This is a genomic window from Parasulfitobacter algicola, from assembly GCF_013315265.1.
GTDB lineage: Bacteria > Pseudomonadota > Alphaproteobacteria > Rhodobacterales > Rhodobacteraceae > Parasulfitobacter > Parasulfitobacter algicola.
On sequence record NZ_JABUFE010000010.1, the window covers coordinates 1 to 57,671 of the forward strand.

Consider the following 57,671-nt stretch of genomic DNA (forward strand, 5'->3'; position numbering starts at 1 on the left):
TGGTATTACCACTGGAATGTTCGCTCGGCACCAGCCCGAGCCAGGCCATCAGCTGGCGGGGATTGTCAAAGCAGGTAATGTCACCGATCTCGGCCACGACTGTCGAAGCGATCGTGGTGTTCACACCGCGCAGGGCACGCAACGCGTCAACGACCGGTGCAAAATGCCAGTCCGGAATTGCTGCCTCAATAGCTTGATCCAATCTCGCAACCCTTTCTTCGGCCTGATCGATAGTGCGTTTGAGTTCCTCGAAAACGAGCTGTTGATGGTAAAAGCGGAAACGCCGCAGTTCTGCGAGCCATCGGCGGTGGCGCTTCGTCCAATATTGGCCGTTCTCATAGCGAAGACCGTGCCTGAGTAAGAAACTCAGCAGCTGCATTTTCGAGGCCTTCACCACATCGACAGCCTGTTTGCGCGCTCGGATCAGATCCCGCATCGCTTCCTGCTCTTCATCTGGTGTCCAGATTGGCGTCAACTCTCCAGCCCGCCAGAGCCGGGCCAGCATCTGCGCATCGCGCCTGTCAGTCTTGACCCTGTGACCGGCTTTGCGTGGGATCATCGATGGTGAGACCACCGCGCATTCAAATCCAAGTTTGGTCAGATGTCTGTGAAGGCCATAGCCGCAAGGACCAGCTTCATAACAAAATGAAGGGGTGTGCCCGTTCTTGATCAATGTCTTCGTAAGTCTCAGAGCAGCATCCGCCGAATTTACAACAGTGCCATAAAATCTGACTTCGCCACCGCGCCCGTCTTCTGCAACCGCCACAGCAATCGTGTCCTTGTGGACGTCCAGACCCACATGCAGCGTCTTGTTCATTTGCATTTCCTCCGTCGAAAAATCTTTAGTTCGTCGAGAAAAACACGGCAAACAGCGTTGCCGCAAAAACGCTCATCTGGCCTAAGCCCCGATCGGCTTAGCCGCCATTCGTGCGGAGTACGACGAATGGCCTGAAGGAGCCAAGAGTGCATGATGCTGCGCAATATGTGAATGTCGGCTTCAGTAGCAATCCCCTCTAATCACCCACGAATCCGAAGTCTTGAATATGTAGAATGAACCTGCATCGCCGAGAGACATTTTGCCTTTGTCGGTTGAGTCGACCTGAAAGAAAAACTGCGCGTCTTTGGGCCAGTTGGAACCCTGAATCCATGTTGGCCAACCGCCAATTTTAACCGGGTACTTGCTACGCAGTTCGTGGTATCTGTCAGATGAGTGTTTGCTACTAAAGAACCAATCATTTGCGGAAGCTCTGGCAACGTTTGTCGGCACTTCACCGGCCATGTCTTCCCAGCTTGGTTTCTCGGCTATCGTTTCACGCCAGAATACAGGAAATGTTGGTAAGTCGGAACTTTCCCTGTAGCCACCCCCAAGAGGGACAAGGTTTCTGACGTCGGTGTACGTCCGAACAAGAAATCCATTTCCGTTTTCTGCGCCCCAGAAAGTTGAGGATTGCAAATCCATCCAGATGTTTATGAGCGCAAGCCCTTCGAACGCGGGTGGAATTTCCGGTAACTCATCAACACGAATTTGCAGTACAGGATGCATCATTTGTCCCGACCGATTGCAAACAGGAACTTCCTCATCTTGCGCACCTAGAAAATTTCCACCCCACCAGCTTGTAGCCCTGTTTTCCTTTTGGGGTTTGCTCCCGCCGATCTCCCCTAGAATTGCAGTTTTCGCAAGCTCATTTAGTCGATGCATCGCCGTTTGCATCTCCTGATGTGTGGGTTCAACTGCCCTTGCTCCCACGATTTGAGGTGAAGAAACTGGTCGGGAAAATAGTGACTTGATCCAATCGAGAAACCGCATGTTATCGTCTTCTTTAGGTTACTGCACCCAAGGTATCCGGAAAGGCTGTGACGCGATAGCCGTCATTCGCCCTAACTCCGCGAACAGCAGCTCCGTCCCGCAAGTCGGAAAATGACTCTTGATACCGTGAACAGCTAGTGTGGGTATAAGGTGGCTTCTCTGAGATACTTTCCATAACAGCAAGATGATACGTCCAACCACACCGGTTTCACCGAGTGTGCACCCAGTCACACGCTGTAAACACAATCGTTCTTCTTGCGATACTGTCCTGCCTGCCATCGGGGTCAACGATTAAGTGTCCGGTTTTGCAGGCGATGCCTTGTCAAGAATGAGACGAGAGCGTGAGAATGTAATCGGCGTTCTAATACCCGACACCCCTTTGGGTGATATTAGCATCCCGCGATGGACGATCTGTGGGTCAGTCAGGGCCTCTTTCACGTCGTTGATGGGCCCGGCTGGGACTTCCGCGGCCTCCAACGCCTCCAAGATTTCCGCCTTTGTCCAACCGAACAAAAGGTTTGTCAAAAGCGCCGTCAGTGCCTTTCGATTTGCAACACGGTCAGGGTTCTGCTGGAACCTTTGATCCCCAGCAATCTGCAGCGCGCCTAGAACATCGCAAAGCGACTGGAATTGCCGATCATTCCCGCCGGCAATGATGATATGGCCGTCTGACGTTGGAAATGTCTGGTAGGGCACGATATTCGGATGGGCGTTTCCCAGTCGTCTTGGGGCCTGACCTGTCGCCAGATAATTCATCGCCTGATTGGCCAACACACCCGTCATACAGTCGAACAACGCGATATCGATCTGCTGACCTAGCCCGCTTTTTTCCCGCTCAGCCAAGGCGGCCTGAATACCGATGACACCATATAATCCGGAAAAAATATCGGCAAAGGCAATGCCAATTTTTTGGTGTGCGGCGTCTGGCTCCCCCGTCTGGCTCATGATGCCGGACATGCCTTGGATCAGAAAACGTAACCTGCGCGGTGTGCGTATGGTCCGTCCTGCCCAAACCCCGTGACCGAGCAATAGATCAGCCGCGGAAACATCTCGTGCAGGCTGTTGTCGTCGAGCCCGAATTTCTTCAGACCCCCGACCTTAAAGTTTTCGATCAAAACGTCGGCCTGCGCGATCTCTTCAATCAGCGCGGCCCGCGACGCCGGATCGTTGAAATCAACAGCAATGCTGTTCTTATCGCGATTGGCACGAAAGTAGGCAGCCGATCGATCGCCGTTATGGTCAATGAACGGTGGTCCCATGACCGGGTATTATCCCCCTGCGGCTTTCGACTTTGAGTACATCCGCACCCAGATCCGCCAAGGTCTGTCCGATCTATGGGCCAGCCAGAATCCGCGCGAGTTCAACGACTTTTAGGCCGGACAGTGGCGCGGTCATTTGACGTGCTCGGGAAACCTGTTTGCGGGTGGCGTGTTCCGGGATCGTTCGGTGCGGACGATACCGTCGATGATCGTCATGCCGACCCCGGGCAGATTGCCAAGTTGAATGGATTCCAGCATCGTCTTGCCAGGCGCATGTTGTGCCTGATCCAGCAGAACAAAGTCAGCGCTGTAGCCTTTTTCGATCAGACCGACATCCAGATTACGCTGTCGTGCGGTGTTTCCGTTGCCAAAGCAGAATGCCTGTTCAGCAGGAACATTGCCGAAGGCGGATAACATCGCAATCATCCGCAGGATACCCAGCGGCTGCACACCGGATCCCGCCGGACCATCAGTGCCAAGAATGACCTGATTGAGTTTTCCCAGCTCTCTTGCGGTGTTTACAGTCAGGACAGCAGCGCGCTCATTGCCGTTGTGCACAATTTCGAACGCGGCTTTGCAGCTTTCACACAAACAGATGATCTGATCGTCGGGCAGCGCGGAATGCCCGCCATTGATGTGCCCGATCACATCTGTACCGGTTTCCATGACCATATCTGCGTCAATCAGGCCTGACCCAGGAATAGATGGGCCACCTGTGTGGATCGTGCTTTGCATCCCGTATTTACGGGCCCACCCGACCATCTTTTGCGCGGTCTTACCATCCTTGACGGTGCCAAGTCCGACCTCGCCCAACAAGCGCACACCTGCCTTCGCCATCTCGGCAAAGTCTTCCTCGATCATGCCTTTTTCAATAACCGGCGCGCCGGCATGAACCTTGACGCCCGAAGGCCGGAAATTTTCGTACCAGCGTTGCGACGCAATCGCCATTGCCTTGAGCCCGACAATGTCTTTTGGGCGGCCCGGCATATGCACCTCACCGGCAGAGATCATGGTGGTAACGCCGCCATGCAATGTCGAATCGATCCAGTGAAGCTGTTGCTGGCGGGGGGTATAGTCGCCGACAACTGGGTGGACATGACTGTCGATCAGCCCGGGTGCCAACGTGACGCCCTTGGCGTCAACCTCGGTCGTGGCACCGCTGCAATCAAGGTCTTTTTCATTCCCCCATGCGTCGATTTTCCCATCAATAGCAATTAGGCAATTCCCGTCGAAAACAGGGCTTTCCAATTTACCCGACAGGATTTGGCCAATGTTTTTGATCACAAGTTTCTGCATGGGCAGCTCCGATTATTTGTTAGTATACGAATATATTTGACGTGTTGGCGTCAAGTGCTTTCGCCACTGATTGTCTGACGCGCAACCGGCTTGACAGGCCGGTGATACCCCGTTTATTTGTTTGTATACTAACGAATTTGGATTTACTATGACTTACGTTGTCACTGACGCCTGCATCAACTGTAAGTACCAGGATTGCATCTAGGTTTGTCCTGTCGATTGCTTTTATGAGGGCTAAAATGTGGTCTTCATCAACACCGAGGAATGCATCGACTGCGGGGGCTGTCAACCTGAATGCCCGGTTGATGCTATCAAGCCTGACACGATTGACGGCGCCGTTTTGTGGATCGCGTTGAACCAGAAGTTTGCCGAACAATGGCCCAACATTTGCGTCAAGAGGATCCGCCCACCGATGCTGACGATTGGCGCAACAAAACTGATAAGCTGGCGCTTTTGTCGGAAGCCCCGGCCTGACAAAAGGAGAAACCACATGCCGTTGGACAAATCAAAAGGTGACCGCGACTACCCTATCCCGGCAGGTGTATTTGCCGAAACGGTCACATCGGTCGAACATTACACCGACCGACTGTTCAAGTTCCGGATCACTCGCCCAGCGTCGTTCCGGTTTCGGTCCGGCGAATTCGTCATGATCGCTCTGCCGAATGCAGAAAAGCCCGTTTTTCGCGCCTACTCCATCGCCTCGCCCAGCTGGGACGAAGAGTTGGAGTTCTATTCCATCAAGGTCCCTGATGGGCCACTGACCGAGCATCTGCAGAAGATCAAGGTCGGCGATACGATGCTGATGCGCAAAAAACCCACGGGCACACTGGTGAATGACGCATTGCTGCCGGGCAAGAGGTTGTGGATGTTTTCAACAGGCACCGGCATCGCCCCCTTTGCTAGCCTGATCCGGGACCCCGAAACCTACGAGAAGTTTGACGAGGTTATACTGACGCACACATGCCGCGACGTCGGTGAATTGAAGTACGGTCAGGACCTTGTCGCTGACCTCAAAGATGACCCTTTGGTCGGAGAATTCGCCCAAGGCCTGCGCCACTACTGCACCGTGACCCGCGAAGACTATCCATTTCAGGGGCGCATCACCGATTTGATGGCGTCGGGCAAGGTGTTCAAAGATCTGGACCTGCCCCCGATTGCGTCAGAGACGGATCGGGGCATGATTTGCGGCTCAATGGAGATGCTACGCGACACCAAAGCCATGCTAGAACAGTTCGGCCTTGTCGAAGGCGCGAACAACCGCCCCGACACGTTTGTCGTCGAACGCGCATTTGTCGATTAGGAGACTGATATGGCCAAGGATCTATCCGCCCACAGCAAACCGGACCTTGGCCCGTTCAACTGGGCCGATCCGTTCTTGCTGAATGACCAGCTCCGCGTGGACGAGCGTATGATCCAGAACAGTGACCGCGCCTATGCGCAGGACAAACTGTTGCCGCGTGTCATGTGTGCGTTTTAGAACGAAACCACCGACCCCGCCATTTTTGCCGAAATGGGCGAAATGGGTCTGCTCGGTACGACGATCCCCGAAGAATACGGGGGATTGGGCGCAAATTACGTGGCCTACGGTCTTGTCGCCCGCGAGGTTGAACGCATCGACAGCGGCTATCGGTCGATGATGTCGGTGCAGTGCAGCTTGGTGATGTATCCGATTTATGCCTACGGAACCCAGAAACAGCGGCAGAAATACCTGCCCAAACTGGCCAGCGGCGAAAGCATTGGCTGCTTTGGCCTGACGGAACCCGATGCCAGGTCTGATCCGGATGTTATGAAAACCACGGCACGCAAGACGGATGGCGGGTATGTCCTGAACGGTTCCAAAATGTGGATTTCGAACGCGCCGATCGCAGATGTCTTCGTTGTTTGGGCCAAGTCTGATGCCCACGGCGGAAAGATCAAAGGGGTCGTTCTGGAAAAGGGATGAAGGGGCTATCCGCTCCAAAGATCACGGGCAAGATGTCCTTGCGCGCTTCGGTCACCAGCGAAATCGTAATGGATCAGGTCGAAGTCGGCGACGATGCATTGCTGCCCGATGTCTAAGGACTCAAAGGGTCGTTCGGCTGTCTGAACCGTGCGCGATATGGCATTGCCTGGGGTGTGATGGGCGCAGCCGAGGAATACTGGCATCGCGCCCGACAGTATGGTTTGGATCGCAAACAATTCAACAAACCCTTGGCTGCAACCCAGCTTTTCCAGTTGAAACTGGCCAACATGCAGACAGAAATCGCGCTGGGGCTTCAAGCGGCATTGCGGGTCGGGCGTTTGCTGGACACAGCAAGCGCAGCGCCCGAAATGATCTCAATGATCAAGCGGAATAACTGCGGCAAGGCGCTGGACATCGCGCGCGTCTCACGGGACATGCATGGGTGCAACGGCATCAGCCAAGAATACCATGTTATGCGCCATATGGTGAACCTTGAAACGGTAAACACCTATGAAGGCACCCATGATGTGCACGCGCTGATCCTCGGGCGGGCGCAGACGGGGCTTCAGGCATTTGTATGAGAACGGATACCAACAAGAACCTGATCGACGGAGTCTGCCCAAGTGATCAGGCGGGCTTTTTTGCGCCTTCAGACGCCCAAATGCTGCGCGATGATTGATGGATCCTGCTTTAGCGTAGCCGCATCCGTTGTTCTGACATCGCGACCATTTTCAATGAATGTCACGCGGTCGGCAATCGACAGGACGGCATCAACCCGCTGTTCGACCAGTATGATGGCGAACCCTTCATCCCGCATCTTCACGATCACCTGACGGATCTGTTCGATCATGGACGGCTGGAGACCTTCGGTCGGTTCGTCTAGCAGTAACACTTTCGGTCTGAGACATAGCGCACGCGCTGTGGCCAGCATCTGCTGCTCTCCACCCGACAGGGTGCCGGCCTGCTGATCAAGTCGTTCTCTGAGCCGGGGGAACAAATCCAGCACCCAGTCACGGGTATCCCGGCTTTGCTTGCGGGTCATTAGACCGATTTCAATATTCTCATCAACGGTCAGTTCCTTGAAAAGCCTGCGACCCTGCGGGATATACCCGATCCCTTGTCGCGGCACGTGATGGGCTGGAAGCCGGTGCAGTTCCTGTCCTTCAAGCGTGACAGTGCCAGACGTGACAGGCAGCAAGCCCATGATTGCCTTCATCATGGTTGTCTTACCTGCACCGTTCCGGCCCAGAAGGCACAGAATTTCCGAAGACTGTGCCTTGAGCGACGCACCATAAAGCACTTTGACGGGGCCATATCCGGTATGGATATCGTTGACTTCAAGCATCTACCGTCTTTCCAAGATAGGCCGCTTGCACCGATGCATTTGCGCTGATTTCCGCGGGCGTGCCTTCGGCGAGCAACATTCCCTGATCCAGCACCGCGATATGATCAGCGGTGTCCATGACCACTTTCATGTTATGCTCAATCAGAAGTATCGTCGTATGCCCGGCAAGTGATCTGATCAGCGTGATGAAGTCGTTGATTTCTGTTTCAGCCAACCCTTGCGTCGGCTCATCCAGAATGAAGAGTTTCGGTTCTTGGGCTAGGCCCATGGCTATTTCCAGAAGGCGTTGGTGACCATAGCTCAGATCACCTGCGATCTGATCGGCACGATCAGCGATGCCTACTTGATCGAGTGTCTGATACACCTTTATGTTTAGTGTATTGCCGTCCGCCGACATTGTACGACCTGCGGCGAGGGCTACGTTTTCATGCACGCTTAACCCGGTAAAGATCGATGTGATCTGAAACGTATAGGCCAGCCCAAGCTGTATCCTTTTGTGGGCAGGCAAGTGGCTGATATCGCGACCCTCAAAGATAACGCTGCCCTGTGTGGCAGATGTGCGTCCGCTCAACATGCCGACAAATGTCGATTTGCCAGCGCCATTTGGCCCGATCAGCGCGGTTACCAGCCCCTTCTGCAATGTAAAATCAATGTTGGTATTAGCCTGCAAACCGCCATAGGTTTTCGTCAAACCCTTAGTCTCAAGAAGTGTTAAGGCAGCCATGGCCACACCTTTGCTTGAAGAATACCGGCGATCCCGCGTGGTGCGAACATTGTCAGAATGACAAGCGCGAGGCCTGCAATAAGCATGTAAGCACTTGTGTAAGCGCTTGATGCGTCGATCAGGTAGAACATGAACGCCACCCCGATCAGAGGTCCGATTGTCTTGCCTGCCCCCCCGAGCAAGACCCACAAAAGCGGCAGAATTGAATACTGTACCGAGGCAAAAGTTGCCCCGACATAGCCAAATAACAGTGCGTAAAGTGCGCCAGCAACGCCTGAGACAGTGCCCGAGATGATCACAGCCAGCAGCTTGTAGCGCCAGACGTCATAGCCTAGCATACGGGCGCGTTCCTCATTTTCGCGGATGGCCACAAGGCGCTTGCCAAAAGACGACTGAACCAATGCCGCAAATGAAATAAGGCAGATGGAAAATGCCCCGAAGGCAACAAAGTAACGACCGGCCTCGGTTGTAACATCAAAGTTTAGCAGCATCCGTTCGGCCTGTTGCAGCACGAAACCTTCGTCCCCGCGGGTGTATTCGCCAAAATACAGAACGACCAAATAGATGGTTTGCGCAAACATGAGTGTCACGATCATGAAGGACACGCCAACTGTACGCAGCGCCAGCAAGCCAACCAAGACGCTCAACACTGCGGCGCTGAGTATTCCGATACCGAATGCCGGTATGACAGAAACGCCCAGAAATTTGATCGAAAGGCCAAGCCCATACATGCCCGCTGCGAAAAACATCGCATGCCCCAGGCTCAGCAAGCCCGTGTAGCCGAACAAAATATTCAGCCCGATGGCGTAGATCGCCAGCACCATAATACGCGACAGCGCCCCGACGTGGTAGGCTGGCAGGATGAAAAAACAAGCCAACAGAAACAGCAGTATGCCAAAATGAAGGGTGTTGATTTTGCCTGCCACTGTCATGTCTCGGCCTTTCCCATCAACCCTTGCGGTCTGAACACCAGGATCATCGCAACAAGAAAGGTGGCGATGATCTGAGCCAGCGTTGGCGAGAAAAAGACAGAAATGATCCCATCGCTCATCCCAATCAGAAATGCGGCGATGACGGTACCCGGCAGGCTTCCCAATCCACCGATGATCACCACGGTGAATGCCATCAGCAAGGGGTCTGCACCCATCAGATAATGGGCCTGTTGAATCGGGACAACCAGCACGGCACCCAACGCGGCCAGTGCAGCACCCAGACCAAAGACACAGGAATAGACTGTGCCGACCGGTACGCCAAAGGCCTTGGCCGTTTCGCTGTCTTGCTGGGTAGCCCGCATAATCAGGCCGATTTTTGTACGCGTCAGAAAAAGCCAGAGCGCAAGAAGGACCGTCAACGCAGCAAAGATTACGAACAGTTTGTAGCTGGTGATGCTTAGTCCCCACGGCCAGATCATTTGAAGTCCACCCTCGCTGAACTCAAACCAAGGCAGCGCCAAACGCTGATTAAAGGGGGCCTCAACCGGTCGTGCTTCGGGGCCAAACGTCATCAAAGTCGTTTGCTGAATGATAAACAGAATCCCGATTGTACCGACAATCGTGCGATCCGGGTCATAGTTGATCCGCTTCAGAATAAGCTGATCTGAAACCGCCGCGATCAATCCAACAACCAAAGGTGCAATGACAAGCGCTGCTGCAAACCCAATAGCAGGATGACCGCCCAGCATCTTGCTGACATACCATGCCAGCACGGCACCAAGCATAAAGAACTCTCCATGCGCCACGTTCACGACGCGCATAACGCCGAAAACGATGCTTAACCCCATTGCTGTCAACACAAGGATAGAAGCGATGACCGTACCCTCTAGGGTGGCGAGCATCAGATGCGGTCCGAAATCCATCTAAACAACTCTTTTTTACTTTTCAGTGTGCCGGGGATAGTCAGAAAGACTGCGTTGTGTAATCAACCTCGTCTTCGTACAGACCGTCTTCGATCGTGGCGACATGTTCGACCACCATCTTCCCTTCTGTGACCTTCGAGATGAACTGTTGACCAAACACCTGATGGGTCTTGCCGTTGAAACGTTTGGCGCCTTGAGGATGATCCAGCGATTCAGGCATGTCAGACATCGCCTCGACCGCCTCGATCAGTTTGGTCCGATCTTGTGGGCCCTGATAGTCGGCAGCCTCCATGCCAGCCTTGATCACATTCAGCGTTTCCCAACAGCCAAACATATGGGCATAGGTTGACACGTCAGCAGGATCATCAAGTGACGCCCCCCTGTCATCGCAGCCAACTGCCGCGCGATAGGTCTTCTCGGCCTCGCTTTGATTATCCTGAACGTGACGCGGCATGCCTTCCCAGAAGTACGTACTTTCCAGGAATTCCAACCCTGGGCTATCAATGCCAACAGCTTCAAGACTGTCGATGAACCCAAAGAGCTCTGGTCGGCTTGGGCCGAAGAACTCGCCCATTTCCTTTACAAATGTCAGAACAGCAGGACCAACCATGACATGATAAATCACTTCTGTCTCACGCGGAATGCTGGGGAAATAACGGGTAAATGATGTCTCGGTCGGCGGGATCGCGATTTTTGCGACAACTTCACCGCCCTGCGCCTCGATGGCCTGTGTAAAGAAATCTCGATGATCGTGCCCAAACGCAAAGTCGGGAAAGATCATCGTGACCTTCTTGCCAAGGTTGTTGGCGATGAAGGGTGCCATCGAAACCACCTGACTTTTCACATCAGTGATTCCCGGTTGCAGCGTATAGCGATTGAGCATGCCGCTTGCCACATGATGCCCTTCGGAAACAACAAAATACGGCAGTTTCAGCTCTGCCGCGCGCGGAGCTGAGCCAATCACGACGTGGCTGAACAATGTGCCAAAAGCAACGTCGCAGCTATGCAGTTTCTCGAACTTTTCCAATGCTTCGGCACCGCGACTTGGATCAGTGCCGTCATCTTCGGTCACAATCTCAACCGGTCGTCCATTGATCCCACCACTGTCGTTGATCCGCTGGATAGCGGCGGTTGTCGTTGCGTCATACCAGCGGCCGTAGGCGGCACCGATCCCTGTCGCATGTTTCTGAAATCCAATCTTGATGGGTGCAGAGCTTTGCGCCTGGGCAAATCCCATTGCCCCCGGCATCAGCCCACTTGTCGCCAAAGCGCCTGCACCAACGCCCAATCCCAGCAGGGCCTTACGACGTGATACAGCGTTTTTTGTCGTTTTGATCGTCATCTTTATCTCCCTTGTCGTCAGCGCGATCTTACGCCGCGTATTTCGATTCAGTATTGTGTGTGTACTAACGAGTTGTCTACATCTTTTTTTGAACTATCCGCCCTTTGGGCTCGCCAGCAGCCATAATCCGAAAATTGTATAAAATATCATCAGTATGGAAACACCGACCTGCAACATGATGACATCTCTGGCTGTTTCGCAGTGCTGCTCTGCAACCCGATGCCCCAAAAGGACGGCCCAAACATGTGACAGGACCACGGCACTGGCCTGTGTCAACCAGATCATTTTTACTGTATCAGGCTGGGCCAAAAACCCCGTTGTCACCTTGACAGCATTTAATCCGAACAGATTCCACCCCAGCGCAAAGGGGTCTGCCAAGGTCGCTAAAGTGACCCGAATCTGGACTAAAAAAGTGACATAGTAATGCGCGAAATGATAACCTAGCCCGATCGGTAACAAAGTGATCGCAAAGCTCCGAAACATATTAGATAGGCGCAACCGGTGTTGCGGGTGAACAATCCGCACGGCCGCAATCCCCACCCCAATCGCAAAAGTGTAGATGATCACCAGCATAAGCAGGATCAGATACAAGCCGATCAGATTTGGCCAATAGACAGCTGATCGCCCCGGAAATTCCAAAGGGTTTATTCCAAGCTGGTCCAACCACCAGAACGTTTCGTTCAGGCCATCAAAGCTGCCCGCGGCAAGCAGCAAAAGGCAGAAAACCGCCCGGCTAGTATCAAGTGGTGCCTCTGTCACAGCCTGCCAGCCGGGCATGCCCACTCGCCCCGATGTGACAGGCCGCAGACGTGACAGCAGATTGAACATGACCGTGATGCATTCGACCTGATTAAGCCATGGTTTCGCCCCGAAAACGATCACACCGGCAAAGTTGATCGCCCAGTAGCATGAGATAACGTAGGCCAATCTTGGCGGATCGTTGGGCGCGACATCGGCCAGCAGAAAGTTTTGAAAGAGTGCGAACAAAATGACCGCCGGCCACGCCGCACACCATTTCGGCAGACGGGCCAAGCCGTCGCTATCACCGAAAAGGTAATGTGCCAGCCCGCGCCATGGATTGATCCATCGCCAGATATCAAAAAGCGTTCCCTGAATGATGAACACAGCGATCCAGAAGACTGTCCAGAATACCAATGGCATCAGGTTACTTTGCGGATCGGTTGGTCCCGCAAACCCGATTGCGATCAAACCGAATAAGACAAGTGTCCAGACAAGAGACGAAAGATGCGCCAAGTCCATCTTTGTCGATGGTGCGCCGATTCTGAACGGCCTACTTTTGAAAATTTGCGCCAGTGCCCCGTGTCGCAACACCAACATCAATAGCATCGATACAAATACACTCAACGTGCCTGCGATCGTATAAGCGGTTGTCGGTAGCAAAAGCACGAAGCCCTGCTCGGCCGGATGCGCGATGGCGGGACCAGACCGCACCATCAAAGCCGCAGCAGTGGCGACAATTAACGAGTTGCTGCGCCGCATCATATTGTTAGTATACACATGATATCCAAGCTTGGAGCAAGAGATTTATGAAACGCATCATTGCAGTTGCTTTAATGATCGGCGCGGGTCTTACGGCTTTATACATGACAGGATTGCCAAAATCCGACATCGTTTTATCCAATGCCCGGGCAGTTCAGATCGACGGACGCCCCAACATGTTCGTGGTGACAATGACCATTCAGAATGATGGCGGGCCAGCCGTGCTGTCGTCCGTCAGCTCTCCACAGGCCATGTCGGTTTCGCTCATGAACCCGTTAGGCGGCGATGGTCCATTCGTTGTTCCGGGCGGTACCACAAGCGAGATCGCGATGGACGGCGCGCATGTCATGCTCATGACCGACGGCCAGTCGTTTTCAGAAGGATCGCTTTTGCCAATGGTCGTGACATTTGCTGATTACGGCGATGTTTCGACCCAAGTTTTGAATGCCACTGCCGATGTGATGACGATGAACCACAGCGCGGCCAATGGCGTTCAAGTCCCGAATACGCCAACCGTTGCAATCTTTGCCCCTGAAGGCATGACGGCAGATGGTGGCGAGCTTCTGGTTGAAACAGACAATTTCGTTTTCCGCCAAGCTGCGGAAATGGTGCCGCATGTCGACAACGAAGGCCATGCGCATGTCTATCTGAATGGCCTGAAGCTTGGGCGGCTTTACGGGTCCACCATGCAGATTGGACCATTGCGGCCGGGGCAGTACACACTCTTGGTTTCCCTGAATACAAACGACCACAGGCCCTATGTTGATGACACCGGCGCTGTGTCAGATACGCTGACGTTTGAGATCCCATAGTCGAGGTAGATCGGTGGTCTCAACAACAGCTGTCTGCCTGAGGCCAGCCGCCCGCTGACGCAGATACGGATAAGGGTTTGACGTGATAAATCTGTCTTTTTCGAAACGGCACCGGGGCCATCACCGAGACTCAGCAGATACACGGCCAAGTCAAAGGTTTCACGATCATAAGATGGCTTACGCCCACGGAAGCGATCACCCTTTTCTTTTGCACCTGCGATATCTTGAGCTCTTTGGTCCACCAACACCTCGACTTGGAAAGGGGGGTGTCATCGAAGGCAATTGGCACTTCACGGCGAAAAACACTCTTACCCCGCATCCGATTTATGGTTGGATGTCTTGGTTCTCAATCTTGAACCTACAGGGATGTGAAGGGGCTAACAATTGATACAGCACGTCGTCGAAAAAAGCTAATTGCCGCATCGACAGCCCTATGCAGATCAAGTAGCGGTTTTGCATGAGCGCGACTATCCGAACTGTTTCAAAATTCTGCGCGATCTTCGCGCTTGCAGTGGCTGTGATCGCTTCTACGTTCGCGCATACTCATGTTAAAGTTCCGCTCACGCCAGAACTTGCTGAATACGTTGCGATGGGTGGCTCGCTAGAGGACCTCTGCGGCGGTAGTGGTGAACAAGACAACGCGGCGGGCCAAAAATGTGAGGCCTGTCGATTGTTGGGCGCTGCAGTCGTACCCCGCACCGGTCATGACGTCCCAAATGAGGTCTTACTTTCTATCAATTGCGTGTCTTTCGTTGCAAAGCGGTTGCACGAGACATGGCCTCTTGATCCAGTACGCCTGACACGAGCTCCACCTCAAGTCTGATCCCTTCCCAAATTTTGTTCAGATCAGAACCTGCCAGAAGCGCGGGTCAAAAAGCTTGGAGTCAACACATGACTTGCACCGACATCAACGCACAGCCAGAGGGCCGCGTCAATAAACTCTACTCTTCGGCACCGCCGATGCCAAAAGAGCGACCGCTTTGGCAAGGTGCCGTGCTTGTGGGGCGGGCCGTCGCAATGGCCTTCCCGATGGCAGGGGCGGCACTTCTGACGGTGCTCGTAATTGACACGTTGATCCTGTCCAGCTGGCTCGCTTACGCCAAAGCCTGACCTGAAATCAACCTGTGCTGGCTGCTGCAAGAATGCTTCGGCGGCCGCTTACACCTTATTTAACAACCCTATTCTGGAGGCACCAAAATGATGAACCGACGCAACTTCGCACTGCTTATGGCCGCTGGCGCTATGTCGTCAGCGCCCCTTCGATCTGCAAAAGCGCAGATGGCGCTGCCTGAAGGATCTGCCCGTGCCAGTTTAACCCAACCCATACACGATATGTCCGAATGGCCAGCGGAATGGACAGGGTCAGAAAGTATCGTAATGCTGGCCTATCCCGGCATGACCGCCCTCGACTTAGTTGCACCTCAGTACATGTTTGGCAGTCTTTGGGGCGCAACTGTGAAAATCGCAGCCAAGACACTGGACCCAATTGTTAGCGATACGCGACTCACCATTATGCCTGACGTAACGCTTGATGAGGCGGATGCTTCGCCAGACGTCTTGTTCGTTCCGGGCGGCATCTCAGGCACTCTCAATGCGATGGAAGACCCCGAGACCATCTCGTTCCTCGAATCTCGTGGCGCTGAAGCGAGATATGTCACATCAGTCTGCACCGGAGCGTTGCTTCTGGGACAAGCTGGGTTACTGGACGGGTACCGCGCGGCTACGCATTGGTTGGCTATGGGTTCTCTGGATGCATTTGGTGCTGAGGCAATCGATGCGCGCGTCGTCCGCGACCGTAACCGAATTACCGGGGGTGGCGTCACGGCCGGTCTCGACTTTGGGTTGACGATAGTTGAAGAGCTTCGAGGTACGGAATACGCGCAATCTATCCAACTATTGGCTGAGTACGCACCCGAGCCACCTTTATCAGCGGGAACACTGACCAGTGCACCGCAGGAGGTCAGCGCGCGCATGGTGGCGATGTTCCCCGGTTTTGATGCTCATGTCAGGGCGATTGCAGCTACACGCCTGTAATCTGGTCTTCCTGAGCGAGTTTCTGGCGCGAGGGTTGAGACCCTCGGGCCGATATCTGTTTGAGGATTCACCATAATTCAAATCAGTCAGATACCAGCTGACATCTGAGACCACCGTAAGTTGGGGTGAACGTCGTGCTTCTACAATCCTGAGCGCACCTTTGATCCAGGGACCTATTTTGCGACGATCAAGCAGAGCGATGGCGACAACGACAAGGCGTCTGGCGTTTGAGCAGAGCCTCGGACTATGCTCCTCTCGGGTGAGGAGTACCAATATGTTTACCAATAGCCCAACCGCTAATTGTTCTGATCTGGTCGATTTCGGACCGCTTTCTAGCTTGAACGCGTTTGCAGTGGCCGACTGCTGCTATATGTTATGTAACTCTGCTTGGCAGCGATATTTTAGAGATGCGCTGGGGCCCTGTAAGGAGATAGGAGGCATATCTTAATGGCGTTCACCTTACGTCAGTTAAACTACTTCGTAGTCGTGGCTGAACATGGCTCAGTCAGCCATGCGGCCAGAACCCTTTCCATTTCCCAAAGTGCTATCACTGAAGCGGTAAAAGAACTGGAGGCGGATCTAGGTGTTAAGTTGTTCGAGCGTCATTCACGAGGATTGAACATTACGCATGATGGGCATCAATTTTTGCGCCATGCCTCATCAATATTGGGTAACGTCTCAAGTGCTCGGCACGCATTCAGATCACGGCGTGATGCCGTGTTAGGTAATTTGCATCTTGGCGTGACCTCACTGATGGCTGGATATGTTTTGTCTGATCTTCTGGCAAAATTCCGACGGGTAAACCCGCAGATTAATGTGACCGCGATAGAAGACAACGGCGAGTACCTTGAACATCTATTGATCGGCGGTGAGTTGGACGTGGCGGTAATGATTACCTCCAACTTGCGCGAGAAGAGCGCGCTACATGTCGAGATTTTGGACGTCTCTCCATTCCGGCTGTGGTTGCCGTTAGGCCATGCGTTGACGCAACAAGAAAGTATCACCCTCGCAGATGTGGCCAAGGAACCCTTGATCATGCTGAACATGGACGAAATGGAAAAAGAGGCCGTAAATGCGATCTCTGCTCTGATGAGCCGCCCGAACATTGCCTTTCGAACCCGGTCTGTCGAAGCCGTGCGTTCACTAGTCGCGACTGGTGCAGGCGTGGCGATGTTGCCCGACCTTGTCTACCGCCCATGGTCGCTGGAAGGTGATAAAATTGATGCGCGTGATGTATCTGGTGAATTGCCAGTAGTGCATGTTGGGATTGTGTGGCGCAAAGGGTCGCCCTTACCGGACAGCGCCAGAGAGTTTATCACAATCGCCCAAGCTCATCAGTCTAAGGGGGATAAATGATATCGAATTTTCCGATATTACGTTTCTGACTATTGAATTTGCGAATTCATGGGGAAGACTGCAAGCTGTTGGTAACTTGAAAGGCGCAACGTACGCCCAAAATTCCTAACAGGGAGAACTGCTATGTTAAAGGCACTCAAATCTTGTACTGCAATGACCATCGCTGTCGTCGTCGGTGTACAACCCGCCATCGCGCAAATGGTCACAGAAGTTGGTCCCGGTGAGGGCGAAGTGAACATTGTAGCATGGCCAGGCTACATAGAACGCGGCGAGACGGTTGAGACATTCGATTGGGTGACCGGGTTCGAGGAAGCAACTGGTTGCATGGTCAATGTCAAAACGGCCAATACGAGCGATGAGATGGTCGCGCTGATGAATGAAGGTGGCTTTGACCTTGTGACCGCGTCTGGTGATGCGAGCTTGCGTATGGTTGCGGGCAATCGTGTTCAGCCGATCAACATTGATCTGATCCCAAGCTGGAGCACCGTTGATGACCGCCTGAAAGAGGCACCCTGGCACTACGTAGATGGTGTCCATTACGGAACGCCCTATATGTGGGGGCCAAATGTATTGATGTATTCTACTGAGGTCTTTGATGAGGCTCCGACCAGCTGGAACGTCGTGTTTGAAGAAATGAATTTGCCCGATGGTGAACCCAACGAGGGCCGCGTACAGGCTTACGATGGTCCGATCCATATCGCGGATGCCGCCAATTATCTGATGTATCATCAGCCCGAACTGGGAATCACGTCCCCCTATGAGTTGACGCAAGTTCAATACGATGCCGCCCTTGATCTGCTGCGTGTCCAGCGCCAATTGGTCAGCCGCTACTGGCACGATGCATTCATTCAAATCGACGACTTCAAGAATGAAGGTATGGCGGCGTCAGGTTCTTGGCCGTTCCAAGTCAATCTCTTGCAGGGTGACGGTGCCGCAGTTGCCTCCACCATCCCGCAAGAGGGTGCGACCGGCTGGGCGGACACCACGATGATGCACGTTGATGCGGAAAACCCGAACTGCGCGTATATGTGGATGGAACATTCGCTGGCGTCTAACCTGCAATCTGACTTGTCAGTCTGGTTCGGGGCGAATCCTGCGGTTCCAGCGGCGTGTACGGATGGGCGTGGCATGCAAACCGCCGAAGGCTGCACCAAAAACGGGTTTGATGAGTTTGATCGGATCAAATTCTGGACAACACCGGTGTCGTCTTGCGAAAGCCAAGAGGAATGCGTGCCGTATTACCGTTGGGTGTCCGATTACATCGGTGTCATCGGCGGGCGCTAAACGCCAATTTAGCTGAAAAAGCCCTGCCAGATTACTAGGCAGGGCACATTTTGACCGGATTAAGTATGACAGTAGCAGTTAAATTCAGCGGCGTTTCGCGGCATTTCGGAAAGGTCCGCGCGGTTGACAACGTCGACCTGGACATTGCCGAAGGGGAATTCTTCGCAATGTTGGGCCCGTCGGGCTCCGGTAAAACAACCTGCCTGCGCCTTATCGCGGGGTTTGAAAGGCCCACTGCAGGCACAATCGAGGTGTTTGGCCAAAATATGGGGGACGTCCCGCCATATAAACGCGAGATCAACACTGTCTTTCAAGACTATGCCCTTTTTCCGCATTTGAATGTCATTGATAACGTCGCCTACGGTCTGATGATCGCGGGCCAGTCCAAATCTGTCCGCCAAAAAGCAGCAGATGACGCGCTAGAGATGGTTGCTTTGGGAGGGTATGGGCTACGCAAGCCATCCGAACTGTCTGGCGGTCAACGCCAGCGAGTAGCTCTTGCGCGCGCAATCATCAACAAACCCAAGGTTTTGTTGTTGGATGAACCCTTGGGCGCGTTAGACCTAAAGCTGCGAGAGCAGATGCAGGAAGAGCTTAAAGTTCTACAAAAACAACTTGGTATTACGTTCGTATTTGTAACCCACGATCAAGGCGAAGCTTTGTCGATGGCCGACCGTGTCGCTGTGTTCAACGAAGGTGGCATTGCGCAGATCGCAACCCCACACGAATTGTATTTGCATCCGCAGACGCCATTTGTTGCTGATTTTGTGGGATCGTCCAACGTTTTGCCCGCGCCATTTGTTAAAAAGATTGTCGGTGCTTCCTATCCGGCAAGCCTTCGTCCCGAAGCTATTCAGATTTCAAGCCAAGGCCACGCTGGCGTTGTGCGTAGCGTGAACTTTCTGGGCAGTGCGACGCGACTATCTGTGCAGTTGGATGCAGTCACTCTTACCGTTTTATGTCCCCTGTCAGATAGCGTTCCCAATATTGGCGAAACGATCTACTTGTCATGGGAAAGCGCTGATATGCATGTAATGGAGGGGGTTAATGTCTGATACTCTACTCGGTCGTATATCAGACACCCTTTGGCGTAACCCACGCCTCTTAATTGTGGCGCTACTTGCCCCGCCTGTGGCGTGGCTTGGAATTATCTACCTTGGCTCACTTTTTGCATTGCTCGCGCAAAGCTTTTTTTCGATTGATGAGTTTTCGGGCCTTATCAATTACGAGTTCACGTTGAAAACCTATGGCGAACTGTTCAAGGCCTACAACCTCGACATCATAGTGCGCACCGTCACTATGGCATTGGCCGTCACGATTGGTGCTGCGATCATCGGGTTTCCTGTTGCCTATTTTGCCGCGCGATATGCTCGCGGGCCGTGGAAAGCACTCTTTTACCTCGGTGTAATGTTGCCTTTGTGGTCAAGCTATCTGGTAAAAGTTTATTCATGGAAATTGATCCTAGCCAAAGAAGGTATTTTGAATTGGTTGTTCGAAACCTTACACCTTAGCCGGTTGTTGAACGCCTATTTGTCACTGCCTATCGTCGGGGGCAATTCTCTATCGGTCAGCACGACCGGAACATTCCTTGTGTTCCTCTATGTCTGGCTACCCTTCATGATCCTTCCCATTCAGGCTTCGTTGGAACGCGTGCCACACTCGATGCTTGAAGCCTCGGGTGATCTGGGGGCAACACCAGTGCAGGCATTTCGTACCGTGCTTCTGCCTCTTGCGTTCCCCGGCATAATCGCAGGTTCCATCTTTACGTTCTCTCTGACATTGGGCGACTATATTATCCCTCAGATTGTCGGATCTTCGCGACGTTTCATTGGGCAAGCTGTCTACCAATACCAGGGCACTGCAGGAAACATCCCACTCGCCGCTGCATTTGCCGTTGTCCCAATTATTATCATGGGTCTCTATCTGTGGTGGGCCAAACGCAAGGGAGCATTCGATGCACTCTGATCGGGCGCCTTTCGGCTTGAAAATTGCAGCGATCGCCGGGCTCGCATTTATGCACCTGCCGCTTTTGCTTATTTTTGTCTACGCATTCACCACTGAAGACAAATCCTATCAGTGGCCACCCCCTGGGCTGACTTTGGAGTGGTTTGCTGTGACATGGGCGCGCGAAGACGTATGGGAAGCACTGTCTCTCTCAGTGAAGGTTGCGTCAATCTCAACGGTTATCGCTTTGATCCTTGGCACCTTATGTGCGGCAGCTATCAGTCGAACTAGGTTCTTTGGACGTGAAGCGGTATCACTCATGGTAATCCTGCCAATTGCCCTACCAGGGATCATCACGGGTATCTCATTGCGCTCGGCCTTTAACTTAGCAGATATTCCATTCAGCTTTTGGACTATTGTTCTGGGCCACGCCACGTTCTGCGTTGTGGTTGTTTATAACAACGCTGTTGCGCGGTTCCGTCGTGTGTCGGGATCTCTGGTCGAGGCGTCCATGGATCTTGGCGCCAATAGCTTCCAGACGTTCCGCCATGTAATTTTGCCCAATATAGCGACTGCCCTGCTCGCGGGTGGCATGCTCGCTTTCGCACTGTCTTTCGATGAGGTTATCGTAACGACCTTTACCGCCGGACAGCAACAAACCCTACCGATCTGGATGCTCGAAGAACTCGTACGGCCACGCCAGCGCCCCGTAACAAACGTTGTTGCGATGATCGTAGTTATGGTCACCTTTCTGCCTATCCTTGGAGCCTACTACCTCACACGGGGCACTGACTCTGTTGCCGGGCAAGGCAAATAATTCTTAACAGGAGACGTATAATGGAAACCAAGATGTTGATCGGATCGTCTTTCGAGGCTGGATCAGAAATTGACGAAGCTGTGCTGAACCCGCGTACCGGTGAGACTATTTTGTCGCTGCCAGAAGCGAGTAATGCACAGATTGACCGTGCTGTCGCCGCCGCTCGCGCCGCATTCACTGGCTGGTCGCGCACCACGCCAAGCGAGCGGTCGCAAAAGCTTCTTGCAATTGCCGATGCGGTCGAAGGGTCGCTTGAGGACCTGGCCCAACTTGAGGCGCTTAATTGTGGAAAACCCATCAATGAAGTGCGCAATGAAGAGATCCCTGCAGTTGTGGATTGCTTCCGCTATTTTGCGGGTGCTGTGCGTAACATGCATGGGCCTTTGGCGGGCGAATACATGGAAGGTCATACAAGCATGGTGCGGCGTGATGCTATCGGTGTCGTAGCCTCAATCGCTCCATGGAATTATCCAGTGATGATGATGGCGTGGAAGTTGGCACCTGCTCTTGCTGGCGGAAACACCGTGGTTCTTAAGCCATCCGAGCAAACGCCTTTAACGGCGCTAAAACTAGCACAGCTTATGTCAGCTATTCTGCCTGAGGGTGTCATCAATGTTATCGTCGGGCAGGGGGCAACTGTTGGAAATACCCTGATCAATCACCCTGGTGTGGATATGATTTCGATCACCGGTGATATTTCAACCGGCAAGAAAGTTCTCCAGGCGGCATCAAAGACTGTCAAACGAACACATCTTGAACTAGGCGGTAAAGCCCCGGTCATCGTCTTCGACGACGCTGATCTTGACCGTGTCGTCGAAGGCATGCGCGCGTTCAGTTTTTACAATGCGGGTCAGGATTGTACTGCCGCCTGTCGCATTTACGCTGGGCCCAAGATTTACGATAAACTGGTGGCGGATCTGTCGTCTGCTGCGGCGACGATTACCTACAATCAGGCTGACGACACGGTGAACGAAATTCCGCCACTGATTTCGCAGCGCCAACGTGACCGCGTTGCCAGCTTTGTGCAACGAACCAGCGAACAAAAGCATATGGAGATCACGACCGGTGGCGGATCACCCGATGGTTCTGGGTTTTACTACAAGCCGACTGTAATTGCAGGTGCACTACAGTCCGATGAAATTGTCCAACGTGAAGTGTTTGGCCCGGTAGTATCAGTCACAAGATTTACGGATTCGGACGAAGCCGTCACATGGGCGAATGACAGCAATTATGGCCTCGCGTCGTCTGTCTGGACACAAGACGTTGGCAAAGCCATGGACGTGTCTGCCCGGCTTCAATACGGCTGTACATGGGTCAATACGCACTTTATGCTGACCAATGAGATGCCTCATGGTGGTGTCAAACAATCGGGCTACGGCAAAGATATGTCGATGTACGCGCTCGAAGATTACACAGCAGTCCGTCACATCATGATCGCGCACTAACACCGCCCACTTCGCATTAAAAATAGACCCGGCGCGCAACGTATGGCTGTGGTGCCCCGGCAGACCTGTTTCAAAGGACAATGACATGTTGAATAAAGATGTAAGTGTACGACGCGATGGTGCCATTGCACGTGGTGTCGGAATGATGACGCAAATCTTCGCAGATCGGGCGAAAAACGCTGAAATTTGGGATATCGAAGGCAATCGTTTCATAGATTTTGCAGCGGGCATCGCAGTGGTCAATACTGGCCATTGCCACCCGAAAATTGTGGCCGCTGTGAAAGCCCAGATTGACCGATTTACACATACTTGCCATCAGGTCGTCCCTTACGAAAATTACATCAGATTAGCCGAACGTCTGAACGCGCTGGTACCGGGTGATTTTGCAAAAAAGACCATTTTCGTAACAACAGGCGCTGAAGCCGCCGAGAATGCGGTAAAGATTGCGCGCGCGGCAACTGGACGCTCGGCGGTCATCGCGTTCTCAGGTGGGTTTCATGGGCGAACATTTATGGGCATGGCCCTTACCGGCAAGGTGGTGCCATACAAAAAAGGCTTTGGCGCGATGCCTGGGGACGTATTTCATGCACCGTTTCCCATTCCACTTCATGGCGTCACGGTTGAGGATTCGATTGCTGCATTGGACAAATTATTTAAAGCAGACGTGGATCCCGAACGTGTCGCTGCGATCATGTTGGAACCCGTTCAGGGAGAAGGCGGGTTCTATGAAGCGCCCAAAGAACTCATGCGGTATTTGCGCAAGATTTGCGATGAACACGGCATACTTCTTGTAGCGGATGAGGTGCAGACCGGTTTCGCACGTACCGGTAAAATGTTCGCAATGGAACATCACGATGTAGTGCCTGATCTGACGGCAATGGCAAAAGGTCTTGGTGGAGGGTTCCCGATTGCCGCAGTCACGGGGCGCGCTGACATCATGGATGGTGCAACCCCGGGCGGCCTCGGCGGGACTTACGGAGGGACGCCGATCGGCATTGCCGCAGCACATGCCGTCCTCGATGTTATTGAAGATGAAAAGCTTTGCGAGCGCGCCAATGTTCTTGGTTCGCGCCTGCGCCAAAGGCTTGAAAGTTTGCGGGAAGATGTGCCTGAAATTGCGGATATTCGCGGACCAGGTTTCATGACCGCAGTCGAGTTCAAATTAAGAGACTCAGCCGCACCAAGCCCCGACTTTACAAATGCAGTGAAGGCACACGCATTGCAGCGCAACTTGATTTTGCTGACTTGTGGTATCCACAGCAATGTCATTCGGTTCCTCTCCCCCATCACGATCGAGGACGATACCTTCTCTGAAGCTCTGGAAATTATTGAGGCGTCGATCCGTGCCGCGCAGGCCGGAGCAGGGCATTAACATGTTACCATTGAACCAACCTGACCTTTTCATTAATGCGGCCCTGATCGGGGGGAGTGGATGCAGGCAGCGTCCACTGGCAATACATTTGATATCTTGAAACCTTCGACCAGACAACGCATCGCAATCCTGCCAGATATGGGACAACCCGAGGCGAATTTTGCAATTGATGTTGCGTATCAGGCCCAAAAGGAATGGGCTGCGTGCATGGGGAAAGATCGGGATGCGGTCCTGCGCCGCCTGTACGATCTAATCCTCGCCAATTGTGATGATCTGGCAGTCATTTTGACAGCGGAAATGGGCAAACCATTGGCAGAGGCTAAGAGTGAAATCCTCTACCAGTTCATGCACGGCGCAGCGAATGGTAGTGTTTCCCGAACCTGCCACTCGTGACAATCGCAGTGAAGGTGTCAGGAGAGTTTCCTAATGCTGCGACCGCACGAATGTCGGCTTATCTGATCTGGCGCACAATGGATCTGGTATACAATATTAAAACCGCATCGCGAACTCTACACCCGGTACGGTTCAATTATGTCCGCCGACAGAGCGTATCCAATTTCCGCAAGATGTGTGCTCAACGATGATACGCCGAACATGCCTATAACATTGACCGCTTCGAACAGACCATCGCTTTCATAAGGTGTTGATGTGGTGACAAAGACAAGCTGGTTCGCAGGCGGAGGCGGAACGTGGACGCAAGCCCCTACATAAGGCACCAGAATAAACGCCGTCACACCTGTGCCAGTGTATTCGATAGGCACGATAAACCCTGGCAAACGGACGATCTGACCATTCCATTCGGTTCTTACACCCATTGATGGTGGCTGTTGGCTTGACATTGCGGCTCCTTCGTCATGGGACAATAGGCCGCGTAACGCATTCGGGATGGCTGATTGACCCTCAGGCAGCAAGTCTTCCCAATCAAGGTCGATATAATCCTCAGCGCGGGCAAAACCGGGCAAAAGCGTTGAGGCTGCGATACCTGTAAGAAGTGTGCGACGGTTTAAATGGCAGATCACCAGACATAGACCTCCATTTCATCGGCCGTGAGCGAATATCCTGTCTGACCAAGATTGGTGGATTGCAATTGCGTCCGCAGTGTTCCTGTGACCCAGACAGGGTCCCAAAGCTGATCGCTTGGCCATGGCTGGACTGTCTTTACCATAACAAGCTGGTTTGCAGGTGGAGGCGGCGTGTGGATGCAGGCGCCAACGTACGGCACTAGCATGAAATTGGTCACGCCCTTTGCACTCACCTCAAACGGAATGATGAACCCCGGCATTTTGATATATGCGCCATCAAGTGCCTCGTTCAGTTTCACCGCGTTGGCGTCGTAGATCGGGTTCCATGTGTCATTGGCGACGTCTATGTCGCCTTCTCCGATGATCTGGGCATAGGGCAACCCCGGCGGCAGAAGCTCATCCCAAAGGATTTCCCGGGGCGTTGCCGCAAATGCCACCTTTGGGACGACGACAGATCCGCATAAAAGCATCAAGGCAGCTCTGCGATTCAACATTACATTCCCCTCGTCCTCAACATCACGTTTTCACTATCATACCATCCGCAACAGACATTCTGTAGGCCCTAAGTGCAGGCACAAGGCTCACAATTGCGCCAGCACAGATCACCCCAAGAATGACCCATACTTCGCGCAGCGTTGGTGCAGTGATCGGTAACCACAGGCCAAAGGTGCTATCAAGGATCGGCTGCGCGATGATCAGCCCGATATACAACAGGACCACCCCAAACAATGCACCAAGCGCCGCCATCACCATGGCTTCCAAGACAAGCATGCTCAGAATGGTGAAAGGCCGCGCACCCATGGCCCGAAAGATCGCCATCTCGCGACGGCGCTCGTTAAGGCTGGAAAAAATCGTGGCCATCATGCCAATAAGTGCAGTAACAACCACCATGGCCGACACGGCAAGCAATGCGGTTTCGGCAATGCCAACGATCCCCCAGAGTTCCTGTAAGGCGACGCCGGGCAAGATAGCCAGTAAAGGCTCTTCGGGATATTGATTGATGGCACGCTGTAAGGCAAAGGTTTGCAGCGGGCTTTCAACACCGACAAGCGCCGCGGTTATCGCCGTAGGCGTCAGCTCCATGTTGCGGATCACATCTACTGGTGTCGATTGGCCGGGCACCTGTGCGCCACTTTGCCAATCCACATGGATCGCCTCAATTGCTTGCATGCTGACGATGACCGTGCGGTCAACAGGTGTACCGGTCTTTTCCAGTATGCCCGACACGCGGAACGGCTGATCCTTATGTTCGGTAAAGGACGCCAGACCGTGGGCAACGATGATCGGATCGCCAACACTATAACTCAGTGTCGTAGCGACGTCGGCACCGATGACCGTATCAAACAGGTCATCCATTATGGTACCATTAGACATGGCCAGTGACCTGCCTTGGCGGTACTTGTAATGTCTGAAAAAGGCTTGGGTTGTGCCCATCACGCGGAACTGGCGGTGGCTGTCACCAAGTGAGATCGGCACGATCCAATCCACGTCAGACCGCGCTGCGATGTCTTGATAACTTTTCCACGTCACGTTGTTGGTCGCATTGCCGATGCGGAATACGGAATACAGCAGCAGTTGCACCGATCCCGACCGCGCCCCAACAATCAAATCGGTGCCAGATATCGTATCGGCAAAGCTGGCCTTTGCGCCGGTGCGTACCTTTTCCACACCCAGAAACAGCGCCACCGAAAGTGCGATAGCAAGAATGGTCATGCCGACGGTTAGCGCGCGCGCGAACAGTGAGGCGATAGCAAGGCGAAGGATCATGCCGCTGCCCTTTCGATCTGCGCAATGTCTTCCATGCGGATCACCCGGTCAAAGCGTTCGCCAAGGCGTGCATCATGACTGACCATCAAAAGCGAGGTGTTATGCGTGTTCGCCTGTTCAAACAGCAGATCAAGAAAGGCGACCTGACTATTGGCATCAAGGGCCGAAGTGGGTTCATCCGCGATGATCAACGGCGGCTGTCCAATCAACGCGCGTGCAACGGCCACGCGTTGTTGCTGACCGACGCTTAGGGTTGTGGCTTTTGCGCTAGTGACGCCCGCAGGCAGGCCAAGTGCGGCACACAGTTGTGACGCCTCAGTGGTTGCATCAGCTGCACGTTTGCGCCGTGCGGGGGCAAAATGGAGCGGGAGCAAAATGTTGTCCATTACAGATCCAAAAGGGAGCAAATTGAACTGTTGAAAGATCACTCCAATCTGCTCAGCCCGTACTTTATCACGCACGCCGCCAGACAATGCGGCAATGTCTGTTCCTGCGATATCAACGCGTCCCTTATCCGGCAGGATCGTGCCGCAGATCAGCGACAAAAACGTCGATTTTCCTGATCCACTCTCACCTAGTAACAGCAAAGATTCGCCCTGCGCTACGGATAGATGAGGAACAATCAGGGAAAAGCCGGCCCGCCCTGGCCAACGATAGGCCAGCTTAGTGATTTCGAGCGTCGTGTTAGTCACTTTCGTTCAACGCCCCAAATCTAAAATGGGTGCGTCACGTTCTACTTCGAATGCTTGCGCACCGGATGTGGTAATAATCTGCACTTCAACCTTTTGTGCGTTCGGGAATGCTTCGAAATAAACGAAGCTGATTTCTGTTAGCGCATCAGAGTTGTCGCAGTTCAGCATATATTCTGCATGGAATTCGGTGTGACCCGCTTCCTTGGCGTGGTCTGTGTGGTCTTCATCCCCATGGTCGTCATGTCCATGCTCATCGTGCTTTTCATCGGTGTGGTCTTCATGCTCTCCGTCCGCGTGATCACCGTGATGCTCCTCGCCGTGATCATTATGTCCGTCTTCGCTTTCAAGCTCGGCCTTTGCTTCAACGACATTACAGCTTGCCGCATTGGGCATTACGAATAGATCAAGCGGCGCACCAAGTGTGGCGATCGCCGATTCAATTGCGGAAAGATCGGTGTCACTTTCAGCCGCATACTCAAACCCGACAATATCAGCACCCGGCGCTTCAAACGTCATCGTGACAGCCGTACCATCAATCGCGACATTCAGCGTGCCGACACCATGTTCGTGAGCATCAAGCTGGCGGGTTTCCTCTGCAAAAGTAGGAAAAGCAGTGATAAGGGCAATAAGGGAGAATGCATGTTTCATAGTATATCCAGTATGGTTTGATTAAGATGGAGATTAGGCAGCACAGGTGCCACATAGCCCGTGAATTTCAACAATGTGGCGCTCTGCCTGAAAGGCGTTTTGATCGGTTAATGCAGTAAGTGTCGGTAGCAAATCGCTTCCGTCATGTTCTTCAACCGACCCACAATCTTCGCAGATGGCTAGGACAGGCACACTTTCGACATGGCTACAGCGGCAAGGCACAAAGGCTTTGATGGATTCGAGACGATGAGCGCGTCCCTGATCCATCAGCGCCGATAGCGTTCGATAGACCGTAGGCGGCGCAATATCCGGCTCTCTGATCTGAAGCTGTTCGAGAATTTGATACGCCGTCATCGGTCTGTCGCATCCATTCAACACACTCAATACATCTGTTTGCCGTGCTGCTGCGCGTTTTCTCATATACTAAATTCCCTCTTTAAAAATAAATTATTTTATAAAGTAACAAACAGCAAGGCGTGAATGCTTCAATCTTCGAACCAGTCGTGGGGCAGCCACAACCACAGCCCGCTTTGTCCTGCATCCTTCTAGTTCACCCGCACTGCAGCCAACGGCGATGTTTCCTGAACCGGCCTTTAGCTGTACCACAGAGAACCGGTACTTTGAGTTGGTTCTGTTGGAAAACTCTTGCTTGATCGGGGCCTGGGTGTCCGCGGCCAGCTGGTTGCTCCGCACACAAATCGCGCCGCAAGGCCAATATCAGCGACATCACGCCCAAAGACCTCTCAGAACACCGCCGTGGTTTCCTGCAACGCAGCCCATTCCGTCGCGCCGGGTGTGGCCAAGGCATGCATCACGGCAACATAAAGAATCCTGCACCGAGGAGCAAAGAAGTATAATTGGGCTGTGATAGTCTCTTCATGATCTAGACGTCATTCCCCTTAGGTGATCAAAAAGATGGGTTTCTAAGGTGACCCGAAGGGTGCATGGGCCGTTTGTGGTTGTGGAATACTTATGATCAAACCACCGTCGCAGAGACGGCAATCATCCAAAAGTGCATCACACTGACCGCGGCCGAGATGACGCAGGCCAATGCTACCGACCACCATGCCCATTTCCCCACAAAAACTCTGTACCCGATCAATGCCAGAGGAAAGGCGACACCTGATACGCAGATGACCCAGAGGAAATATCCGAATGAGAAAAACAAGCCATAACTCAACTGCGTCACTGCGAAAAATATGGCGATGTTTAAAACGGCAAAACCGCCAGCCAGAAATAAAGGGTTAAGATTTGAATTTGGCGAACGCTTCAACATGCTGGGTCCACGCGGCGTCTAACCCGCCACCCGTGTCCAACGCCGCGGAATGGCCTGCATCTGATAGACCTGTGGTGGTTGCATGAAGATGAGATCTGTTTCAGAACACGTATAGGTGCCGGTTGATATCTCGGGTCCCAGTTCTGAAGGGCGCGGGGGGACCACTGACACCTGACCATTCATATTCACCTCTGTCACCACATCAAATGTCGTCGCGGTGATGGTAAAGGTGTCACCTTCGGTCTCGATCGTGGCCTCATTTTTGCCGGCCATGGTGACAGAGACGTTCATTCCGTCCATGTCCATCGATATCGTCATGCCCTCCATATTGCTAAGCACGCTGCCGTCGGCACTGATGTCCATAACCGGGCCTGACCCAGTGACCTCACCGCCATCAATGGGCATGCCACCCTGTGCCATCATTTCCGTCATATCGTTCAGGTCGGCGCTCCACTCCCCGACGAGGCATTCGTCAAGCGCAAGTGCGCTTTGAGCGGTACAGGTCATGAGGGCCATAGCCAGGATGGTTGGTCTTATAGATGTCATCTGTTTGGTCTTTTTCTATTTGGTAGTTCTGTCATGCATGTCTGGCGTTTGCACGCTTCAGAAACAGCTTGCAAGCGCTACGGATGTTTCGGCCATGCGTTCGGCGAAAGCATCGGCGATTTCAAGCATCTGCGCTTGCTGTGCATCTTCACCGAGTAAGGTAAAATAGGCATTGAGGTCCGGGTGCGCGGCCAGTTGCGCATTCAGATCATCCAGCCGGTCCTGCATCGCCGCTGCATCAGGGGCGGCGGCAACCCATGCGGCGCGATCTTCATCGGTCCAACTGAATGCGGTATGTGCTTCCAGCGTGTTCAGGCGGGCCGGATCCGTTTCCCAGATCCATTCGCGCAGGGCCCGTGTCATCGTCAGGTTCTGTTTGGCCGATGCGGCGGATAGTTCCGAAACCTCTTGTAGGTCGGATTGGGCGGCAACCATAATCTGGGCGATTTCATCTTGCAGCGCCATCTGAATGTTAATTTCAGCCTGCCAGGCAGCCTCCAAGCAGGAATAGTCCGGTTTCGCCACTGCGGAAATTGGAAGGCACCAAACGACGGTAGAAAAAGCGAGTGCAGTAAAAGATGTTGTTTTCATATGATATGGTTGTCCTGTCATGAAGTTTTGCAGTGCTAGCCTGCGTGAAAAAACCCCAGATACGCCACGCCGAGCGTGGTCAGGTACAGGAGGATCAGAAACCCGTACTCTGTGGATGACGGCTTTAACAGAAGGCTCTTCTTGGGTTTTGAAGGATTGTAGAAGACGACCACCTTGTCGTCGTCGATACGCTGAACCCGGCGCATCATTTTCTTGATGCGTGACCCCGAACTTGGCCCACCAATCCGGATATGGGCAAGGTTGGTATTGCCCCCCTTATAGGGCGTGCCGTCCACCTCATAGCTGTAAGCAATCATCTTGAGTGGGTCGTTATGATTTGAGGCGTCAAGATACTTGAATTCGTTCAATTTGCCGATGGTAGATGGCCATGTTGCGATCTTTCGTAGATCAAGGTGATATTTGACGGTGAAGAACAGGAACCAAGCGGTCGCCAGTTTTGCCAGTGCGGGTCCATCGCCGGCCATGATCTTGTCCAGAAAGTCTTGCACGTTGCTTGTCGTTTGAGGGAGTTCAGCGTTGTCACACAGATCGGTAGGCGCATCACTGCATACAATTGTACCCCAAAGCTTTCCCTTCTTTTCAATCTGTTGATATTGCGACTTCGACTATTTAACTAGGTATACATCATTTCTTTTCAAGGAAGTCATCATGCATCGTTCATTTCATCTGGCTTTACCACTTATCGCACTGGGGTGTATGGCCAGCGCCCAAGACGCATCCAGGAATGCAGATGTGCTATTTATCCTCGATGGCTCAGGTTCCATGTGGGGGCGGGTGAATGAGGTGGAAAAGATCGTCATCGCCAAGGATGTGATGAGCGGACTGATCGATGGTCTGCCAGAGAGCGTGGATGCAGGGCTGATCACCTATGGCCACCGCGAACGCGGCTCTTGCGCGGATATCGAGGTGATCGCGACACCCGGACAGACCGATCGCGCCGACCTGCTGGCGTCCCTTGCAGGCGTGACTCCGCTGGGCAAAACACCGATTTCCGACAGCTTGCTGCAGGCAGGCGAAGTGATGCGCCAGACCGAAGATCCGGTGTCGATTGTGCTGGTATCGGATGGGATCGAAAGCTGTGAAGGCGATCCTTGCGCGACGGCCGCGCTCTTGCGCGAACAGGATATCGATGTGCGCATTCATGTCGTGGGCTTCGATGTGGATGCGGAAGCCAAAGAACAACTCAGCTGCATCGCCGAGGCGGGTGGCGGCGAGTACTATGATGCAAGTTCCGCCGATGCTTTGGATGCAGCACTGGCCGATGTGCGGGTCAGCATCGTTGAAGAACCCGTCATGGTGGAACCGGTTGTCACCCCTGTGGCGCCACAGGTCGCCAACCTGTTCCGGGCTGATGATATCTCGGGCAATACCGATATCACGGTGATCAATGTCGATACCGGCGAAGAGGTCGATATCCTGTTTGCGTCCGAACCAGAAACAGAAGTGCCAGCTGGTACCTACCGTTTTGAGTTTGGGTATCCGTTTCAAAACTGGCGGTTCATCCCCCCGCCGGTCACCATAGAGGCGGGTAGTGACTACACCATTTCCGCCGCTGACTACGGATTGGCGACCGTGATTTGGGGCGCTGATAACGCGCGCGATGTTGGAATTATCCAAGAGGCCACCAACAGCAAGATATTGTCGCTTATGGCGTCACGCGAAAGGCTGCAGATACCACCGGGCGCCTATCGGTTTGACTTTGGCAACTTCATCTCTCAGCCCACTACAATAGAACCCGGTGGTGAATATACGATATCCGCCTCTGATTATGCATTGGCAACGGTGCGCTGGTCTGATGACATCCGTGCTGACGTGAAAATTGTAAATGATGCGACGGGGGACGACATAGCCACGATTAGGAAGTCGAGTTCAAGCGCGCAAATCCCGCCCGGCACTTACCGTTTTGCCTTTCGTTACTTCACATCACCGCCTGTCGTGATTGAGCCCGATAGCGATTATACGGTCACCGCCGCTGACTATGGCTTGGCAACGGTAAACTGGTCCGACGATATTCTTGGCGACGTTGACGTTATTGATGATGCCTCTGGTGAAGGGGTCGTGAGCCTGCGGAAATCACGGTCCGAGGTGCAATTGGCGCCGGGCGACTATCGGTTTGTGTTCAGCGGCTTTGTATCGCCCCCAGTCACGATAGCGCCAAACAGTGACTTTACGATTTCGGCAGCTGACTATGGCCTCGCAACTGTCAGCCTGGCAGAACGTGTGCGTGGTGATTTTCTATTGCTGCAAGGTGATCAAGATCCAATCAACCTCAGGGACGGTAGAGAGAAACAGGTTCTGCCAGGCCCTTACGCCATGGTGTATCGCGGCGAAGAGCTTGGGATCATCAACATAGATGCGAACGAAACCCGCATGATTGAAGTATCGCAGTAGTCAGTTTCTCTGCACCGGAGGCACCTATGAAGGTCGTTGAAAACACGTCAGACCGCCTATTCTTGCGGGACGCACCGTGGTTCATGAGCAGTCTGCTGACCGGTGCGATTGTGCTGATGTGTTATGTCACTTGGCAACGTTATCTTGAGGTCGGGTTTCAACAAGCTGCTCTTATGGGGGTTTTCGCAATAGGGCTTCCCGCCTTGGGTTTCGTTTTGCTTGTCAGGCGAGATGAGTTGATCCTTGATCGCGCAACGGGTGTGATGGAAATCAGGCATACGACCTTGTTCGGATATCAACGAGAAGAGGAACCGCTTGATCGGCTCGAACAGGCGTCCACACAAACCCACCACACATCAAATGGTAACACTCGGCACCGGGTTGCGCTGATCCTATCGGGTGACCCTAAGAAAGACATCCGAAACATATCACCAGCATATGGCGCCGGACCGCATTCGAAGGACGCCGCCGACATCATTAATCGCTGGCTAAAGGGAGGCGTCTCTTAGTGAAATATGTCCTGAACCTGTGGATGCTGCTCTTGTCCGTCACGCTTTGGACACCGCAACCCACGCACGAACCATTGCGTGACCTGCCACGTCTATTGGTTGGAACATCACAAGCGGCTGTGGTTGACCGATGTGAACGAGTGCAATTCAGACGATCGGGCGGTGTCGGGAGCAGTGCAACAAATAGCGTTACGATCTTTGACGACATCCCAATTGCGATCAGTGCCGAAGGGATAGAGGCGCATGGCTCGTACAGACTGGGCAAGGAATGGTGTGATGACCAAGTCGGTAAGTCCGTCAACATATTGGTTCATCCCGATGACCCACAACGAAGTATGATCAACAGCTACGTGCAGCTTTGGTTGCTACCCGTTCATCTTTTGGTGGTTTTGGTCCTTTTTGTCCTGAGCGCAGTATACCCACCTGCGTGGCGCTTTGTTTTCTTTGGATATCTGGCATTTGCTTCGGGATCAGTCTTGTTGGAGCTTTATTTATGACGCCGAAATTAGCAACAGAAACCACCTGCTTCTTACCCCCCATTCAACTTTGACCAGGAGAGATCAATGATCAGATGCGCAATTGCTCTTACCGCGCTATGCACAGGTGCAGCAGCCAATGAACTGACCCAGGATTTTCTAGAGGCGCCGGGCATGGTCTGGGTCAGGACAGATTTTCCCGCGTTCAGCAAAGAAGGGAAAATGGACAGTCTGATCCCATATCTGCAATTTACGGACGGAGAATTTGAAAGCGGCTTGCTGGCCGGATATCCTAGCATCTATCCAAATAGCTGCGCAGAGCCATATAACTGTGATGCAAGGACGACACGCGGAGACGTTTTAAGCGGACCTTACACCGTGGTTGCGACCGGCATTCAGGCACAAGAAGGCACCACGCTCAGCGATTGGCAATTCGGTGAGGGTACGCGCCATGATTGGGCGCTTGCTGCAGATGGCATGTATGGCGGTTATGCCGCGATTAACCGACGTGATGATCGGCTGTACCAGGAAAGCGAAGCAGGCCCCCGCACCTATCTGCGTTTGCCCGAACACCTTATCCATTCAGCTTTTCACTTGGCCGAATTTGCGGACCAACCGGTCGATTTGGCCTATCAATGCAGCCTCGAACAGATCGCAGCATTAGCAGCGGCGCCTGTGGATCAGCGCACACCGACACAAATGCAGTTCCAGGCGCTCTTGAATGTCTTGGCGGTTCAAATGCCCGCAACCCACCGCCAACAGGTGCTGGATGGAATCCGGGTGGCTGGCGGTCTCAGCCCGGAACAAAGGACAGAGCTGGATCAATTGGATGCCGTCACATCAATAACGGCCGGCCTTGCAACGCTCTCAGAAAGTCTACTTGTGCGGCCAGAAGGATTTTCTTTCGATCCGCCCGAGCTGCTAGAGGGGTCAGCAAGCCAAGAGGCAATTGATCAGGTCAATATGATGATGCCGTTGATGGTCATAAGTCGTGCGCCTGACCCAATCGCTGCACAGGCGCTTTTTGACGAATTGATGCCAGATATGATTGCCGCAGCCCCGCTCGCGGCAAAAATTTCACATGCTGTTCTTCTTGATGAGGAAGGGTCAGCGATCGGCACCGTGGTATGTTCAAAGGCAGGATAACAACAACGATGCAAATTGGCGTTAATAGTGGGTAGCTGCAACTTGCACCGCTGATTGCAAAGCGAGATAATGCGGTGGGGTGGATAGTCTCCTGCTTTATCCTAAATCGCCGTCACTCTCTGCCTTATGCCGTTTTCTGAAACGGGTGATTGCATCCAGCTCCCAATACTCTTGAAGCTTCTCTTCCGTCCGGGAAAACGGCACGCTCTTTGGCGGCTCCAAAACCCCAGTGCCCCGACCCCACGTTCCAAACAGTTTTGCGCGTTCGGCGGTTAGTCTGACAAATCTACGCAGCATCTCACACCCTCCCCATATTGAAAACACAAGTTGAAACCGTTGAAAATTTGAAGAAAATCAATTCTGCAACTCTCTTTAAAATCGAAACAACTTTGACGTTAAACTCTAACAGAAATCGAACCAGAGCCTCCGTTACGATACAGCTTCAGCTCTCCGAAAAACTTTGACGACGGACACTTTGGCATTCAAGTCAGCATCGGTCACTCTGGACTCAGGGCCGCAAAATGCTGGTGCAACTTTAACATGGATAGCGTTGGTCCCAGACTTGCCTATCTGTCTGGTGTCCTGACGGCCACAAACAAACGAACATCAATGAGCTGCTGCCATGGAACTACACCAAACACATGTGAACGGCGAACCGCTTACAGAAATCTTCCGTTACGAAAACATCAAATCTTTCCCACAAGCGCTGACGTTAGACAAGGTCGACTTGAGAGTCCTGCAATGGGCTTTAAGACGCCCTTTGCAGCGCGAGACAGACCAAGGTTTTGACGACGCCGAACAGGTCGGGGCCGGATATCACGATCTGATCGGGCAGGTCTTCCACTGTGCCGCCCATGTCTGGCAGGGCGATGACGCTGACCCCTGCGGTGCGGGCCGCTTGCATGCCACTTGTTGTATCCTCAATCGCGATGCAGTCGCTTGGGCGCAGGCCAAGGGATTTCAGGGCGTGATCATAGACGTCGGGCAGCGGCTTTGGTGGCAGGCGGTCCTTGTCGGATACAATCAGATCAAGGCTGGAGGCCCAGATGCCAAGTGCTGCGGCACGTACCAGATTGATGGTTTGCAACGGGGCTTCGGAAACCAGCACTGTTTTCATTTGCCGCATCCGGGTCTCTTTCAAGATATCGACGACACCCTGACGGGCCTGCAGGTCGGACTGGTCCAGCAGAGATTGGAAAATCTGCACCTGGGTTGCCTGGATCTGGGGCACATTGATGAACTGCCCCTGAAGCGAGGCAAAGCGTTCCAGCCGCGCGCGATCGCTAGACAGCCGCCGCATGGTTTGAAAGGTCGTTCCGTCCCAATGCCAGCCCAGACTATGGCGTTGAAAGGCCAGGTTAAAGGACTGGCGTTCGATTTCGGATGTATCGGCCAGGGTTTGAAGTGATCCGAATATAATGGCTTTCATGGTCCCGTCCCTTATTTTTTGGCGGTGGTCATTCAGCGGCAAGTTTGTTGTTTTGCGTGGTTTTGTATTCCGTTTTTTTGCTTTTCTTTTGCATATTTTCCGCGCGGCGTTCTTTTCGCAGATACGTGTGGTACAGCACGGGTGCGCCGATCAGCGTCAGAACCGAGGCAAAACCAAGCCCACCCATGATTGTCACCGCCATCGCAGCAAAGAACGGATCCCACAACAGTGGCACCATGCCAAGGATCGTGGTGGCCGCCGCCAGCATTACAGGTCTCAGACGGCTGATCGACGCGGTAACGATGGCTTCGCTTTGTGGCAGGCCCTCTTCGTTTTTCTGCGCATCGATTTCTTCGACCAGAACGATGGCGTTCTTGATCAGCATGCCCGATAGGCTCAGCAGGCCCAGAAGCGCGGTAAAGCTGAAAGGCAAACCCGTGAACAACAGTCCAAGGGCCACACCATTTACGGCCATTGGTACAATCGTCCAGATCACCGCGGTCTGGCGCAGTTTGCCGAACAGCAGAATTGTGATCAGCAGCATGACACCGAAAGACAGGGGCATCTGTTTGCCAAGGCTGGCCTGCGCCTGGGTTGCGCTTTCGTATTCGCCGCCCCATTCCATGCTGTAGCCGGGGGGCAGTTCTATCGCCTCGACCAGGGGGCGGACCTCGGCAAAGGCGGTGGGGGGCATGACGCCCGCGACCGCAAAGCCCTGAATGCTTATCGTCGGTTCGCGGTTGCGGCGTTCGATCAGGGTGTCGCGGGTGATGACCTCAAACCCATCAATGGCCTGGGACAGGGGTACGAAGTTGCCCGAGGCCTGCGAATACAACACCTGATCCAATATCTGGCCCTGTTCGGTCTGATCGCTGCGCGGGGTACGCACATAGATGGGGATCAGACGTTCACGTTCGCGGTAAAATCCAGCCTGGATGCCATCAGTGGCCAAAGCAATAGCTTGGCCGATGTCCTGGCGGCCCACACCCAATGCCTGGGCGCGGTCGGTGGCCAGAATGGGGCGGACGGTGAATTCGCGTTCGCGCCAGTCGATGCGTTCTGTCAGCAAAAGGTCGGTTTCAAGTTCAAAGATCAGCTGCGCTTCGTTCGCCAGATCACGCAGAACATCCGGGTCGGGGCCTGAAAAGCGCACCTCGACATCGGCACCGACAGGGGGGCCATAGATGATCTGCTGTGTGCGGACTTCGGCCCAGGGCAGGGCGTCTGCGATGAAATCATCCAATTCGCCACGCAGACCCTCAACAGCTTCGAAGTTTTCGGCACGGATCACGATCTGGCCATGGGCTGGATCCTGTGGATCAGGATTATAGGTCAGCAGAAAGCGGGTCATCGCATTGCCAACCGAAGTTGTATAGGCCACGACATCGTCGCGCTGGTCCAGCCAGTCTTCGACAACGGCCAGATCATTTGATGTCGTATCAATGGGTGTCCCCTGCGCAGCCTGATAATTCAGATAAAACAGAGGCGTGTTGGCAGGTGGAAAGAACTGCTGCGTGACCTGACCAAAGGCCATGACACAGGCCACAGTGCCGCCAATCAGCCCGACGATGACCAGAAAGCGCACCCGAAGCGCCCCGCGCAACAGCTTACCGTAGGCGCGGAAAAAGAAAGTGTCATAGGGGTCAGTCGCATTGTCTGCATCGCCCACTTTGAAGAAATAGCTGGCCAAAAGCGGTGTCACAGTGATTGCCAGCAACCAGCTGAGCAGCAGCGATATACCGATGACGGCAAAAAGCGAAAACAGGAATTCGCCCGAGCTATCGGGGCTAAGCCCGATACCCGCAAAGGCCATGATGCCGATGACGGTGGCGCCAAGCAGCGGGATTTGCGTCTTGCGCGCGGCTTCCTGGGCGGCGGCGGTGGCTTTGCGGCCCTTGCGCATTTCGACCTGCATGCCTTCGGCGACAACAATGGCGTTATCGACCAGCATCCCCATGGCGATGATCAGCGCGCCCAGGCTGATGCGTTCGACCTTGATGTCGAATACATACATGAAAAAGAAGGTGAAACTGACCGTCAGCAGCAGTGACGCACCAACAACAATGGCCGCGCGCCACCCCATGAAAAGGGCCAGAACGCCGATCACAACACTGACCGACAGCGCCAATGACAACAGGAAATCACTGTTTGCCTGATCGACAACGCGGTGCTGTTCATAGATCGGGTTCAGTTCAACGCCTAAAGGCAAGGTGTCCTGCAGATCGTCCAGCCGCGCTTCGACACGCTGACCCACAGTCACGATGTTTTCCGATGTCAGTCCGGCGATGCCGATGGTAAAGGCCTCTTGCCCGTTATGGCGGATGATGTGGTCGGGTTCTTCGAGACGTTTGCGGGTGACGGTGGCCAGATCGACAAGGTTCAGCACCTCGCCCTGAAATCCGAAGCTAAGTGCGCTGATTTCACTGACGCTGTCATCGCCCTGCGGGGCGTCGATCATCACTTCGCGTTCGCCGGTGGTTGTGTCCCCTGTGGACACGACGGCATTGGCGTTTGACACGGCACCGATGATCAGTGCAGGGTCAATGCCCAGATTGATGGTGGACTCGGTTGAGGGTTCGACATAGATCGCCTCTTCCGGCAGGCCGCGCAGTTCGACATTGGCAACGCCTTGCACCGTCAGCATTTCGCGCCGCAGATAGGTGGCGATTTCCCAGGTTTCGGTGTCGCTGAACCCCTGCGTCGTGACGGCGTAGAACAGACCGTAGACATCTCCGAAACTGTCGTTTACCTCGGACGGTCGCACGCCCGACGGCAGGTCCGCCGCGGCATCCTGCACCCGGTCGCGCAGATCGTCCCAAATCTGGGGCAGTTCATCGCCGCCGAAGATATCCTTGACCTCGACCTCGATCACCGACAGGCCCGGCAGATTGCGCGAGGTGACGGTGTCGATTTCATCCATCTGCTGGATTTCCGTCTCGATGACCTCGGACACTTCGGTGGCGACCTCATCTGCGGTCGCACCGGGGTAGGGTGTGATCACCAGCGCGGATTTCAGCGTAAAAACCGGGTCTTCCAGTTTGCCGACAGCAAAGTAACCACCCGCACCGCCAAAAAGACAAAACAGGATCAAAAGCCATGTATAAAGCGGCTTTTCGATGGCAAGGCGGGCGATTTGCATTGGATTACTCCTGGAAACTCAGGCCGTTGTAGGGGCGGACGCGCTGTCCGTCGCGCAGCAGATGGGCCCCGGCTGCAACGATCTGGCTGCCGGGCGATATTCCGTCGATGACAAAGGCGTTGCCCGCAGGGCTGCTGAGTGAAACAGGCGTGGCCGTGACCGTTCCTGCGCCATCCTCACCGGGTGTATACAACATGACATATGGATCGCGATCATTGCCGCCAACGATGGCCGAGGTCGGCACCTCAAAGCCATCGGTCTTCGACGGCAGGCGTCCGATCACAGTCGCTGATTTTCCGGGAATCAGCCCCGCCGTGGCACTGTCGGGGATCGCAAAGCTGACCTCGTAACTTTGTCCGATCTCGGACGAGACCGCCTGAAATTCGACTAATGTGACAGGCACGGGTTCATCCTGACCCGGCAGTTCGGCAAAAACCTCGACCTCGGACAAGGCGCCAATTGTTTCCAGCAGGCGTTCTGGCAAATCGATTGTCACACGCATTTGCGATACATCATGCAGTCGTACAATGGCTTGACCGGGGGACACACTGCTGAATGTCGGGGTCAGACGTTGGGCGACCAGACCGTCGAAAGGGGCGCGCAGTGTGGCGTCTTGCAACGCTTCGCGGGCCTCGCGCAACGCCACATCGGCCAGATCGCGTTCGGTTTGCGCGTCTTCGGCCTGGGTGCGGCTGGCCACATTACTGTTGGCCAGTTGCGTCGCGCGGCTAAGGTCGCGTTCAGCGCGGGCCAGGTTAAGTTCGGCCCGTTCGACAGCCCGTTCAAAGGGGGCCAGATCAAGTTGTGCAAGCACGAATTCTTTCGGAACGACCTGACCTTCTCTGACGGGAAAAACGGTCATGGATCCCGCGACCTCAAACGATAGATCGACGGTTTCACGGGCTGTGACCTGACCGAAGAAACGCCGTTCGATTGCACCATTTGCATTTTCGGGTGTGATCAGCTTGACGGGTCTGATGCGTTCAGCCGCCTGATCCGTACTGTTCGAAATCTCTTGTCCGCGGGCCTGAAACCCAATCAGAATCGCAATGATCAGAACGACGGGTTTAAGCACCGACTGCCACAATCCCCCTTGTTTCTGTGCCATAATGTGCTATCTCCTGCTGGTAGCCACCCGACCGGTCGGTAGGTTTGTATTGGGAGGGAACATAGACTTGAAAAATCGGGCGTCAACAGACAATGTTTGAAAATGACTGATAGAAAACAGGAAATCATCGATATCGCCTCAAATTTGTTCATCGAGAACGGCTTTGCGGGGACCTCAATTAATGCAGTGGCAAAAGCTGCGGGCATCCAGAAAGCTAGTCTTTATCACCATTTTCCCAGTAAAGAGGCGTTGTTTCTATCCTGTGTCGGGCATGGATATCCTGATCATATCGAAAAAATGAAAATCTATGCCGAAGATATCACTAAGCCCCATGCCGAACGGCTGGAGCTGATGTTGAACGAATTCTACGATGCAATGATTTATTCAAATGCAGGGCGCATGTCGTCGATCATTGCCGAAACCACGCGACGCTTTCCACAGATGGCGCGGGATTTTCATGACCAGTTTATCGAAGAAATGGACACATCGTTGCGCAATCTGCTGACGGATGGCATCACAGCCGGCGCTTTTGAGGACGTGGATGTAGATGGGTTCGACTATATCTTCTGCAGTACGCCCGTGCATTTATCGCTGTCACGCGCGATGTTTGCCTGTTTTGATGATCTGGAAGAACGCTTTAACGTTGAGAAGATCAAGAAAGCCCATTGGGACGCCCTGAAAGCCCTGCTGAAAATAGACGAACGCGCCCAGACGCAACAGGTAGCGGCTTTGGCTTAGCCCTTAGACAGCGTATTCTTTCAGTTTCGACAATGTCATATAGTGTGGGACTGTTGCATTAATTGGTTCACCTTGCGAAGTTTGGGTTTTTGAGGTCCAGCATGCCGCGTAAGTCGCCCTTCAAACACCACCGCTTTCCGAGAGATATCATCTTATGCGCCGTGCGTTGGTATCTGTGCTATCCGTTGTCCTACCAAGATGTTGTCGACCTTCTGTCGGAGCAGGGCATCACGGTTGATCAGTCGACTGTGTATCGATGGGTTCAAAAGTTTGGCCCCGAACTGACCAAGCGCACCGAGAAGCACCTCCGCCGAGCAAGCGTCGATTGGCACGTGGACAAAACCTACATCCGCGTTGACGGCAAATGGCGTTACTTGTGGCGTGCAATCGATGCAAACGGCCAAATGGTCGATTTTCGCCTGACCGCACGGCGGGATGCGAAGGCGGCTCGAGCCTTCCTGCGCAATGCGATAGAGCGTGTGCGGTTACACCGGCCGGTCACGATCTGCACCGACAAGGCTCACACTTATCGGCGGGTCATCCGTGAGATCAAGGGGTCGATTACGGCTCAGTGCCAAATTGTACGTTAACAAAATAAGCTATTGAAAAATATAGATAAATTCTTTCGGACAATTCGGCAAAGCTAGAAATTTAGCAGATTGCAAGCTGTTGATTTTACGACATAAAATTCCTTAGAGTGCTTTTCTGCACTGAGCCGTAATCGACCCCTCTTTCGACAATCGGCTGGAGGTGATCGGGTCATACCGGCAGCACGAAGATGCCATGCAGATCGTCTCGGGTCGTCTTGATCGTCCGGTCGTTCATTTTGAGGCGCCGCCATCTGCACAGGTTCCGGACGAGATGGACGGGTACGTCGACTGGTTCAATCGGACAGCGCCGGATGCCGAAGGGCCATTGCCGGCATTGACGCGTGCGGGCTTGAGTCATCTCTACTTCGAAAGCATCCACCCATTTGAGGACGGGAATGGTCGCTTTGGTCGGGCTCTGGCTGAAAAGTCACTGGCTCAGAATATTGGCCAGCCGAGCCTCATTGCGCTCGCCTTTACCATCGAACGAAAGCGGAAAGACTACTATGATCAGCTTGAGGCCGGAGCTCTGGTGGTGTTCGAGCCATCATCTATTGGAGAGGAGCGTTAGTTTCAGAAGGCGGTAGATGCTTCACACGTCCTTAAGTACTCGCACGACCGTTTGGGCCATCTTCCCGGCCTTGCAAAGGTAAGCGGACCAAAGATCATCATCGAAACCCATGGAGCTGATGGGCTGAAAGTCAGGTGGCGGTCTAGGTGGAGCGCACTTCCAGCTATAACGGCAAATCGCGTAGTAGATGCAGCGGGATCGGGCGACTGGTGCACGGCCGCATTGATTCACACGATTGGCGAAGGAGGAAGCAAAGCTCTAGAGTCTCTTAACAAAGCCCGCTTAGATTATGGGCTACGTCTTGGCCAAGCACTGGCTGCCATTAACTGTGGATTTGAAGGCGCACGCGGTGCCATAGATCAACTTGGGTTTGGGCGCCTCAACGCGATGCTCGGTAACTAATCCGAAGGTAATACAGATCTTGATATATCGTCGACTTCGCCCGAGCCGGTTTCCGCGGTAAGCTTATGTCGTTCATGTTCTAGTATTCCACTAGACGACGATTTAAGCTTAAGCGTTAAGAGAAGAGACCGTGCTGGATGAGGATACGCTTGAGATGGGCGAAGAGCATTTCCACTTTCTTTCGACGTTTCACCTCGTTTGGAAATACTGTCGATGTAATCAATCTCTCCGGACTGATGCCGCACCCGCCGACATCTACTTCGGTCGTGACAAAGTAATTTTGAGAGAAAGGAAAAGGATCAGGAATCTGATCATTCCGTAACACTGTTTGCAGTACCAAAAGCAAACCACATAATCAATCACACAAACCAGCCAGAGGCTCAAGGATTCAAAGTTTTCTGATGTCCTATTTATATGAATAACTAGTTAGAAGCATCTGTATCTTTGATCAAGCCTTTCAAGTTTGCTTTGGTATTGGGAACATTTTGCTAGTTTCCTGATATTTGCAGTGCAGATCATCACGATGAAGAACTATGGGTGATAGCACACTCTGATATAGCAACTCTCAATATCGAAGTATCACTTCCTTTCGATTGACTGAATGATAAAGAAGTGATACTTCGATAATATGGCAAAGCTTGCTCAGCTCAAGGATTGGATTTCACAGGCGATCGATGATGCACCTCGTGCGCGGTCGATGATGTTGGTAAGTCGTAAGAGTGGTATATTCACAACGGGCGGTAGAGGCGGCGGCGCGCCGGAAATGACCGAAAAGGATGCTGCCTATGCCACGTTGCTTGCGCTGTTTGATGGATCAACTGTCCAGTCTGCTGATGCCTTGATCGAACTGGCAAGCTTACCTTTAGCGTCAGTCAGGATTTGCCCAAATGGGCCGCGCGAACCTGAAAATATTATTATGAGCAGCGGGTTCGATAACTCTGACACACCATTGCCAAGCCACTTCAAACAGCTTCCTAAAACTGCGTTGGAAGCACTAATCAGATTGTTTTCACACGACGATCCTCCATATCACTTCTGCCAAGTATCAATTGTCAAGTCCGTGAGAACCAGCGTCAAGATCAGCATCATGGACCCGGACGTGGAAATTGACACTGATCTTTGTTCTGAAACTGACTTTTTCGAATGCACGTTTGAATTCAGTAACGCGGCCATTTCCGACAAAGCCGGATTGCAGATGGTCAATTCCAATCGCTGGATTACAGGCTACGGCCTTTCTGATTTGTATTGCCTGATCCATGGCATCACTGAGGCTGATCTTGATGCGCGCGATGAGCACATCATGGTGGAGCATCAAGACGACACGGGTAATATGAATGCCTAACGCCAGTCCCCAGACCATCGCACGTCAAACCATGGCGACTCTCATTCGTGAGGCGCGGGCAGCTGGTTGGGTACGGGTTAAAGGCGAGGTGAAGCCGGAGGCAGTGTTATGGTCGATGCAACCATGTCCGCTCCTGACGCCGCTGATGACTTCCTAAACACCGATTTACGGATGAGCAAATGACCAAGAAGGATTTGCCTAAGTACGTTTATCAGGATCGTGGCTATGTGCGTTTCATTCGTCGATCCCATAATCAATCGATCATGATGAAAGAGAAACCAGGTACGATTGAGTTTTGGGAGCATTACAATCAATTGCTGGCGGGACGTGAGCCTCTTACAGTCAAGCGCAATTTTGAGACCTTAATTCTCAGCTACTATGAAAGCGATGCATTTAAGAAGCTTAAACCTCGCACCAAAGCAGATTACCGCAAATACATCGGTCATGTTCGCGATATCTGGGGAAAGAAAGACCCAGCCAAGATCGAGACACACCATATTTACGAGTTACACCGTGCCAATGCAGACCGTTGGAGGCAGGCGAATTATCTTGTGCAAGTGATGGTAGTCTTAATGAACCATGCGCGTTTGATTGGTTTGCTGAAAAAAGAGCATGGCAACCCGGCTAAAGGGATCCCGCTCTTCAAGCAGCAAAGCGATGGTTGGGAACCGTGGCCGGACGATGTCAGGGCTGAGTTTGAAGCAGCGGCTACGCCCCGTGCACGCCTAGTCTATGAACTCTGTCTTGGCCTTGGCCAACGTATCGGAGACGTACTTAAAATTCGTTGGGATCATATCAGGAATGGGGCATACGACTTCAATCAGGGCAAAACAGATAAACCATTGTTGATCCCTTTGACAGATCGGCTCAAGGCACATCTGGCGCAGGTCGACAAGAAAGGCTTGACGATTATCACCGACCCAACCGGTCGCCCGGTTCAGTATCGCACGATTGCGGGCGAGATGCGCAAGGTGAAGGCCATGATGAAACATCCCACCGCAGCCACATACGTCACGCACGGACTGCGCAAGAATGCGACAATCGAGCTTTACGAGTCAGGGTGTGATGACGAGATGGTCAAAGCCGTCACAGGTCATTCCGGTGCTGAGATGCTTAAAAAAATGGAGGACAGGTCAGGCAGAGAGAACTTGCTACGCGCGCGCAGGCCGCACGAAACCGCATGGAACAGAACAAGAAGGAAACATGAATGTTTCAACAGCTGTTTCAAAAATCGAGAAACAGGAGAATAGACATGACGCAAGTCATTGAAATCATTGGAGGCGAGTACCGGAATCGAACCGGTCTAGACGGATTTGCAATCCGCTGCGTCACCACTCCGCCAACTCGCCTTTATGGTGAAAAATTAAATCCTTGGCAGGATTTTCTTACATAAATAGTTACCTAAATGATCGCAATATCTATTGCTCTATTCACCCAAATTCTATTCTCAGGTCTTATTGCTGCTTTTCAAAGATTTGTCTAGGCGCGCTTTTTCCCAAAACAATGCATTTATACGATTTTATAAATTAAAGGTAGCAACACAAAAATCAAATGTCAGGTGCATCAGATTCCCAATGATACTATGACTGAATATCTGGCAAACCTGTCATCGGCGTGAACCAAAGCGGGTGATTGTAGTATGATTGCAATTTAGCTGATTAAGATTGGATCTGTCGCAACCAAAACAGGGGCCGTCAAACTGCTTAATCGCACCAATTGCCGCCCATCAAAAGTAAAGTTTGCAGGGCTTAACCATTGCTCAAAAGCGGCATTCAGCTGCGACCACTCCTTGTCAATCGCTGCAAACCACGCCGTATCGCGATTTTGACCTTTCACCACCGAAGCTTGCCGAAATATTCCTTCATAACTCAGGCCAAGACGCTGTGCGGCTCGTCGCGACGGCATATTTCGGCTGTCACATTTCCATTCGAACCGCCGATAGCCTGCTTCAAACGCCCATTTCATTATCAGATAAAATGCCTCGGTTGCAGCGCGGGTGCGTTGAAGGGTTGGGGACAGGCTAATATACCCCAGTTCAATCGAACCTGCGTCTGGCTGGATCGTCCAATAAGATGCAAACCCGCCCCATTTCTGCGTTTCTTTATCGAAAATTGCATAGAAATAATGCTGCTCAGGCGTGTTGTTCAAGCTGGCAATATGTTGTTGAAACGGTTCAAATTCACGAAATGGTTCATCGGGAAGATATAACCAAACATCATCATGTCCCTTGAAATTATTGAATAAATTCGTGGCATGATCTTGTGCAGATAAATACTCTAACCGAACATATTGTCCTTCAAGATGCTGTGCATTGGGCAGGATCGGCGGTTGCCAATTGGTCAAATTCGATGTCATTCCTGCCTCTTTTTATTTTGTTGATTAAGTCAATGTTCAAGAAATCGGCACTAGACCTTCTTATTCCTGCCAGAATCGGAAGGCAAAAATATAATTGTAACGGGATGAATAAAGCGGGTCGTAATATGTTCAAATTGTTAAATGGTTTCGACAGCAAGCCGGTTCAGGAAGGACCGATTGACTGGAAAGTTCTAATGGCCGGGGTCGTCATACTTTGCATTGTGATGGCGGCAACTCTTTCAAGCAGATCAGCAGATTTTTTTGATGTAACATCCACATCTTCTGTACAGGCATCAAATTCATTCTAAGACATTAGGCAAGTAATCCAGGATTAGCGCCCATATCCAAACCGGGAAATATCGCGCTTTCCAAGGTGCTTTGATCCAATCCGAATAAACCCTTCATGACCCACGCAGAATATCCCCTTACATCTGCTGTCGGCATCAGATCACGGCGATCATAAAGCGCCGCCTCGGTCAAACCGGGCCATTGTCCTAAAACCTGCCCGCCGCGTAATGCACCACCTGCAGTGATCATCGCGCCACCTGTACCATGATCCGTGCCTTTGGTGCCATTTTCGCGCGCTGTCCGACCAAACTCTGTCATCGCAAGTACGGCTGTTTTGCCCCAAATTGGTCCCAGCTCATCCCGCAACGTCACAATCGTATCGCTTAGACGCGCCAATGCATTTTTCATTCCGCGTGCCTGATTGGCATGCGTATCCCAACCATTGATCGAAAACGTCGCGATCCGTGTATCCCCCTTTAGCCGATCTGCCGCAAATCGGGCAACATGGGTATGTTCGCCACCTTCTGAGGTCTGGCGTTGCCGTTGTTGCATCTGCATCATCATCTGATCCGGTTCCATCTGCACATCCCCCAGATCAAGACTTTTTGCGATGTCCATTGCCTCGGCTGCGGCATCACGAAAATTGGGGTGATCATGGTAAACCAGTTCAAGCAATCGTATCGCCTGAGGACTGAGATTCAGATCTGCATCTGGCGACCAACTGCCAAAAGGGGCGCTGCCTGACATCACGCGCATTTCTTCGCGCCCGATCGCAAAGCCGGTCTGCGCAGTAATACCTGGCACGGTTTGCAACATCCGGTTCAGCCAGCCATCACGCGCACCCTGACCCAAATCAGTTGTACCAGCTTCGAGTAAATCCTGCCCGTCAAAATGGCTGCGCTTGTCGCGATATGGCGTCGACACCGCTTGAACAAAGCCTAATTCCCCTTTCGTCCAGAGCGGTATAATAGGATCAAGCGCAGGGTGGGCAGAAAAGAAGCCGTCCAGATCATGGCTGGCATCACGGTCTTTTGCCAACCCCCGCCGAAGCATTGAAAATGCAGGGTCGCCATAAGGGCGGGCCACGTCCAGCCCATCCATCCCCCCACGTAAAATGATCACCACCAGCCGTGCATCCCAAGGACCTGCAGCCAGTGCGATTGGTGTCAAAAATGGGCTTGCCGCGGCTGAACATCCAAGTGCAGTGATAAACTTTCGCCTATTGATTTGGGTCATCGGCAGATCCTATCTTGTTTGAAATGCAGCCGAAGCCAGAACAACGCCGACGCCTTCCCATTGACTTTCCGCACTGGCCGCTGCGAATTTCACCTGTTCAGGCGCGGTCTTGCCCAAAGCAGTCAAAACAAAGTCCCTTGGATCCGGCAAATCAGACAGGATCAATTGTGGCACCATCATCGCCCACTGAATACGCCCGGCCAAACCTTGGGGTGTGATCCAGGCACTATCCTGTTCCGGCCATCCATCCGGACCACCCGGTTGTTCCCATGGTTGACCCATCACCTGAAGTGGCACATCAACAAAACGGCGCACATCCTTGCGCTTGGCCTGCATGATTTGATCTGATGTGACACCTAGCGCCCGCAATGCAGAGACGATATATTCAAACGGCATTTTAACGTTCGGCTTGTCGGTAGCCCATGCTGCGGGATGGATCAGCATCGCTTGATAAACATCCGGCAAATATCCATCTGATGCCAGATATTGCGCCGACATATGATCAATCAGTTCAGCATCAGCTGTGTCCGAAACAAAATGCACCGCCAATTTTCGCGCAATATGTCGTGCCGTCATTGGATGGGCCGCCAGATCATCCAAAACCGCATGCACATCCTGTAACGAAGGATTACCATATCGCTTGCCTAACACAGTTTTTTCGCCAGGTTCCTGCAGGAATTCGCGAAACCGAAACCCATCATTATGCGAATACGTAAGCCCCGCCAAAATCCGTGCCAGATCATAGACATCAGCCTGGCCATAGGGACCATTCACGCCAAGTGTGTGCAGCTCAAGCACCTCACGCGCCAGATTTTCATTCAAGCCCCGGTTCTTTTCGACAGCCGCGCGTGAGTTAGGCCCGGCAGATTGGATCTGATCCAAATATTGCAGCATGAACGGGTTTGTGACAGCCGCCTTTAGCATATCTGCGAAATACCCACCCACATGCGGCCTGATCGCGCCTTGAGCATAACTGGATGCCATGTGCCGGGTGACGCCATTTTTACCTTCGGCTGTAAAATGATCACCCCAAAACCAGGTCAAACGTTCGCGAAACCCGTGATCAGCACCGATACCGCGTGCCAGACTTGCACGAAGCCAGTCCAGACGTTGTCGCCAAACCTGTTTGCGCAACTCCACAACTCTGTCGCGGGCGCGACGGCCAACCTCTGTCCCACTTTCTGTACGTTCAATTTTCTGGCTTGCGCGCAGTTCCACCAAAAGCGGCCTTTGATCTTCAAATCGCGCAATCGGAAAATGATCCGACATAACATCGGGGCCAGTCACAGTATCTAGCGTCATGTCAGCATTCAGCGGCAGGTCATGTCCTGGCGCAAGACCTGTACCAAACCGAATAGTGGCGAAAACAGGGTCGAAATCCATGTAAAGTTCCCTTATTTACAGGGTCAGAATGCCATACTTGATGACAACTGTCATCCGGCCTAAGCGTGGTTATGCCACCAGATCGGCGGATGTTTGGATATCCAGCGTGACGGGCCGATGATCACTGGTATGGTCGTCTTCGCTGTCAAAAACCGCATTCACCGCGTTATGAATTTCATGCTCAACTCGGCCTGCTTTTGGCAGCACGCACAGCCCGGTTTCAATCAGCGAATTGGGGCTACAGACCCCTTGGGTAAAGGCAATGTGATCCAGCAAAATCTCAGGGGCGCGGGCAGGATCCCAAACATCGAAAAACGTAACTGTCCAACGATGATTTTCGCCGTTTTGCTGCGAATAATCAAACAAGGCATGGTTCAAAAACCGATTGGCGAAAAACACATCTCCCTGCAGGTTCGAAATTGCATCATGAAACAGATATTTTCGTTCAAACACCTCTTTTCCAACACCATCATTCATATCGCCCAGGATAAATATCGCGGGCTCTGGTTCATTACGAAATCGGTTTTCGATGTAATATCTGATATTTGCCGTTTCCGTCGACAGCTTGATCCGCGCCTCAACCGCCGTTTGTTCGGCCCGTAAGATCAATGCAATATCTTCGGGCGTCTTGTTTTCTTTTCTACGTGCCAGACCAGCCGCCCGATAATCATTTCCGCCAAATTTCGACTTCAAATGCACCCCGACAAAATCCACCCGCCGCCCGTCGACATCGCATACAAGCACCTGAGGATGCCTGAAATGCGAATGCTCGCGATCATTCAGTTTTGGAGCATCCTCGTCCTCTTCCTCTGGCTCGGCCAGACTTTGCACACCCTTTGGTTTAAACAGCGGATGAATAATCGGCCATTTGCGCTGGTGCTCACCTGATCCATCCACTGACAGATCACTTCGACTTTCAAATTCAGTCGCTTCAATCCACGCCGCTTGAGATAAAAAACGTGGCTGCAATTCATCCATTCGGGCGGTTTTAATGATAAAGAAAATACCCTGGGACCCGGAAATTAGATATTTATCACGCTTATCACGTGTGACGACGGTCCAGTCACCCTCAAGATCATCGTCGCAAAAACTTTGCAAACGATCGACATTCCCGGTCGATGGTCCCTCTTGAATACATAAAATATCCGGGTCCATACGCCGGATCTCTTCAGCGATTTGCTTGCGCTGTAACTCTTGCAGCGACTTACCCGCAGCCGATGTCACCTTCTTACTGCGTTGCGGTATGGTTCGCGTTTTGCCCTGCAGCAATTGGCCAAACCAGGCGATATTCCAGGTCGTCAGACGGATAGACATCAGCACAGCTCCTGATCATGGGGGCATGATCATAGCCTATCAAATCAACAGCTTCACGCCCAGATAAAATACAAAGCTCAGCTTCGATGCGCGTAAATACTCTGGCAACAATTGCTAGGCGTCGGGGTCGATCACCCGCAATGACAAATCGCGCAGCTGTTCATTCATCGGTTCAGAGGGCGCATCCATCATCAGATCTTCGGCGCGCTGGTTCATGGGGAACATGATGACCTCGCGAATGTTCGCCTCATCCGCCAGCAGCATCACGATCCGGTCAATCCCGGCGGCACATCCCCCGTGGGGCGGCGCGCCGTATTGGAAGGCATTGACCAGCCCGCCAAAGCGCTTGCGCACCTCATCTTCGCCATAACCTGCGATCTCAAACGCCTTAAACATGATCTCGGGCTTGTGGTTCCGGATCGCGCCGCTGACCAGTTCATAGCCGTTACACGCCAGGTCGTACTGATAGCCCAGAACGTCCAGCGGATCGCCTGCTAGCGCCTCCATCCCGCCCTGGGGCATGGAAAACGGGTTGTGTTCAAAATCGACCTTGCCGGTTTCGTCGTCTTTTTCATAGATCGGGAAATCCACGATCCACGCAAAGGCAAAACGGTCATGGTCAGTCAGGCCCAGCTCATTCCCAATCTCAACCCGCGCCTTGGCTGCGACAGTTTCAAAGCTTTCAGGTTTACCGCCCAGAAAAAACGCGGCATCACCAACGCCCAATCCGAGTTGCCTGCGAATGGCCTCAGTCCGTTCAGGACCGATGTTCTTAGCCAGAGGGCCTGCGGCTTCGGTCAGCTCTGACCATTGAGAGAAACGTTTTTGAAACTCGTCAGTAATTTCAGCCTTGATAAATTGCCTCATTTCCTTTTCTAGCTGGAGTAGAGTCTCATCTTTAGTCTGCGCGTCCTTCTTGCGCCAGAAAATATACCCCATCCCCGGCAGGCCCTCTTTCTGGGCAAAGGCATTCATTCGGTCACAGAATTTGCGTGAGCCGCCGCCGGGTGCCGGAATTGCGCGGATTTGGGTGCCGTCTTGCTCCAACAGTTTCGCGAAAATCGCGAAACCGCTATCACGAAAGTGGTCAGAGACCACTTGCATTTTAATAGGATTTCGCAAGTCAGGCTTGTCGGTGCCATACCAGAGCGCGGCGTCACGATAGCTGATCTGGGGCCAGTCGGCATCCACCTTGCGCCCGCTGCCGAATTCCTCGAACACGCCCTGCAGAACCGGCTGGATCGTGTCGAAAACGTCCTGCTGTTCGACAAAGCTCATCTCCATATCCAACTGGTAAAAGTCGGTGGGCGACCGGTCGGCGCGGGGGTCTTCATCGCGGAAACAGGGCGCGATCTGGAAATATTTGTCAAAGCCCGACATCATGATCAGCTGCTTGAACTGCTGCGGGGCCTGGGGCAGCGCGTAGAATTTGCCCGGGTGCAGACGCGAGGGCACAAGGAAATCGCGCGCGCCCTCGGGGCTGCTGGCGGTGATGATCGGCGTCTGGTATTCGCGAAATCCGATATCCCACATGCGCTTGCGGATGCTGGCCACAACGTCCGACCGCAGCTTCATGTTGTCTTGCAGCTTTTCCCGGCGCAGGTCCAGGTAACGATAGCGCAGGCGGGTTTCTTCGGGATATTCCTGATCACCAAAAACCATCAGCGGCAGTTCATCCGACGCCCCCAGCACTTCGATATCACGAATAAAAACCTCAACTTCACCGGTTGCGATATTGGGGTTGATCAGGCTTTCATCACGCGCCTTGACCTGTCCGTCAATCCGAATGCACCATTCGCTGCGAACCTTTTCGACCTGTGCAAAAACAGGGCTGTCAGGGTCTGCCAATATCTGCGTCACACCGTAATGATCCCGCAGATCGATGAACAAAAGCCCGCCGTGATCACGAATACGATTGACCCAACCGGCCAGGCGGACGGTTTCGCCCACATGGGTTTTGTTCAGTTCAGCACAGGTGTGACTGCGATAGGCGTGCATTTTGGCGTTCCTTCGGCTGTTTTCAGCGTTGCGCCGATACACCTTGGCACGCCGCGGAAGTCAAGGGAGGATACGCCCATTCCGTCAGGCGACTTTCGATAAATGCTGCAAAAGATCAGGTGTCAAGCGTGTAACCATTTCACAACCTTCTGGAAAAGCGCGACCTTTTGCAGCCCGTCCGGGAAAGGCAATACAGGTAATTCCGGCGGCCAAAGCAGCTTTCGCGCTTTCTGGCGTGTCCTCGATTGCAATCGCTTGGCTTGGCTTAACGTTCAGGTTTTTCAGCGCATCAAGATAAATATCAGGCGCTGGCTTTGATCGTTCAACTTTGCTGCGATCCCCGATGTAGTCAAAATCGCTTTTCACAACCGCAGGCGACAGGCCAGACAGGATCAACGTCACTGTGTCCTGTCCTGTACTTGTCGCAAAACCAACGGGAATATTTGCGGTTTTGGCTGCGTCTATCAATCCAACCACACCCGCGCGCGGTTCAAGCCCTTCGTCACTGGCTAGTTGTTCAAAGTATTGGACCTTCATGCCATGAACAGTCTTTGCATCGACGTCATCACCCTTTGCTTCGGCATAAGACGCGATGCGCTGTTGGCCACCTGGGGTTTTCAACAAATCAAAATATTCGTCATAATCCCATTCCCAATCCAGCCCGGCATCTATGAAGGCAAGGTTAAACGCACGGCACTGCAGGTGGGATGTTTCTGTCAATGTGCCGATCGCACCAAACATAATTGCGGACGATTTCATTTTTCAAAGCCTCTTTTCAGTGATTTCATCATCAACGTACCAAGGATATAAACTGTTCCAGGCCAATAATCTTAGATGTGATTTCACCTATGATGGTCCCAAAAATGCCTTATCCCCTTGCGTCTGCCCGTGCGTTGCCTATAACCCACGACAATTTGCGCACACCGGGGTCAGTCATGCCAAAAAGAACCGATATCTCCTCCATCATGATCATCGGCGCGGGGCCCATTGTGATTGGGCAGGCCTGCGAATTCGACTATTCGGGCGCGCAAGCCTGTAAAGCGCTGCGCGAGGAAGGCTATCGCGTTATCCTGGTCAACTCAAACCCTGCCACGATCATGACAGATCCGGATATGGCCGATGCGACCTATATCGAACCCATCACACCAGACATCGTTGCCAAAATTATCGAAAAAGAACGCCCAGACGCCTTGTTGCCCACCATGGGCGGGCAGACCGGGTTGAACACGTCGCTTGCGCTGGAAGAAATGGGCGTGTTGGAAAAATTCGGGGTCGAGATGATCGGCGCCAAACGCGAAGCGATTGAAATGGCCGAAGATCGCAAGCTTTTTCGCGAAGCGATGGATCGGTTGGGGCTTGAAAACCCCAAAGCCACCATTGCCAACACCATGGAAGAATGCATGGCCGCCATTGATTATGTTGGCCTGCCCGCGATCATTCGCCCGGCCTTTACCCTAGGCGGCACCGGCGGCGGCGTGGCGTATAATCGGGATGATTATGAACATTTCTGCAAATCCGGACTGGATGCCAGCCCCGTCAATCAGATCCTGATCGACGAAAGCCTTCTGGGGTGGAAAGAATTCGAAATGGAGGTCGTGCGCGACAAAGCCGACAATGCCATCATCGTTTGCGCCATCGAAAACGTCGATCCGATGGGCGTGCATACGGGTGATTCAATCACTGTGGCCCCTGCCCTAACGCTGACCGACAAAGAATATCAAATCATGCGCAATGGCAGCATTGCCGTGCTGCGCGAAATTGGGGTCGAAACGGGCGGTTCAAATGTGCAATGGGCAGTGAACCCCGAAGATGGCCGCATGATCGTGATTGAGATGAACCCCCGCGTATCGCGATCATCCGCCCTGGCATCCAAAGCGACAGGTTTTCCCATCGCCAAAATCGCTGCAAAGCTAGCCGTTGGGTACACACTGGACGAGCTGGATAACGACATCACCAAGGTGACACCCGCCAGCTTTGAACCGACCATCGATTACGTCGTCACCAAGATCCCACGCTTTGCCTTTGAGAAATTTCCAGGCTCGGAACCCTATCTGACCACTGCGATGAAGTCCGTGGGCGAGGCGATGGCGATCGGCCGCACCATTCACGAGTCGCTGCAAAAAGCTTTGGCGTCCATGGAAACCGGCTTGACCGGCTTTGATGAAATCGAAGTTGACGGTATGCCAGCGGTTGAATCCCGCACCTTTGCCAGCAGTGATGACCCCATGATCACACGCATCATCGCGGGCAAGGATGCTGACGCTCAGATCGCTATTGACAAGGCCCTGACGCGGGCGCTGGCCCAGCAAACGCCCGACCGCTTGCGTGTGATTGCCGAAGCCATGCGTTATGGTTTTTCTAATGATGAAATCCAGGATATTACCAAATTCGACCCATGGTTTCTGGCCCGTATCCGCGAAATTATCGGCGCCGAGGTGGAAGTCGCAAAATCCGGACTACCGACAACAGCCGAAGATCTGCGCGCGTTGAAAATGCTGGGCTTCACAGATGCGCGCCTTGCCAAACTAACCGGTCGTGACGAAGACAACGTCCGCCGCGCGCGTCACAATCTGGGCGTCACGGCCGTCTTCAAACGGATCGACACCTGCGCGGCCGAATTTGAAGCCCAGACGCCCTATATGTATTCGACGTATGAGACCCCTGTGATGGGCGATGTCGAATGCGAGGCCCGCCCGAGCGACCGCAAAAAGGTTGTCATTCTGGGTGGTGGTCCCAACCGTATCGGGCAAGGGATTGAGTTTGATTATTGCTGCTGCCACGCCTGTTTCGCCCTGACTGACGCAGGGTACGAGACGATCATGATCAACTGCAATCCCGAAACGGTCAGCACCGATTATGACACCTCGGATCGGCTGTATTTTGAACCGCTGACCTTTGAACACGTGATGGAAATCCTGCGGGTCGAACAGTCAAACGGCACGCTGCACGGCGTCATCGTCCAATTCGGCGGGCAGACCCCACTCAAGCTGGCTGATGCGCTGCAGTCGGAAGGTATTCCGATTTTGGGCACAACGCCCGACGCGATTGATCTGGCTGAAGACCGCGAACGATTTCAAGAGCTTGTGCAGAAACTGGGTTTGAAACAACCGCAAAATGGCATCGCCCATTCGGATGCCGAGGCGATTGAAATTGCAGGTGTCGTTGGCTTTCCCCTTGTGATCCGCCCATCCTATGTTCTTGGTGGCCGCGCCATGGAAATCGTGCGCGACACTGCGCAGCTGGAACGCTATATTTCCGAAGCGGTCGTTGTGTCGGGCGACAGCCCCGTTCTTCTGGACAGCTATCTGTCCGGCGCTGTGGAGATCGACGTTGATGCGCTGTGTGACGGCACCCGCGTCCATGTCGCGGGGATCATGCAGCATATCGAAGAAGCCGGTGTGCATTCCGGCGACAGCGCCTGTTCGCTGCCCCCCTATTCGCTGGACGCCGACACAATTGCCGAGCTGAAAAAACAGACCGAGGCCCTGGCGCTGGCCCTGAATGTTGTGGGCCTGATGAACGTGCAATTCGCGGTCAAGGACGGCCAGATCTACCTGATCGAGGTCAACCCCCGCGCCAGCCGCACCGTGCCGTTTGTGGCCAAGGCCGTGAACAGCCCCATCGCGACCATCGCCGCCCGTGTGATGGCGGGTGAACCGCTGACGAACTTCGACCTGATCGACCCGCAAATCGATACTTTTGCCGTAAAAGAGGCCGTGCTACCCTTTGCCCGTTTCCCCGGCGTCGACACGATCCTGGGCCCCGAAATGCGATCCACAGGCGAGGTCATGGGCAACGACCCCAACTTCTACCGCGCGTTCCTGAAGGCACAGATGGGCGCGGGTACAGACCTGCCCCAGGGCGGCGCGGGCAAGGTCTTTATCTCGATCCGCGACGCCGACAAAACCGATATGATGGTCGAGGCCGCACAGGCGCTAACCGATCTGGGCTTTCCCATCATCGCCACCCGCGGCACCGCCCGCTGGCTGACCGATCAGGGTGTGGCGTGCGAAACGGTGAACAAGGTCTACGAGGGCCGCCCGAACGTGGTCGATCAGCTAAAGGATGGGCAGATCGTTCTTGTGATGAACACAACCGAGGGCGCCCAGGCGGTCGAAGACAGCCGCGACATCCGCGCCGTCGCACTTTACGACAAAATCCCATACTTCACGACCGCCGCCGCCAGCCACGCCGCTGCATTAGCAATGAAAGCACGAGTAGAGGGCGATATCGAGGTAAGAGCGCTACAGGGGTGACAATACTCAAAACTATTATATCTTACATGTTTATATTAGAAATAGATAATCCGTCTAAGCAAAACCTAAATCCCAGAATTGACCCGGGACTTGATAGTATCGTGCACCAACTATAAGCGTTTTCTCAACCGCGACGCTAAGCCACATGCCTAACCGCGGTTGATTAGCGGTTACTATCAGCAAATAGTAAACTCTCGCCAATACGCATCATAATTGCTCTGCAGTTGTCCGCAGCCACAAAGCAATTCAAAATATTAACGCCCCGGCCCGCTAAAGGTACCACGCACGTCGGGTCCAATGCCCAAC

General features: G+C 53.2%; 51 protein-coding genes, 1 tRNA gene and 4 pseudogenes (1 of these 56 running past the window's edge). 25 read left to right on the top strand and 31 right to left on the bottom strand.

Going from position 1 to position 57,671, the window contains the following annotated elements:
• From HRQ87_RS14800 to HRQ87_RS14815, 4 genes and pseudogenes are all read right to left on the bottom strand, one after another.
• Window positions 1-817 (bottom strand): IS110 family RNA-guided transposase (locus HRQ87_RS14800; protein WP_174139225.1); only part of this gene is annotated, 817 nt, incomplete at its 3' end.
• Between the two features lie 180 nt (window positions 818-997).
• Window positions 998-1,807 (bottom strand): DUF1963 domain-containing protein, encoded by an 810-nt coding sequence (locus tag HRQ87_RS14805; protein ID WP_174139226.1) that lies wholly within the window; start codon window positions 1,805-1,807, stop codon window positions 998-1,000.
• Window positions 1,808-2,098: 291 nt separating this feature from the next.
• Window positions 2,099-3,139 (bottom strand): annotated as a pseudogene (locus HRQ87_RS14810) (CaiB/BaiF CoA transferase family protein).
• Window positions 3,140-3,198: 59 nt separating this feature from the next.
• On the bottom strand, window positions 3,199-4,362 hold the full coding sequence (locus HRQ87_RS14815; protein WP_174139227.1) for an amidohydrolase family protein: 1,164 nt from the start codon (window positions 4,360-4,362) through the stop codon (window positions 3,199-3,201).
• A 148-nt stretch (window positions 4,363-4,510) separates the two neighbouring features.
• On the opposite strand from HRQ87_RS14815, the pseudogene fdxA reads away from it, so the two are divergent.
• The 3 genes and pseudogenes from fdxA to HRQ87_RS14830 all read left to right on the top strand — a co-directional run bounded on the left by fdxA (window position 4,511) and on the right by HRQ87_RS14830 (window position 6,885).
• Window positions 4,511-4,836, top strand: a pseudogene (gene fdxA / locus HRQ87_RS14820) (ferredoxin FdxA).
• A gap of 16 nt (window positions 4,837-4,852) precedes the next feature.
• The gene (locus HRQ87_RS14825) at window positions 4,853-5,662 is read left to right on the top strand and encodes a ferredoxin--NADP reductase (protein ID WP_174139228.1); all 810 of its coding nucleotides are present in this window, start codon (window positions 4,853-4,855) and stop codon (window positions 5,660-5,662) included.
• Window positions 5,663-5,671: 9 nt separating this feature from the next.
• A pseudogene (locus HRQ87_RS14830) lies at window positions 5,672-6,885 on the top strand (acyl-CoA dehydrogenase).
• Window positions 6,886-6,953: 68 nt separating this feature from the next.
• Here the strand turns inward: HRQ87_RS14830 and HRQ87_RS14835 are convergent.
• From HRQ87_RS14835 to HRQ87_RS14860, 6 genes are all read right to left on the bottom strand, one after another.
• Entirely contained in the window at window positions 6,954-7,649 is a 696-nt protein-coding gene (locus HRQ87_RS14835; RefSeq protein WP_174139229.1) for an ABC transporter ATP-binding protein, read from the bottom strand.
• On the bottom strand, window positions 7,642-8,373 hold the full coding sequence (locus HRQ87_RS14840; RefSeq protein WP_174139230.1) for an ABC transporter ATP-binding protein: 732 nt from the start codon (window positions 8,371-8,373) through the stop codon (window positions 7,642-7,644). Before HRQ87_RS14840 ends, HRQ87_RS14835 begins: the two co-directional genes overlap by 8 nt.
• The gene (locus tag HRQ87_RS14845) at window positions 8,361-9,305 is read right to left on the bottom strand and encodes a branched-chain amino acid ABC transporter permease (RefSeq protein ID WP_174139231.1); all 945 of its coding nucleotides are present in this window, start codon (window positions 9,303-9,305) and stop codon (window positions 8,361-8,363) included. The genes HRQ87_RS14840 and HRQ87_RS14845 overlap by 13 nt, the downstream gene beginning before the upstream one ends.
• Entirely contained in the window at window positions 9,302-10,228 is a 927-nt protein-coding gene (locus HRQ87_RS14850; protein WP_174139232.1) for a branched-chain amino acid ABC transporter permease, read from the bottom strand. Before HRQ87_RS14850 ends, HRQ87_RS14845 begins: the two co-directional genes overlap by 4 nt.
• Before the next feature lie 40 nt (window positions 10,229-10,268).
• Complete coding sequence (locus tag HRQ87_RS14855) at window positions 10,269-11,570, bottom strand: ABC transporter substrate-binding protein (protein ID WP_174139233.1); 1,302 nt, start codon at window positions 11,568-11,570, stop codon at window positions 10,269-10,271.
• Between the two features lie 93 nt (window positions 11,571-11,663).
• Window positions 11,664-13,088 (bottom strand): hypothetical protein, encoded by a 1,425-nt coding sequence (locus tag HRQ87_RS14860; protein ID WP_174139234.1) that lies wholly within the window; start codon window positions 13,086-13,088, stop codon window positions 11,664-11,666.
• Window positions 13,089-13,117: 29 nt separating this feature from the next.
• On the opposite strand from HRQ87_RS14860, the gene HRQ87_RS14865 reads away from it, so the two are divergent.
• From HRQ87_RS14865 to HRQ87_RS14915, 12 genes are all read left to right on the top strand, one after another.
• Window positions 13,118-13,882: a copper chaperone PCu(A)C gene (locus HRQ87_RS14865; RefSeq protein WP_174139235.1), complete on the top strand. Its 765-nt coding sequence runs from the start codon at window positions 13,118-13,120 to the stop codon at window positions 13,880-13,882.
• 172 nt (window positions 13,883-14,054) lie between these two features.
• Window positions 14,055-14,270: a DUF6194 family protein gene (locus tag HRQ87_RS20605; RefSeq protein ID WP_343035315.1), complete on the top strand. Its 216-nt coding sequence runs from the start codon at window positions 14,055-14,057 to the stop codon at window positions 14,268-14,270.
• Between the two features lie 503 nt (window positions 14,271-14,773).
• Window positions 14,774-14,992, top strand: coding sequence for a hypothetical protein (locus tag HRQ87_RS14870; protein ID WP_217430479.1), 219 nt, complete (start codon window positions 14,774-14,776; stop codon window positions 14,990-14,992).
• Between the two features lie 87 nt (window positions 14,993-15,079).
• Window positions 15,080-15,916 (top strand): DJ-1/PfpI family protein, encoded by an 837-nt coding sequence (locus HRQ87_RS14875; protein WP_217430469.1) that lies wholly within the window; start codon window positions 15,080-15,082, stop codon window positions 15,914-15,916.
• A gap of 447 nt (window positions 15,917-16,363) precedes the next feature.
• A complete protein-coding gene (locus HRQ87_RS14880; protein ID WP_174139236.1) occupies window positions 16,364-17,272 on the top strand; it encodes a LysR substrate-binding domain-containing protein in 909 nt (302 codons plus the stop codon).
• 123 nt (window positions 17,273-17,395) lie between these two features.
• Entirely contained in the window at window positions 17,396-18,556 is a 1,161-nt protein-coding gene (locus HRQ87_RS14885) for an ABC transporter substrate-binding protein (RefSeq protein ID WP_174139237.1), read from the top strand.
• Window positions 18,557-18,621: 65 nt separating this feature from the next.
• Complete coding sequence (locus HRQ87_RS14890; protein ID WP_174139238.1) at window positions 18,622-19,611, top strand: ABC transporter ATP-binding protein; 990 nt, start codon at window positions 18,622-18,624, stop codon at window positions 19,609-19,611.
• Window positions 19,604-20,521 carry an ABC transporter permease gene (locus HRQ87_RS14895; protein WP_174139239.1) on the top strand — a complete coding sequence of 306 codons (918 nt, stop codon included), beginning with the start codon at window positions 19,604-19,606 and terminating at the stop codon, window positions 20,519-20,521. Before HRQ87_RS14890 ends, HRQ87_RS14895 begins: the two co-directional genes overlap by 8 nt.
• Window positions 20,511-21,317 (top strand): ABC transporter permease, encoded by an 807-nt coding sequence (locus tag HRQ87_RS14900; protein WP_174139240.1) that lies wholly within the window; start codon window positions 20,511-20,513, stop codon window positions 21,315-21,317. Before HRQ87_RS14895 ends, HRQ87_RS14900 begins: the two co-directional genes overlap by 11 nt.
• 20 nt (window positions 21,318-21,337) lie before the next feature.
• Window positions 21,338-22,762, top strand: a complete 1,425-nt coding sequence (locus HRQ87_RS14905; protein ID WP_174139241.1) for a gamma-aminobutyraldehyde dehydrogenase — start codon at window positions 21,338-21,340, stop codon at window positions 22,760-22,762.
• Window positions 22,763-22,847: 85 nt separating this feature from the next.
• Entirely contained in the window at window positions 22,848-24,134 is a 1,287-nt protein-coding gene (locus HRQ87_RS14910; RefSeq protein WP_174139242.1) for a 4-aminobutyrate--2-oxoglutarate transaminase, read from the top strand.
• A 60-nt stretch (window positions 24,135-24,194) separates the two neighbouring features.
• Entirely contained in the window at window positions 24,195-24,527 is a 333-nt protein-coding gene (locus HRQ87_RS14915; protein WP_174139243.1) for an aldehyde dehydrogenase family protein, read from the top strand.
• Window positions 24,528-24,643: 116 nt separating this feature from the next.
• Here the strand turns inward: HRQ87_RS14915 and HRQ87_RS14920 are convergent, their stop codons facing one another.
• The 10 genes from HRQ87_RS14920 to HRQ87_RS14965 all read right to left on the bottom strand — a co-directional run bounded on the left by HRQ87_RS14920 (window position 24,644) and on the right by HRQ87_RS14965 (window position 31,161).
• Window positions 24,644-25,153: a DUF3299 domain-containing protein gene (locus tag HRQ87_RS14920; protein ID WP_343035318.1), complete on the bottom strand. Its 510-nt coding sequence runs from the start codon at window positions 25,151-25,153 to the stop codon at window positions 24,644-24,646.
• A complete protein-coding gene (locus tag HRQ87_RS14925) occupies window positions 25,150-25,650 on the bottom strand; it encodes a DUF3299 domain-containing protein (RefSeq protein WP_174139244.1) in 501 nt (166 codons plus the stop codon). The genes HRQ87_RS14920 and HRQ87_RS14925 overlap by 4 nt, the downstream gene beginning before the upstream one ends.
• A gap of 22 nt (window positions 25,651-25,672) precedes the next feature.
• On the bottom strand, window positions 25,673-26,923 hold the full coding sequence (locus HRQ87_RS14930; protein ID WP_174139245.1) for an ABC transporter permease: 1,251 nt from the start codon (window positions 26,921-26,923) through the stop codon (window positions 25,673-25,675).
• Window positions 26,920-27,615, bottom strand: coding sequence for an ATP-binding cassette domain-containing protein (locus HRQ87_RS14935; RefSeq protein ID WP_174139246.1), 696 nt, complete (start codon window positions 27,613-27,615; stop codon window positions 26,920-26,922). The genes HRQ87_RS14930 and HRQ87_RS14935 overlap by 4 nt, the downstream gene beginning before the upstream one ends.
• Window positions 27,616-27,621: 6 nt before the next feature.
• Window positions 27,622-28,263 carry a zinc uptake protein ZrgA gene (gene zrgA / locus HRQ87_RS14940; protein ID WP_174139247.1) on the bottom strand — a complete coding sequence of 214 codons (642 nt, stop codon included), beginning with the start codon at window positions 28,261-28,263 and terminating at the stop codon, window positions 27,622-27,624.
• A 33-nt stretch (window positions 28,264-28,296) separates the two neighbouring features.
• On the bottom strand, window positions 28,297-28,683 hold the full coding sequence (locus tag HRQ87_RS14945) for a Fur family transcriptional regulator (protein ID WP_174139248.1): 387 nt from the start codon (window positions 28,681-28,683) through the stop codon (window positions 28,297-28,299).
• A gap of 556 nt (window positions 28,684-29,239) precedes the next feature.
• On the bottom strand, window positions 29,240-29,539 hold the full coding sequence (locus tag HRQ87_RS14950) for a hypothetical protein (protein ID WP_174139249.1): 300 nt from the start codon (window positions 29,537-29,539) through the stop codon (window positions 29,240-29,242).
• 18 nt (window positions 29,540-29,557) lie between these two features.
• Window positions 29,558-30,085, bottom strand: a complete 528-nt coding sequence (locus HRQ87_RS14955) for a hypothetical protein (protein ID WP_174139250.1) — start codon at window positions 30,083-30,085, stop codon at window positions 29,558-29,560.
• A gap of 57 nt (window positions 30,086-30,142) precedes the next feature.
• Window positions 30,143-30,676, bottom strand: a complete 534-nt coding sequence (locus HRQ87_RS14960) for a hypothetical protein (RefSeq protein ID WP_174139251.1) — start codon at window positions 30,674-30,676, stop codon at window positions 30,143-30,145.
• Window positions 30,677-30,711: 35 nt separating this feature from the next.
• Window positions 30,712-31,161, bottom strand: coding sequence for a DUF3592 domain-containing protein (locus HRQ87_RS14965; RefSeq protein ID WP_174139252.1), 450 nt, complete (start codon window positions 31,159-31,161; stop codon window positions 30,712-30,714).
• Between the two features lie 184 nt (window positions 31,162-31,345).
• On the opposite strand from HRQ87_RS14965, the gene HRQ87_RS14970 reads away from it, so the two are divergent.
• From HRQ87_RS14970 to HRQ87_RS14985, 4 genes are all read left to right on the top strand, one after another.
• On the top strand, window positions 31,346-33,088 hold the full coding sequence (locus HRQ87_RS14970; RefSeq protein ID WP_174139253.1) for a vWA domain-containing protein: 1,743 nt from the start codon (window positions 31,346-31,348) through the stop codon (window positions 33,086-33,088).
• A 26-nt stretch (window positions 33,089-33,114) separates the two neighbouring features.
• Complete coding sequence (locus HRQ87_RS14975; RefSeq protein ID WP_174139254.1) at window positions 33,115-33,597, top strand: hypothetical protein; 483 nt, start codon at window positions 33,115-33,117, stop codon at window positions 33,595-33,597.
• Window positions 33,597-34,094 carry a hypothetical protein gene (locus HRQ87_RS14980; protein WP_174139255.1) on the top strand — a complete coding sequence of 166 codons (498 nt, stop codon included), beginning with the start codon at window positions 33,597-33,599 and terminating at the stop codon, window positions 34,092-34,094. Before HRQ87_RS14975 ends, HRQ87_RS14980 begins: the two co-directional genes overlap by 1 nt.
• Before the next feature lie 66 nt (window positions 34,095-34,160).
• Complete coding sequence (locus HRQ87_RS14985; RefSeq protein ID WP_174139256.1) at window positions 34,161-35,219, top strand: hypothetical protein; 1,059 nt, start codon at window positions 34,161-34,163, stop codon at window positions 35,217-35,219.
• A 748-nt stretch (window positions 35,220-35,967) separates the two neighbouring features.
• Here the strand turns inward: HRQ87_RS14985 and HRQ87_RS14990 are convergent.
• From HRQ87_RS14990 to HRQ87_RS15000, 3 genes are read right to left on the bottom strand one after another with little or no spacing between them, the layout of a single operon-like run.
• The gene (locus HRQ87_RS14990) at window positions 35,968-36,648 is read right to left on the bottom strand and encodes an HAD family hydrolase (protein ID WP_174139257.1); all 681 of its coding nucleotides are present in this window, start codon (window positions 36,646-36,648) and stop codon (window positions 35,968-35,970) included.
• Window positions 36,649-36,676: 28 nt separating this feature from the next.
• Window positions 36,677-39,787 carry an efflux RND transporter permease subunit gene (locus HRQ87_RS14995; RefSeq protein ID WP_174139258.1) on the bottom strand — a complete coding sequence of 1,037 codons (3,111 nt, stop codon included), beginning with the start codon at window positions 39,785-39,787 and terminating at the stop codon, window positions 36,677-36,679.
• Window positions 39,788-39,791: 4 nt separating this feature from the next.
• On the bottom strand, window positions 39,792-40,895 hold the full coding sequence (locus HRQ87_RS15000) for an efflux RND transporter periplasmic adaptor subunit (protein ID WP_174139259.1): 1,104 nt from the start codon (window positions 40,893-40,895) through the stop codon (window positions 39,792-39,794).
• A gap of 102 nt (window positions 40,896-40,997) precedes the next feature.
• On the opposite strand from HRQ87_RS15000, the gene HRQ87_RS15005 reads away from it, so the two are divergent.
• The 5 genes and pseudogenes from HRQ87_RS15005 (at window position 40,998) to HRQ87_RS15030 (ending at window position 45,785) form a co-directional block, all read left to right on the top strand.
• A complete protein-coding gene (locus tag HRQ87_RS15005; RefSeq protein WP_174139260.1) occupies window positions 40,998-41,633 on the top strand; it encodes a TetR/AcrR family transcriptional regulator in 636 nt (211 codons plus the stop codon).
• Between the two features lie 101 nt (window positions 41,634-41,734).
• A complete protein-coding gene (locus HRQ87_RS15010) occupies window positions 41,735-42,223 on the top strand; it encodes an IS6 family transposase (protein WP_246252313.1) in 489 nt (162 codons plus the stop codon).
• A gap of 139 nt (window positions 42,224-42,362) precedes the next feature.
• Window positions 42,363-42,740: pseudogene (locus HRQ87_RS15015) on the top strand (Fic family protein); the annotation flags it as partial.
• Between the two features lie 1,081 nt (window positions 42,741-43,821).
• On the top strand, window positions 43,822-44,535 hold the full coding sequence (locus tag HRQ87_RS15025; RefSeq protein ID WP_174139262.1) for a hypothetical protein: 714 nt from the start codon (window positions 43,822-43,824) through the stop codon (window positions 44,533-44,535).
• A gap of 179 nt (window positions 44,536-44,714) precedes the next feature.
• Entirely contained in the window at window positions 44,715-45,785 is a 1,071-nt protein-coding gene (locus HRQ87_RS15030) for a site-specific integrase (RefSeq protein ID WP_246252316.1), read from the top strand.
• A gap of 25 nt (window positions 45,786-45,810) precedes the next feature.
• Here the strand turns inward: HRQ87_RS15030 and HRQ87_RS15035 are convergent.
• The 7 genes from HRQ87_RS15035 to HRQ87_RS15065 form a co-directional block, all read right to left on the bottom strand.
• Window positions 45,811-45,884 (bottom strand) — tRNA-Cys (locus HRQ87_RS15035).
• Between the two features lie 301 nt (window positions 45,885-46,185).
• A complete protein-coding gene (locus HRQ87_RS15040) occupies window positions 46,186-46,890 on the bottom strand; it encodes a GNAT family N-acetyltransferase (RefSeq protein WP_174139263.1) in 705 nt (234 codons plus the stop codon).
• Between the two features lie 312 nt (window positions 46,891-47,202).
• Window positions 47,203-48,414: a DUF1501 domain-containing protein gene (locus HRQ87_RS15045; protein WP_174139264.1), complete on the bottom strand. Its 1,212-nt coding sequence runs from the start codon at window positions 48,412-48,414 to the stop codon at window positions 47,203-47,205.
• 9 nt (window positions 48,415-48,423) lie between these two features.
• Entirely contained in the window at window positions 48,424-49,797 is a 1,374-nt protein-coding gene (locus HRQ87_RS15050; protein WP_174139265.1) for a DUF1800 domain-containing protein, read from the bottom strand.
• A gap of 69 nt (window positions 49,798-49,866) precedes the next feature.
• Window positions 49,867-51,111: an exonuclease/endonuclease/phosphatase family protein gene (locus HRQ87_RS15055; RefSeq protein WP_174139266.1), complete on the bottom strand. Its 1,245-nt coding sequence runs from the start codon at window positions 51,109-51,111 to the stop codon at window positions 49,867-49,869.
• 114 nt (window positions 51,112-51,225) lie between these two features.
• Window positions 51,226-53,109: an aspartate--tRNA ligase gene (gene aspS / locus HRQ87_RS15060; RefSeq protein ID WP_174139267.1), complete on the bottom strand. Its 1,884-nt coding sequence runs from the start codon at window positions 53,107-53,109 to the stop codon at window positions 51,226-51,228.
• An 84-nt stretch (window positions 53,110-53,193) separates the two neighbouring features.
• Complete coding sequence (locus tag HRQ87_RS15065) at window positions 53,194-53,868, bottom strand: HAD family hydrolase (RefSeq protein WP_174139268.1); 675 nt, start codon at window positions 53,866-53,868, stop codon at window positions 53,194-53,196.
• Window positions 53,869-54,044: 176 nt separating this feature from the next.
• Here HRQ87_RS15065 and carB point away from each other — a divergent pair, with 176 nt between their 5' ends.
• On the top strand, window positions 54,045-57,365 hold the full coding sequence (gene carB / locus HRQ87_RS15070) for a carbamoyl-phosphate synthase large subunit (RefSeq protein ID WP_174139269.1): 3,321 nt from the start codon (window positions 54,045-54,047) through the stop codon (window positions 57,363-57,365).
• Window positions 57,366-57,619: 254 nt separating this feature from the next.
• Here the strand turns inward: carB and HRQ87_RS15075 are convergent, their stop codons facing one another.
• Window positions 57,620-57,671: the final stretch of a DUF6778 family protein gene (locus HRQ87_RS15075; RefSeq protein ID WP_174139270.1), read on the bottom strand. 551 nt of this gene lie beyond the right edge of the window; the window shows 52 of its 603 coding nt (coding positions 552-603); the start codon falls outside the window, past its right edge — the gene reads right to left on this strand; it ends in the stop codon at window positions 57,620-57,622.

Bases quoted from the DNA above. Each gene is read 5' to 3' on its own strand.
- HRQ87_RS14805 (WP_174139226.1), bottom strand. From the start codon at position 1,807: ATGCGGTTTCTCGATTGGATCAAGTCACTATTTTCCCGACCAGTTTCT.
- HRQ87_RS14815 (WP_174139227.1), bottom strand. From the start codon at position 4,362: ATGCAGAAACTTGTGATCAAAAACATTGGCCAAATCCTGTCGGGTAAA.
- HRQ87_RS14825 (WP_174139228.1), top strand. From the start codon at position 4,853: ATGCCGTTGGACAAATCAAAAGGTGACCGCGACTACCCTATCCCGGCA.
- HRQ87_RS14835 (WP_174139229.1), bottom strand. From the start codon at position 7,649: ATGCTTGAAGTCAACGATATCCATACCGGATATGGCCCCGTCAAAGTG.
- HRQ87_RS14840 (WP_174139230.1), bottom strand. From the start codon at position 8,373: ATGGCTGCCTTAACACTTCTTGAGACTAAGGGTTTGACGAAAACCTAT.
- HRQ87_RS14845 (WP_174139231.1), bottom strand. From the start codon at position 9,305: ATGACAGTGGCAGGCAAAATCAACACCCTTCATTTTGGCATACTGCTG.
- HRQ87_RS14850 (WP_174139232.1), bottom strand. From the start codon at position 10,228: ATGGATTTCGGACCGCATCTGATGCTCGCCACCCTAGAGGGTACGGTC.
- HRQ87_RS14855 (WP_174139233.1), bottom strand. From the start codon at position 11,570: ATGACGATCAAAACGACAAAAAACGCTGTATCACGTCGTAAGGCCCTG.
- HRQ87_RS14865 (WP_174139235.1), top strand. From the start codon at position 13,118: ATGAAACGCATCATTGCAGTTGCTTTAATGATCGGCGCGGGTCTTACG.
- HRQ87_RS20605 (WP_343035315.1), top strand. From the start codon at position 14,055: ATGGCTTACGCCCACGGAAGCGATCACCCTTTTCTTTTGCACCTGCGA.
- HRQ87_RS14870 (WP_217430479.1), top strand. From the start codon at position 14,774: ATGACTTGCACCGACATCAACGCACAGCCAGAGGGCCGCGTCAATAAA.
- HRQ87_RS14875 (WP_217430469.1), top strand. From the start codon at position 15,080: ATGATGAACCGACGCAACTTCGCACTGCTTATGGCCGCTGGCGCTATG.
- HRQ87_RS14880 (WP_174139236.1), top strand. From the start codon at position 16,364: ATGGCGTTCACCTTACGTCAGTTAAACTACTTCGTAGTCGTGGCTGAA.
- HRQ87_RS14885 (WP_174139237.1), top strand. From the start codon at position 17,396: ATGTTAAAGGCACTCAAATCTTGTACTGCAATGACCATCGCTGTCGTC.
- HRQ87_RS14890 (WP_174139238.1), top strand. From the start codon at position 18,622: ATGACAGTAGCAGTTAAATTCAGCGGCGTTTCGCGGCATTTCGGAAAG.
- HRQ87_RS14895 (WP_174139239.1), top strand. From the start codon at position 19,604: ATGTCTGATACTCTACTCGGTCGTATATCAGACACCCTTTGGCGTAAC.
- HRQ87_RS14900 (WP_174139240.1), top strand. From the start codon at position 20,511: ATGCACTCTGATCGGGCGCCTTTCGGCTTGAAAATTGCAGCGATCGCC.
- HRQ87_RS14905 (WP_174139241.1), top strand. From the start codon at position 21,338: ATGGAAACCAAGATGTTGATCGGATCGTCTTTCGAGGCTGGATCAGAA.
- HRQ87_RS14910 (WP_174139242.1), top strand. From the start codon at position 22,848: ATGTTGAATAAAGATGTAAGTGTACGACGCGATGGTGCCATTGCACGT.
- HRQ87_RS14915 (WP_174139243.1), top strand. From the start codon at position 24,195: ATGCAGGCAGCGTCCACTGGCAATACATTTGATATCTTGAAACCTTCG.
- HRQ87_RS14925 (WP_174139244.1), bottom strand. From the start codon at position 25,650: ATGTTGAATCGCAGAGCTGCCTTGATGCTTTTATGCGGATCTGTCGTC.
- HRQ87_RS14930 (WP_174139245.1), bottom strand. From the start codon at position 26,923: ATGATCCTTCGCCTTGCTATCGCCTCACTGTTCGCGCGCGCGCTAACC.
- zrgA (WP_174139247.1), bottom strand. From the start codon at position 28,263: ATGAAACATGCATTCTCCCTTATTGCCCTTATCACTGCTTTTCCTACT.
- HRQ87_RS14945 (WP_174139248.1), bottom strand. From the start codon at position 28,683: ATGAGAAAACGCGCAGCAGCACGGCAAACAGATGTATTGAGTGTGTTG.
- HRQ87_RS14950 (WP_174139249.1), bottom strand. From the start codon at position 29,539: ATGTTGAAGCGTTCGCCAAATTCAAATCTTAACCCTTTATTTCTGGCT.
- HRQ87_RS14955 (WP_174139250.1), bottom strand. From the start codon at position 30,085: ATGACATCTATAAGACCAACCATCCTGGCTATGGCCCTCATGACCTGT.
- HRQ87_RS14960 (WP_174139251.1), bottom strand. From the start codon at position 30,676: ATGAAAACAACATCTTTTACTGCACTCGCTTTTTCTACCGTCGTTTGG.
- HRQ87_RS14965 (WP_174139252.1), bottom strand. From the start codon at position 31,161: ATGGCCGGCGATGGACCCGCACTGGCAAAACTGGCGACCGCTTGGTTC.
- HRQ87_RS14970 (WP_174139253.1), top strand. From the start codon at position 31,346: ATGCATCGTTCATTTCATCTGGCTTTACCACTTATCGCACTGGGGTGT.
- HRQ87_RS14975 (WP_174139254.1), top strand. From the start codon at position 33,115: ATGAAGGTCGTTGAAAACACGTCAGACCGCCTATTCTTGCGGGACGCA.
- HRQ87_RS14985 (WP_174139256.1), top strand. From the start codon at position 34,161: ATGATCAGATGCGCAATTGCTCTTACCGCGCTATGCACAGGTGCAGCA.
- HRQ87_RS14990 (WP_174139257.1), bottom strand. From the start codon at position 36,648: ATGAAAGCCATTATATTCGGATCACTTCAAACCCTGGCCGATACATCC.
- HRQ87_RS14995 (WP_174139258.1), bottom strand. From the start codon at position 39,787: ATGCAAATCGCCCGCCTTGCCATCGAAAAGCCGCTTTATACATGGCTT.
- HRQ87_RS15000 (WP_174139259.1), bottom strand. From the start codon at position 40,895: ATGGCACAGAAACAAGGGGGATTGTGGCAGTCGGTGCTTAAACCCGTC.
- HRQ87_RS15005 (WP_174139260.1), top strand. From the start codon at position 40,998: ATGACTGATAGAAAACAGGAAATCATCGATATCGCCTCAAATTTGTTC.
- HRQ87_RS15010 (WP_246252313.1), top strand. From the start codon at position 41,735: ATGCCGCGTAAGTCGCCCTTCAAACACCACCGCTTTCCGAGAGATATC.
- HRQ87_RS15025 (WP_174139262.1), top strand. From the start codon at position 43,822: ATGGCAAAGCTTGCTCAGCTCAAGGATTGGATTTCACAGGCGATCGAT.
- HRQ87_RS15030 (WP_246252316.1), top strand. From the start codon at position 44,715: ATGACCAAGAAGGATTTGCCTAAGTACGTTTATCAGGATCGTGGCTAT.
- HRQ87_RS15040 (WP_174139263.1), bottom strand. From the start codon at position 46,890: ATGACATCGAATTTGACCAATTGGCAACCGCCGATCCTGCCCAATGCA.
- HRQ87_RS15045 (WP_174139264.1), bottom strand. From the start codon at position 48,414: ATGACCCAAATCAATAGGCGAAAGTTTATCACTGCACTTGGATGTTCA.
- HRQ87_RS15050 (WP_174139265.1), bottom strand. From the start codon at position 49,797: ATGGATTTCGACCCTGTTTTCGCCACTATTCGGTTTGGTACAGGTCTT.
- HRQ87_RS15055 (WP_174139266.1), bottom strand. From the start codon at position 51,111: ATGTCTATCCGTCTGACGACCTGGAATATCGCCTGGTTTGGCCAATTG.
- aspS (WP_174139267.1), bottom strand. From the start codon at position 53,109: ATGCACGCCTATCGCAGTCACACCTGTGCTGAACTGAACAAAACCCAT.
- HRQ87_RS15065 (WP_174139268.1), bottom strand. From the start codon at position 53,868: ATGAAATCGTCCGCAATTATGTTTGGTGCGATCGGCACATTGACAGAA.
- carB (WP_174139269.1), top strand. From the start codon at position 54,045: ATGCCAAAAAGAACCGATATCTCCTCCATCATGATCATCGGCGCGGGG.